Consider the following 56,769-nt stretch of genomic DNA (forward strand, 5'->3'; position numbering starts at 1 on the left):
TAAAACGTAAAGGACGTTACCGTCTGCTGAGTAAGCAATATCGCCATGGCTGAAGTCATCACCCGGGTATGACAATTTACCCAGCACGGTTTTTTCACCGCTGGTCATGTCAAAATCGTACATGTAGGTTTTACTGGTGCTACGCAGAGACACGCCATCCGGTGTAACCGCAGAGCGGTACAAAGGCCATGACGTCGCGTTGGTAATGCTGTACTGCTGGTTGCCATTCAAGTCCAGTGCCCACAAGGTGGATGCTTTGGTTTTACTGTTGGTTTGCTCCATAAAGTAAAGCACACCGTCTTTGCTGGCGATGTTCGACGCAGTGTGAGTCACGCCTGATACTTTGCTGTACTGACCGGCATCAATGTCAAAGTAATAGACATAGCCACCTTCAGCCGAGCCATAATTATTAATCCCGAACAAACCTGTTACACAGTCTGCGGTAACGGAGACGTTATCCAGCAGTGCACCGTATGAGTCTGAGTTGCCCGCACCGACAAATTTCAGGGTACTTTCGTCGCTGTTTGCAGTGACGTTAATGGTGTAATGCTGCCAGCCACGTTGTGTGCCGTTTAGCTCTGCGATTACCTGGTCGTCCCAGTAAACGGTTGCTTTGTTGGTATCTGCATTATTGGTAACACGCGGAGAGTAGTAGAAGCTTACGACATATTGCTTGCCGGCTTCAGTCGCAACGCTTTGGTAAGCGCTGTAGTTGCGGGTTGAATCCAGCTCCAGATATTGCTCGCCATCCTGAGCCTGAATAAGGCCAAGGCGGTTAGTCTGAATTTCAAACTTAGCTGAGCTGCGGTTCCAGCCAGGCAAGGTTTTAAACAGGCTCCATGAACCGCTGACGGCGTTTGACTGCTCAAAAGAACCGTTAGTGATCAGGTTTTCACTGGCATTTGCAGCGAAGCTGCTGATTAGGGCGGCACTCAGGCCAAGCGCAAGAACTGATAATTTCATAGACATACTCCAGGGCTAAATTCTATTTGTGTAAATAAAATGTTATCCCTAATCAATTTTAACTAATCCCATTTTCTTACTTTTACACGGTTTGGTCAATTAGAAATCAAAAAATGACTGTTAGTTCCGATTTATGCCTCAGTATCAGAGGATGAAAATGGTACCAAAGGATTGGTTTCTATCATTTGTGTACCTAATACTTTTACATGTCATCTGGACAGTCACAGTTCGCATTTTGCACAGTTTTGTATTTTGCTATGCCTGTCACAGCCATTTCGCTTAATAAAAGTGCATAATGCGAAACTAAACGGTATCAGAGTCATTCACAAATGATTGGAGCAAGGAACGTGCCCACACTAGGCTGATGTGGGCAAATAGGTATATGAGCGTTAATCCCTGCCGCGATTAAGCCAGCACTCTGTTAGCCAGCCTGGTTTTTGGCCCCGGTTCAGCGCTGCTAGCACCGTGATGGCGCGCTCCGGCGTGATCCGCTGTGTGGCAATATCCTGATAAACCTGTTGAGCGGTTTTCTTTCTTTTTACCGCTGCACCGGCGTCAAGAAACGACTCAACCACTTGCAGTACAAAGCGTGTAACAGCAGAGAGACTTTCTGGCCCCACAGCTTGTTCGTCGCTGGCGCTTTGTTGAGTGAGCCGCTCGGCCAGGTGGCTGAGCTCGGCCTGAGCGAATTCGCTTTGTGCTTGAGGGAGCTTGCTGAGGGTTTGCAGCATCTGTGAAAAATAGTCGCGCTCAATACGGTTGACCTTATCAAGTTGCGTCAGTTTATTGAGATCGCGACGAAACTGAGCATGACTGATCTGTGGCTCCAGCAGCCGTTCACAGCTGGCATGCAAAGTATGCCAGTGTTGCCAAGCATAAACATAGTTTAGTCCCGGACCCTTGATGTTTTGCATGCCGACAATTAACTGATGCTGCCCGGCCAGCCCCAGACGGGCTATCCGATTGGTGAGCTCATCCGCGGTGATATGGGGATTGTCTAACAGGAGTAATTTGCTGTGCAATATACTGCTCAGCACTCGGCTGAGTTGTTTGCGGTTTGCTGCCAAGTCTTCTAATGCACTCAGGGAGTGCGCCAATTGCCAATTCTGGACCCGCAACCGGACAATACCTTGCTGGGCTTTATCGTCAATATGCTCAGTCAGTGTTGCCGCCAACAGGCTGTCATCAAACAAGTGCGTTGTATCCAACAGGGGAGTTTCAAACAGGCTGTTTATCTGCTGAATAAAGTGCTCCGAGCTTTCTCCGCATTTCCATTGTGTCAGCAGACGCATCAGATCTTGCTTGTCATTGTTATCAATCAGTCGGTTAACCCGGGTATCCAGTGCTTGATCCAGATAAGCCTCGAAGCCATCAACATTGCTCCCGATCACCACAATATGATCGAAACTGAGATCTTCCACTAGGATCTGTGCAAATACTTTTGACCGTGCAACCCGGTCATTACGGTTGTTAAGCAGCGCGATGGTTTGTGTCTCTGGTTTGTCGTTCAGGTCGAATAAGCCAAGACGACGCCAGTTTTCCAGGGTCGCCAGGCGCTCATTGGCTGACATACTATTGACGAAAGACTGAGTCAGATGATCAACCGGTGCCGCTGTAAAATGCTGCAGTACGCCAACATCCGGCACAATACGCTCGGCGGTCTCTTTATATACATAATCTTTATCAATGCCGATGTACTGGGCCATTTTACATACCAGGGCAATGTTGTCCGGGTGCTCTTCATACGGGTATAAGGCGCGGATATCCGGCGTGATTTGAAAACCATCACCCCAGTGCAATTGGATCAGGGTAGATTGCTTGTGGTCCGCTGCCCGATTCAGAATCGGGGCCATGGTTTGTTCGGCGGTAAAGATCTGGGTGTGGCTGCCAATAAAGGCGGCCATTTCCCGTGCTACATCAACACCGCTTGGGCCGAGGATATCTTCATGATCCGGGTATGTATTGGTGATGGTGGTGAAGTTATCGCGCATCCAGCGACGCAGGATCCGCACATATCGGGGTGTCAGGCCCATACACTCCCATAAAAAAACATCCGCGCGCACCGAGCGGGCAAAATCCAGTACATCGCTTTGTTCCCAGATACTGGCTTTGTCGAAGGGTCTGAACAGGGGTAATTCATACTGCTCCCCCGAGCTGCGTGCGAAAATCATCATGGCCTCACACCCGGTTGTTTTAGTGACCACACGCAGTGCCAGGCTACTGAACAAGGCCGCTTTGAGCCGTTCGGTACCTGATTTTCCCCGGGTGCCCCAGCCGCCTATGGTCACAGGGATTTTCGCACGGTTGCTGCGAATTTTGCGATTTAGCCGAATATGACGAAACCAGAAATATGCAATAAAGGTCGACACAAAAAACACCAGCTGACCTATGCTGTTTTGATAAATAGAGTAAAGGTATTCTTTAAAACTGTAGCCCAGATTAACCAATACCCCAGGCACGCCTGCCCGGGCAAACAATTTTGCAATACCCGGCTCAACCGGGAAAGTGCAGTCAAGTTCGCTGCCATACGGTTTAAACTCCAGGTCAAAGCCCAGTTTGCGTAGCTGTGCAATATAATTTTGCTGCTCCAGCGCATTGCCCTTGCGCAGGCCATCGATTTCAGCGTAGTTGACTGACAAGTGCCAGTAAGCCCGGACCCGCTGCCACAGGCGCTTTGGCGGTGTCACCACCAAAATACCATCGGGAGTGTAGTTTTTACCACTGGTCTTGAGCTGATCCTGACTGAGTACCGACAATAAATAGTCAGGCAGGGGCAAATGTGGCCGCGCGCTGGCTTCTTTGAGGTGGTAAAGCGCTTCACCAGGGACATTTGTTGCACTGATCTCGGCCGTGGTACAACTGGGTACATGAAGTTGTGCAGAAGGGATTTTGGCTTTGCTATGGCTGAAGCTCTGACGCTTGTCTGTACTGGGTGTAAAAAACTCATGCCAGACTCGCCAGAAGCGCCGGCGGCGTTTGTAGTCTATCTGGATCCGCCAGCCTTGCTTTTCACGATAGGCGTTAAAGCTTTGCTCGTGCTGAGCCAGCATGCTGAGCGCTCGTCCCAGTGTATCCTGATCGATATCGCCGGGCAGGTACACAGTTTCTTGCTCAGCCAGTGCCTGGGCAAGTTGTGCGTGCAGGCTTTGATGCGTGAAGCTGATTAGCTGCTCTCTGGTACGTGCAATATAGCGTCTGACTGCCAGGTTGGGGTCACGCTCCAGCGCCTGATTTAATACACCCAGATAACGTTGCATTAAAACTGTGTCTTGATTGCTTGAGGTATCGTCCAGTGTTGCTTCAACGGCCTCATTTAGCATGAGTCTGGGGCTTTGCTCCAACAACATTCGCTTAACTTCCAGACATTCTTCGCCAAGAAGATGGGAACGCCATAATTCAAACGCATACCCGTCAGCAGCAAAACGAGCAGCGGTAAGCTGCTTAACCAGGGTGAAACGTACGGAGTCGACTACTTCATTTTCGAAGCGTTGTTCCAGTAATTCTCTAGCCAACTTGTCAGGCAGGTTGCGCAATTGCTCAATACACACCTGGCGTACACGCGCAAACGGGTGTTGTGTCAGTTCACGCAGTAGTGGAATATCCCGTTCTGCCAGTGGATACTTATTGGCCAGAATTCGAGGCATGGCAGCCACAATGAACAGCTGATCATTATGCTTATGGATAGATGTATTATCACCAAGCGTTGTCTCTACATAGGCCCACATATAACTACGCACAAAGGTCGGGCGCTGGTGGATCAGAATTTCAAGAATATCTATAATGGCCTGGTAAGGGGTATTTTCTGCATCCAGTAGCTCTATGAGTTCGGCAACCAGTTCGCTGTCCAAGTCCGGATCGGCTTTAAATTCATTGATCACGGAAACCTGATTGACCAGAGCGCGGATCATGCCATGACGGACGTGGGCGTTGTTACTGGTGGCCATTAAGCGCAAGAAAAAGGGCTGTAAATCCAACTTTTTCCAGGCCTGTTCCAGTTCATTATCTGACATACGCAGATAGCGGTTGGTCAGGGCACCGAGTTTGGCAATAAAAAAGCGCAGATCTTGCTCCAGATCGGCAACCAGTGTTTGATATCGTCCTATGACGGCACCTTCATCGAACCAACGAGCGAATGCTTGCTTGTCTTGCTGCAGCATAGTGCCCGAAGCCCCCAACGTTTCCGCATACTTGAGAATATGTAGTTGTTTCTCCGTAGCCAGCTCGGCTTTGCTGAGTCGTTCTACAAACGACTGATAATCTGCATCATGCCCTTCCAGCTGCTCGTGAAGCCGCTCAATTTTATGGCGCAAAAACGCAATGCTCTGCAGCAGCTGCCAATAGTCTAACTGTTCGTCTTTCGGCTGATTTTGTAATAGTTCCCATCCGGCCAGCTCATCGATCAACTGCTGGTACTTGTGACGGTGCAGATTCAACCAGAACTGCTCAGTATCGGCAAATAATATTGCCTGAAGCTGGTTTTTTAATTGGTTATCTGCCATACAAATCCTGCTCTAAAAAATGCGTCAATTGCAGCGATTCAAAGATAATCTCGTCATGTGCAAACGGGTCAAAGCCACTGCGCTGCAAATTGCCCAGGGTGACCTCGAAACGAATGCTATGGTTATTTCGGAACCAATCCTGTGTCCAGTTCAGGCTGATCCAGCCGCCGGTGTTTTCGCTAAAGTCGAACAGCGTTTGCCAGCCCAGCGTTGTCAGATACTGCCAGGTCGCATTGGGGCGGTGATCATCGGCAAACACATAGCCACTGCTCAGGCCGACTGAAAAAATATGTCCCTGATAGTATTGTTGCCAGACACCACTTAATGAAGCCACATCGAGTGAAGTCCAGTCGTCATTGGAGGTGGTGGAAAGTTCGGCACTGAGCTGACTGTCTACACGACTCTGATGGCGGATACGGTAACCACCACGCCAGCCATCACTGTGGTTGTATCGATAAAAATTGAACATAGCATTACTGATGGTCTCATCCGCCAGATAGTCGTCTTTTTCAATACTGGTGTAGTAATAAAACGGTTGCCACCACCATTGATGGCGCCAGTGCTGATCCTCGCGCCAAATTTCTCCAATGGTCACGGCCCACTGGCTGGTCAGGTGTGTTTCCCGGCTCAGTGGTGACTCTTGCCAGCGGTTATTCCACAACGCTTTGGCGAACCAGTCGTCCTCATCATCAAGCCAGTCATACTGGCCATTGATACTGAATGACGGTTCACTGGTGTTATTCAGGCGGAAGAAGCTTTCCAGCCGATACCAGTGTTGCTTATGTCGGTTACGCAACCGTATACCCAAATCCAGTGTGTGTTCCGATCCCAGCGGTTCACTACTTTGATAGATACCATCCCGATTGTATTGCATGACGCCTTCAACATGGGTGAGGTTGCCATCGCTCTGCATAATGGGGTCACGGTAATGCGTTTTTGTTGGGGTATATACCAGTGTGGGCTGGCGCACTCTGTATGGCTGTACGGGCGGTGCTACGGCCAGTTTATGGCGATTGGGATCAAGTTGCCAGCGATAAAGTCTGGCCAGGCTCGATGTTTGTGGTGAAAGTGTCAGCAGTCCGGCCGGATAAAAACCTGACTGCTCGCGACGGGTATCCTGCTCGACATATTCCAGTTTAAGAATGGCGTCTTTACTCAGTTTAGCGGTGATTGGGTTGTTTTCATTGCCATAGTAAAAGAGTTGCTCGGCACCCAAGTCGATGGTTTGCCAGCGGCCTTGTTGATAAGCCTCTACCTCAACACTCAGGAGCTGTGCGGCAAACGGGTTGAGCCAACGCAGAACCAGTCTCCCGCTGGCTAAATCTGCACGAGTTAATCCAAGTTCGCTGCGGTTGCTATCAAGACGCCAGTGCACGTTGTCGTTGGCTCGTTCAACACTCAGTTGCGGCCGCTGATGTTGTTGCAATAACTCCGCATTGGCGAAATGTAAGACCAGCCTGATCTGCAATGACTGCAATTCCCTCAGATCCAATGCCAGGCTATGGTTAGGACGTAAAATCAATCCTGGTAACTCGTCATCTCGGCTGGTATGACGACTAAACTGCTCAGCGGCGCTGCGTGAGGACAGCGCAGATAAATCGACCAGTTGGGTGCCCGCATAGTTTTGATATGCTTCGAATGCTTGCCAGTGACCAAAGCTCTGGATGCGGTTATACAGCATGTCCAGTGCCGGGTTGGGGGGAGATTGCATCAGCTTTGCTGACAGGGCGGTATATTCATATTCACTCAGTGTCTGGCGTTCAAGACGATATAGCGCATTGAGCAGCAGAGTGCGTTGCAAAGCATCGGACTGTGTATCGCCAAGCGGTGTTTGATAGAGCAGCGACATAAAGTCGTCCTGCCACAAAGTTCCTTTCAGATCCTGGTCTGAAGTAACAGTATGCGCAGGCGGTAATGCATCAAACTGTAACAGTATCAGTTGGTCACTACTAAAAGTGAGTTGCTCTGCTGGTTGGAGTGCAAAATAACCGGTACTGGCTATGGATAAGCGTGGCTGATCTTGCTCGTCAATACGCAGCGTGGTCGTCGCAGGCACGTCGTTAAATATTGGTATTATATCACTTTGTGCTGAACGATGTGCTTGCAACCAGACTATCTCGCCTTGTTGTGCCTCTGCGGCCTTTGCTCTGGCACTGACTCTGAGAACCATAGGACGATGGGCGGTAAGAGTGATACTTTGATTGACGAGAGGGTACGCCGAGGTGTTGCTTGTTTCGCTGAGCAGTGTGCTGACACCATGGTGATGTAGTGAGTAATCAATAGCCGGTGGATGGCTGGCAGGCTCCGTATAGCCAAGCTGCTGTCGGACAGGATGCAAGACATCATTGTCTTTACGTATGTCATGGCTTAGCCACAGAGCATAAAGGTTTTGTTGTAATTCAACAAAACTGGTACGTAGTGCTTCTTCGCAGGCAGGCAACGTTTTGTGCCACGTACTGCACAAGCCCTGAATGCGATGAATTGAACGAGTGTTCTGATAGTGATTCAATAGTTGCTGAGCGGCATAGTGTTGCAACTGAGGGTAAGGGTGGCTTAACAGAGCGCCTAGATAACGCTCCGCAGTATTATGTTCTCCCAGCGCAGAAAAAGCGGTCAGACGCAGCTGCCAGGCTCTGATCACGACTTCCTGATGCGGGCTGTCTATCAGTGACTTCAATAAAGGCAATGCCTGCTGTGGATCTTGCTTTACCATCATTTCTGCTTCGCCGAGGCGATAGTGCCAGTGGCTGGCACTGAGACTGTTTTTAGTGTTTGTGTGTTGCGGTTGAGTCAGCTCAAATCGAGACAAGCCTTGCTGATAGGAATGGGCAAGCCTTTGTAACTGTTGTTCCAAACGGTAGGCAATAGCCGGGCTTTTGTCTCTGAGCAGACCCGGGCGCTGATATAAAACGGCATTGTTTGGCAAAGATTGTAACTCTCTGACACGTAGAGCAAGATCCACTCTAATGGGGTCGTTGACTGTGACACTGAGTTGCTGTGCGTCCAGTGGCAGAGGCAGCTCAAGCATGGCAAAATGTCCGGATGGCAAGAGATCTATGGTGTGCCGATAACTGTCTATTTCCACTGTCAGCTGGGTGGCACTTGTTGTGCGGGTATACAGTCTGAGTGTCGGGGACAGGCGTTGTTGATCAAATAGTTCGAACTGAACAGGGCCCGAGAGGGTATGGTAATGCAGCAACTGACGCTGTTGGGTTGCATACAGGCGGTCTGTTGCATGGCGGTAAGCCTGCGTCACCGTTTGCTCATTAACGTGAGTAGTAAACGGGTGTTCGGCGCGTTTTGGCTGTAAAAAACGCACTGTGCCTAACGTATCTTGTAGCTCAGACAATCGCTGACGCCCCAATGTACTGCTTTGCGCCAGGTCCGCTGAGTGTAAAGCCGAGATAGTGTGGTGCTGGTAGACCTGCTCCAGGTGCCATTGCAAGTTATCTGTCCAGTATGGGTTAAACAGGGATTCTGGCCAGGTTTGTGCAGCGTCGGTATCAAACAAACCTCGCTCCATACGCACCAGGTTAAGCAGAGTATCCCCCTGGGCTTCGAGCCGCAGGTAACTACCCGCTGGTACGGCGATATAGTCACTGCTAGCCAGGCCGATAACCTGGTCATCATTGAGTTTTACGTCATGGGTCAGGCGATGTTTGCGCAACTGAGGAGCAAATTCCTCGGCTGGGGTATCGCTCAAGTCTATCTGACTGACTAAAGCATCATTCAGTCGTGCAGAGACTATACCTGGCTGCGTCGGGTCGGGCAGAATACGCCGAGCGTTTAATCTGAGCTTTGTTGCCTCGGCAAAAAACAATTGAATACTCTGTCTGTCGTTTAAGCGGTAATGTGTGGTGTGGGTCTGCGCTTCATAGAGCTGCATTGCCGGTAGCGCCAGCTTGACCGGAATGCGAAACGGATCCCGGTGTCGATGAAACAGGCCTTGCCAGGCTGAGAATTGCTGGACCTCTTCACTCGGATTGTAAAAGCGGATCAGGCGTGTAGTGCCAGCGGCAGGCAGCTGACACCGGTTTTGCTCACACTGAAGTTCAGCCCGGGTAATACGCTGCATGGCGTGAGGAGACTGTCCCTGCCACATTTGAATGACCTGTACTTCGCTCTGCAGACTGAGCCAGCGGCCAGCCGGAAGCAGGATGAAACGTGATTGTTCGGCATCCAGATTGATGTCCGCGGCATTACGATGCAGCTGCAATGTACCGGGCTCGAACCAGTCTGGTGCACTGTGCAGTGCCGCTGGCTGTGCCTGCGCAGGCAACAAAGCACTTGTCAGGAGCAGGAGCAAAACAATCAAATAAGGCATAGGGCAAACTGTTCCAGAGTTTGAGGGTTTGATACCAGCCGCTCTCGCATTGGGCGACTTATTTCAATATGAATAAAAAATCCCGCGGGTAAGCCGAGACGATGCATTACATTGCGTGTACCACCCAGCTCAGATACCTGATGCGGGTATTGATAGGTATGCTCGCTGATCTTTGACAGACATTGAGCTAATTGTGTCAAATCTGGGGTATTTTGTCTGCCCTGACTAATAATGAAATCTGCCAGACGGCCATGTGCTGTGCGGCGCTTGTTCTGATTAAAGCCATGTATTTGGTATAAATGACTGACAGGATAGCGCCGAGCGAAAGCCTGTGCCGCAGCGGCATGCAAACCACTGGGACGGTGTGAGTAGTCCATACTGTACAGATCCGGACTCGGCTCATTACGGTGCTCTGTATTGATGACCATGACCTGGCAGCGAGTATTGAACACGGCCTTACCTATTTTGCCAGTCAGTTGATCATGAAACTGGTGAGGCACAGACAGCATACAGGTGCTTCCCTCAGGGCGAAAATACAGATCACCACCGCCAAACTGAGCTGAACTGGCACGTAAAGTGATTAACCCCGGTTGGCTTCGCAATTGCCAGGGTGGCAAGGCAACCGGTTGTGCAAACCAATTGTACAACACTTGCCAGCTGGGGCTTTGCAGCTCGGGTGTCTCTTTTGCGCATCCATTATCAGCTAGTAGCAGTAATGACAGGAAAAAAAGTGCTTTAATATTCATGTTGCCACCATTGCGGTTGAGGAGGTGGTGTTGCATATTCTTCCAGCAAGGCAAACCACAGGGGTTGCTCCGCCGACAGGCTTAGCTGATGTAACTGCTCAATGTCCGAGCCAACAGTCAGCGTGACTGAAGGGTATGCAGTTAGCTCCGGGTTTTTCGGGTGCAGTAAAAAAGCGGGTAAACCTTGCTCAGGAGCCAAAGCATAGCGCTTGCGCGAAATACTGTATTCATCGCTAAAGGCACGACTAAAACGCCCATCCAGTTGGGTACTCATCACGAGTGGATGCTCAGGACGTTCGCCCCGGACAAAGGGTTTAATGACTATCGCCATCGGCTTGTCTTTAGCACGATAATCCTGGATCAACGTCTGTCCTGGTTGTAGCTGAAACAAGCGTACTTTCCAGTAATCACGAGGCATCCCCTGATTGATAAAGTACTGCGAAGACGTACTTGATAAATCCGGCAAGCTATCCAGCTGCGTGATGTCTTGCTCGGTGTAGCGGATCCCATTATCACTGAGAGTAATTAACCGGGGAACTGGCGCAGAGGCTGGATCACTTTGTTGGAGGCTGAGCTGAGCGCGTTGCAGCTGCGCCAGACTTTCTAGTGGCACATACTGAAACGGAGCTGCCGGTTGTGGTGGTGCAAAGTACTTGGGCGGACTGTAGACCAGTGCAGTATTCGATACCGGTAAACGCACAAACAGGGCTTGCGACAGGTAGCCGGTTTGTTTTTCCTCTAAAGGAGGCGGTGCGCTGAATAGCCGCACCTTAAGGATTTTCTGCTGCTCAATAAAATCAAATTCGTTATCGGCACTTTGGCTAAACCAGGCTCCGACCTCAGTGAAGCCGGTTTGTGGCGCATCACAGAGCGTGGCACATACATAGTTCTGATGATGCATTGCACCGTGACGGCTCTGCATTTTTACAGCGACTTGTTCGGTACTGCCGAGCGTGATTCTATGTGCTTCAAGGCTTAAGCGCAGAAATCTTTTTTCGCTGTCGGAAATGGCTTCTCGTCGGGTTTCCGGGGTGATTAAACGGTCAAAGCCACTGTTCAAACCCGTTAGAACGAGCTCCTCAGAGCGCAGTAGCTGCTGCTGGGCATCATACACCTTTGCCTGTACTGTGCTGCCCACTGGACCACGCATATCGAGCTGGATATCGCTGCCGCCTTGGACGGTGAACTCGGCCAGGCTGGCCTCATCCAGCTGATAGTAATAGCTGTGTAGTGGTGCAACGACTTGGTCCAACTCGTCCCGCCAGGTAGTGATCATCTCAGAGCGAGAGCGGATTACCAGCAATCCTGGTTGCAGATCCGGTAACAGAAATCGCGTCGGGTCATCCGTCTTTATCATGCTCAGTGTCACAGGCGATTGGTGCTGTGTGAGGTCGTGCCAGACTAGCTGCAGGTCACTGATGTTTCCTTGAGTTTGTACGCTCAGGTCCCCTGTATTGGTAAGGCGTATCGAGGCGGCAAGCCCTGGTCGGGTGTAGTATCCGTCCAAGTCAAATTGCTCGGCAGAAAAATCATAGGTGATCACATTATAGGGCAGAGACTCATAGAGAATATCAGCGTCAAAATCGATACCGGGGATCCCTTGTGGCGCCAGTTTTCGCCAGTCGTAAGAGACCGCATTGGTAATTTGCAACGGCTGCAGACCACTGCTGCCCAGTGTGTGATAACTGGTCATCCGCTCCCGCCATTGCTGAGGTAACTTCAGCCAGGTCCGGGTCACATCGTCCGCATTGGTTGGGGTCTTACCATGGATACGCACCACAACGCCGCGTAGACTGGGCTCTTCCGGAATTAAGCGTAAGGAAATTTTACTGGCGCGAGTCAGCTGCTGCCAGTCAACATAAAATGATTGACCAGAGGTGACAGCCAGCGCCTGGCGGTCCTCAATCAATTGTTTAACCTGTTGCTGGCCTTCCTCCAGTGCAAGCTTAGAAGCATGATGATAAACATGTTTCTCCAGTTCATTATCCTGACTGTCCAGCAGCCGGTATTCAATTGCATAATTGATTGGCTTATCGAAAACGGTTTGGCTGGCAAATATAGCGTTCGACAGTACGCGAATAGCAACGGTCCGTGATGTAGGAAAAGTATAAATGAGCGGACGATCCGGGCTTAGCCAGTGTACCACAGAGCGGGTTTCTTCTTCACTGCGCGCCGCAATACGTTCAGCTGAATTCAGCCAGACATAAAAATGCAGTGCAACACGGTATCCGGCCAGTAGCACGAGGATTATCAGCAGCGCCTGTAGTACTCGCTTAATCCAGTACATTTGGCCCTCCTTGCATCATTTGCTCGAGTGCTTCAAGCGTAATTAGCCGGTTGCGCTGCGCAAGATAAACCGCAGCGGTTTTGCCAGCCAACTGTAGTTGCAGGCCGAGTAACCCATTGTCGGAAAGTCTGATTGCTTGCAAAGTGCAGCCTGATTGGCCGTCGCATAAGGCACTTAACCAAGGCAGATGCTGGGTTTGTGCATAGCGGTTGATTATCGTGTTGAGTCTTTGTCTTTGTTGTTGCGATAAATTCACCCAGTCATCTGGTCCTGTTGCAGCAAGGCGTACCTGCATAAAGTTGGGTTGTGCGGAGACGGCAAGCAATCGCTCCTGAAGCGCTTGTTCAGAGACAGCATAGTGTTGCTTGAAATCGGAAGCCAGCCATAGGGTCGCCAGTTCACTGTCTGGACTAAATAGACGATAGCCTGACTGCGGAGACGAACCAATCTCAAGCCCTCGGGTAGCAATCTGGCCAGAGACTTTCTCTACTGTTACCCCTAATCGCTTCATAGCCTTATGCAGTGCATTAATGGTAGACGTATGTCGAAAATCAGGTTGAGTAAATTGATACGCAATGGCACTGGGGCGGATCTGCGAAGGCGCGCTGTGACTCCGAACCTGCAAACTTAACACCGGCATCCCCGGGTTGTGTCGCACCGCACTTTGGTGTACCACATTATAAAGAGTCCGCGTGTTAGTCGGCGCCATTACGTTGGCTTGTTCACTGGCATATGGATGGGCCCCGGCAATGAGCAGTGCCTGGGCGCCACTGGTCTGGAACAGGTCAGTTGCAAACTGTAGCGTATTACTTTCGAATAGCGGTCGCGGTACCTGAATGGTTAGTGGCACAGTGGCATTGAGGTTAATGGCATAAAATCCCTGTCCTTGCTGGTAATAGCTGACTTCAGGCAAAGGACTGATGATCACCAGACGATGGGTATCATTGATGATCAGTTGCAGGCGGTAGCCTACCATGTTGGCGAGTCGATTAAGCTGTTGCAGACGATTAAGATCATCCTCATCCAGCGAGCGTGAGCGTAGCTCATAGGAGAGTTTGAATAAAGGTTCCAGGACCTCGTATTCCCACAGTGCCGCTTCGTTTTCTGCGAGCATACGAAAATGGCCGCTTCCTTTGGCACTAATATGTTGAGAAAACTGAGTGACCAACTCTTCGAGCGACAGGCTGAGCCGTTCGACAGGGTACTGAGGTGCATTCACATTGCTTCTTGCTGTATGTGACAAGAGGGTAGCGTAACTCAGGTTGTCGAAGTAGGTTTCCAGCATGGCTCCCTGATAACCTGGATAGGGCAAGTTGTCCTCACTGAGCAGACCGAACTGGCTGCGCTCAAATCCCAACAGGCGGGTGAGTTGACGCTGTGACAACGAGTCGGGCAGTTGGTTGTAAATCCAAAACTGACTGTTGTCGACAAAGCGCGTTTGCCTCAACTGCGGCCGTGTGTATTGGTTAATGGCCCTAAGCTGCAACACCTGATTGGTGTTTAGTGCGCTAATGAAGGCCTGATAATAGGCGCTTTGTGGCCGTGTCTGTTGACTGGCTACCGATGGTGTCACCCGAGTGCCCAGAGCCAGTGCACTGCTCCCTAAAATAGCAAATAGTTGCCCGGCGGCATCACCTGCCAGACGTTCACTGGTCGGATAGGGCACGGTCACTATATGTTCTCGCACAGGAGATTTTGCCAGTGCAAACAAGCCTCTGGGGTGCGTGGTCTGGGCATCCTTGATCACTAACGTGGCCGGATTATCAATAAGTATGAAGCCCAGCTCGGCCAGCACTTGGGCAGCACGGTATTGGATATCGGGATCCTGAGGGTCCTCATTCAGCAATCGAATGGCACCTCTAAAACGTTGCAACTGCTGCGCCTGCTGATAATGGCTAAGGTTCAGCAAATCGTACCTTGCGGTGTATAGGTAGCTTTTGTATTCACTGACATGATGACTCAGTGGCGCACTTTGGGCTTCATCAACCGCCGCCGGTTGTGTTGGGCTGTGGAGTAGAGATGGCACAAACATGATGGCGAAACCGATACCAAATGCCAGCAGGCCTCCGATCATGGATGTCTGAAAAGTGGCACGCAGTACCAGACCCAGAGCGTTTTTCTGATAGATTTTAAGTGCCAGCAAGGTGGACAACATATAACCAAAAGCAAATGTGTCTGTAGCTTTGAGTGTCGGAAAGTAATCGACCACAAAGTAATTCAGCAGCAGCTTGTAGATAAATCCAATGTTGAAAAACAACAGCAACAGCCGGGCACCCTCAAAGTTTGCATGTTTGAGTCGGGTAAAGTTAAGCAAGATGGCGCCCAGAGACAAGATCACCGTCGTTTCGATAAAGGTAGTGAGCAGTTTGCTGGGTTGCATGAGCTGTAGCGCCAGCAGTGCAGGTAGCATAATACCATTGAACTCCCAGCCGTAACGAATATTGGCCCGAGAGGCCAAAAAGGCTGTGATAACCAGGATGATATAGGCTTTGGGTGCTGCCAGGATAGAAGCGGCAACCGCTTCGTACATGATAGCGAGGTTAGCGATACTGAAATTGGTAAACGGCATCAGAACAAACCGCACCAATATAAAGGTGATGGCCAGCTGGACTAATGTTACCCGCATGCCATAGCGAAAACCGCCATTCCACATCACATTAGCGGTCAGAGCAATGATCACTAGGCCCAGACTGTAAAGTTGCCCCGCGTAGTCAAAGGTAATATCCCACAGCGCCAACACCTGACCTACCTGAGGCCAGAACAAGGTGTCCATAAACACCCGGACCAGAATACTGATAAGAATAATGGCAAAGAAACGGTCCCTGCCAAACATTTCTGCATATCCCAGCCGCTCCATCACTACTTTGGCACTAAATCGCATCAAGACATAGACAACGATGGCTTCAATCACAATAACGACGGCAGACACGGGGCTGACAATCAGCAGGGGCACCAGATATCCGGGCACCACCAATCCAGTGAGCGGAAAGCCAAAACGCAAGTTCAGCATGCAAACAACGGCAATGCCCACCCAAACGGTGGTGATAACAGACTGGCCCAGCCCGCTTCCATCTGGAAAAAGTGGTAACACCCAATCCATTACAGCGTGCGCTCCTTATTGATGTCGCTATCGCTACTTGGCGTCACAGACGTAAGCTTACTCAACAGTGCATGCGGGTCTTCAAGTTGCTGCAACAGAGTTGTGATGTCGATAAATTCAAACAATATACCGGCAACCGAAAAAGGCTCTCCTATGGTACTGCTGACCTGATTCGCGGAGAGTGAGCGAATATTGAGGATATAAGTGTCTGTGCCGAGTGTTGCCGGCAGAAATAGCTCACCCTGTTGCAGGGTCAGGTAGCGCAGCTTGCCTTTGAGTGTCTCTTTTGGCATCGAAGTGATTTTATCCAAGAGATCTAAAGCGGTCATTTCGAACAGTGCAAGGTGATGCTTTTTAGCCAGCTGTTCCAACGGTTGATTGGTTTGTACGACCTGACCAAACAAGTTAAATAACACCGCAGCCGTACGGATCTGATTGAAAACTTGCTCCAGCGTAGAGAGCTTTTGTTCCATTTCACCAATGGCCGACTTTACCTTCTGACTCAGCGGTTTTTCCAGTGTCAGAGTCAGTGCTCGGGTCAGGGGGCTCAAGGAGGCACGTTGCTGATTTTGCAGCATTCTGTAATGGAACAGTAGCTCACCAATCTGACTGGCGAAGCGATTGACATTCTTTACAAAGGCTTTTTCATCGAACTGCTCATTCGGGATCACCGTCATTGCCCAAAACCCCCGAATGTCACCTGCATACATTAAAGGCACAACAAACTGGCGTTCAAGCTCCTGAAGCCCACTGAAAAAGGGACGTGAGGTTTGCACGGCACCAAAGGCTTTTATGGCGTCGGAATAAGGCGGGCGCTGATAATCGCGGCGCTGCTCTACGATGTCTTCAATATGACAGTTAATGGCGCGGATCTCTTCCAGTCGGTGATCACCTTCCAGGCGAGCAAGAAAAATAGAGCGGTTGAGTGCCAGTTGCTGATTCACCAGGGTTATAATGGCATCCCAGGGCGTACTTTCGGTACTAATCGAGCGGGGTAAATAACGACCCATCATGCGCTGGTGGACATTAGCAATCAGCTCGAGCAGCTCGTTTTCTTCAAGCCATTTACGGGAGAAAAACACCCACAACATAGTCACCAGGTTAATCACCAGGAGCTGACCTATGGGTAGTAAATACTGGAGTGTGACCATCACCACATAGCTGGCCAGCAGGCCTGCAATAGATAAACAGGCTGCAATAATGATGCTTAGTGTGAGCGTATTCTTCTGATATACGATAAGTAATAGTGCCAGCAACCCCAGTTGTAACGCCACTGACTGCCACTGTGCCAGGCGAGTAATTAACTGTTCTTTTTCCAGACTGTCTGCAACATAGGCATGCAGATAGACCGGATTGTTTGCACCATGCAGCTTGGGTGCCCTCAGTGGTATGCTAAAACCGAGTTGTTGCTGAGCAATTAACACAACTTTACCTTCGAGCTGGCTGAGCAGGACATCTTCTTCAAGCAACCGGGTGCTGGAAAACTTAGGTAATGCGCTGGGTGACAGCGCAAAGTTGATCAGTTTACCGGTGTTGAGGTGTTGCGGTCCATAAATGCTTTGCCAGACATTTTGGCACTTTTCCCGAGGCTTACCGAGCACCATGTTATAGCCTAACCAAGGTTGTATGTCTGGCAGACAATAACGTGGATCCGCGAAGGGAAAGTACACATTGGCAAACGACATGCTCTGTTTTGACACAACATCGGAAAGCACAACAACGGCATTGACATTATGCTTAAGTAGCTGAGTGATGAGCTCAGATTGCTGGCGTTGCAAATTTGGCGACTCAATCACCACAATATCACTGCTCTGCTGCTCAAACAATTGATTAAACTGGCTGTATACATAGGCATTCAGGCGTGCAAACGAGCCGTGTACGGCAAATACCAGAACAACTAAAAACAGCAGTAAAATCGACCAAAACGGCTTTTGTCGCTTGATCATAAAAACTTGTTGTTTGAGCGACACACGCCCCCCGAAATATCTGGTTATGTTAATCGTAAGCAGAAAAATGCAGTGTCAACGTGACGGGGTCGTCGGTTTCCAATGCCATAAAATCCAAGCCATGCATGCGTTCTGCTTGCCATAACCTATTGTTGAGACTAAAAGATTTTTGCCACGAGATCAACGCAAGTTGATCTAGCATGACCGTTGCCTCTCCTTGCGCTGGCGGTGCCTGCTTGAATGCCAGTTTTACGGCACGAGCGGGGAGCTGTTCGGGTCCCAGGGTCTGGCTGTCATCCGGCAGGGTAATGTCATGACGAAATGTCTGCCAATCGTAGCTACCTGATCCAATCAGACCGACTTCTTCACTGGAAAATTCCAGGTTGTCTTCTGCAGTGACTATGGTCAGCTCAGCACCTAAAGCGCCTGCATTGTCGCCTTTTGCGTAGCCAAACAGAGTTAATTCAGAATAGGCTTCTAGTGTCGACTCTGCTGGGGTGATTGGCATGGTACGTAATGTTTGCTTAAACGGCATACGGATAGGCCGATTATTAAACTGTGTTCGGGATAAGCACATGCCTTGCGTGCCACGCATTGCGCCGGTCAAACAGGGTGTAATGTCATCACTTTCATGTTCCCAGCGGGTGACCTCATTGACTTCATTGTCATTATCCCAGTCTTCAAAGTCGCCAAACCACATCAGGTCTCGGCCAAGTGTTACGTCTGCGGTACCTGTACTTGTAATTTTACTCAAGAACGCATGACTGGGTGCATACTCACGAAAATCAACAAGGTGTTCTCCTGCTGCCAAGTTCAATGTGACAGTTTCTACCTCTTGTACACCAGGCGGTGATTGGAAATAGACATCTCCATAACCTGGTCCGGGCACAATGACAATCTCAGGGCTCGAAAACTCGGCCAGTCGGCGGATCAAATAGTCACTCAAAAAGCCACTTACCAGCTTGGGTTGATAATCTTCCAGGTAAATAGGGTAGGCTCGGGCGGATTGCGTTTTGGGTGATTGCGTTGGATCGACCCGCACAGAGACGGCAACCCCCAGTAAGGTCTCATGACGGTTTTGCTCAAATACAAAGTTGCCCAGGCCCAGTAAGGCAGGTACACCGTTATAGAGGCCAAACCCCTGAGCAACATGGGGGTGGTGGGCTATCATCAGGTCAGGTGCCCGGCGACTAACGAATTCAAACCGATTGTTGATATAGCGGGTGGGTGCATAAGAGTATTCATCTCCACCATGCAGCTGGACAATCGCGTAATCACTGTTTTCACTGGCTTGCTTAACGGCGGCACTGAGCGCCGTGCTATCGGTCAGGTCGGCTGCGCCTCCTTTGTCAGCAGTGGCGATATAAGTGACCAAATGATCTTCACCTGTAATGGAAGTGGCTGACACCAGGCCAAGCGTTGTATTACCTACTTCAACCAGTCGAGGAGCATAGGCCTCAGTGGTATTGTTACCGGCACCGCTATGGCTAAACCCTGCCTGCTCAACAAATTCGATGGTGTCCTCCAGCCCCTTTTGCTGATAGTCAAACACGTGATTGTTACCCAAAGCGACATAATCTATGCCAATTGCGGTCAAGCCCTGTAGAGTCTCCGGCAACGAGAAAAAGGCGAACTCTTTGCTTGGGTGAACCGTTGTAGGTGTTGCAAGCACGGGTGACTCGAGATTAACGGAGGCAAAATCAGCGCTTTCCATGATAGGTTTGACGAATTGTGTCAGGGCAACGGCACTGCTTGCCGCGTTACCTGGTCTGATAATGGCGTCTTCAACATCGGGTAACAGATTTCCCATCGTCGTTAAAGAAGGGTCCATATAGCGGCGGCCGAACATAGTATCACCGCCAAATATCAGCTCGCTGCTGGTCGCACTCACCTTTTCTAAAACGACAGGCAAAGGCTGGTTTTGATGTGCTTTGCTATTGACGACCATCACGATACGCTCATACCCAGGCACTGAGATAGCCAAAGTCACATTGTCGCTACTGAGGTCTGTCAGGGTCAATTGCCCCTGTGCATCGGTACGATATTGGCTGTCGAAAAGCTGCACACTGGCATCCGTTAAGGCTGCGGCATTTGAATCCAGCAGCTGTAATGTCAGACCACGCGTTTGGTTTTGCTGTTCTTGCTGCTGTTGTTGTTCTTCTTGCTGTGCTTGCGTCGGGCCAGTCTCGTATGGATCCTCTACAGAGCAGGCGCTGAGAAAACACATTACGGGAACAAATGGAATTATTTTGTAAATATTCAAGGCTGCCCCTTAACCTGTACGGCTTAATATCTAGGTCTTTTGTATTATAAATTCATTGTTCACCAAACTGCAATCGTTAAGTATTAATAATGCGTACATTGATGACTGAGCTATTGTACGCATTAATACGTATTTTTTTCACAGTGAGAATCTGTCTTTTTCATTATAGTTGCTGTGGCTAAAATCTCTGTCCAAATATGTTTACGTTTTGCTAGTCTGGGGTCTATTCTTAGAGTATGATCCCGCAAAAGGTAGAAAACCGTTTTGAGGAACAAATGCGTTTAGAAATTCACTGTGCCGATCGGATCGGTATTGCGCAGGAAATTTTGAATATCCTGGTAAAGTACCGGGTGGATCTAAAAGGAATAGAAGTTGATTCCGTCAATTGCAGAATGTATGTGAGTTTCCCCCCTATTGAGTTTGAGCAGTTTCAGAAAATTATGCCTGAAATAAGACTGATAGACGGGGTGGAGGATGTTAGAACAACGGCTTTTCTGCCTTCGGAGCGTGAGCACAACGAGCTCAATACCTTACTCAGTGCACTTCCCGATGGGGTTATATCTATTGATGCGAAAGGCTGGGTACGCCATTGTAACGATGCCGCATGTCGTGACCTGAACCAACCTGAAGCGGAGATTATCGGTGCCAATATTAATAACTTGCTGAAAGGGTTTAACTTTACCCGCTGGCTGGAAGGGAAAGATGTATTGGGCCAAACCACGCGGGTTGAAGTAGGCGGCGAAGACTTTATTGCTGATATTTTACCCATCTCTGTTCCACAAGGCCCTGAAGGAGATGTGCTGGCAGGGGCGGTCATCAATATTAAATCACAAAGCCGACTGGGTCAGCAGGTTAGCGCGTTTCGTCGCTACGGGCAGGAAAGTTTTGCTGCCATCCATAGCCAAAGTACCGCGATGCGACGAGTTGTCCGCGAAGCGCGAAAAATGGCACAGCTTGAAGCGCCAATTTTAATCACCGGTGAAACGGGAACGGGCAAAGAGCTACTTGCACGTGCCTGCCACTACGCGTCCAATCGCTCATTAAAGCCTTTTATTGCGCTGTCATGCGCCTCTTTACCTGATGATGTCGCCGAGTCAGAGTTATTTGGCTATGCCGGTTACGAAGAAAACAGTGCGCCGAAACGAGGCGTGCTGGAGCAGGCTGATGGTGGCACTGTATTCCTCGATGAAGTCGGTGAAATGTCAACTCAGCTACAAACCAAATTGCTGCGCTTTTTACAAGATGGCACATTCCGAAAAGTAGGTGATGAGAATGAAGTTAAGGTGAATGTGCGCATCATCGCCGCGACGCAAAAAGATCTTCCGGCAATGGTGCAAGAAGGCAGCTTCCGTGAAGACCTTTACTATCGTATCAATGTTTTAACACTGGAAATTGCGCCTTTGCGTGATCGCAAAGCCGACATTAAGTCACTCGCAGAGCACTTTATTCAAAAATATGCTCAGCAAAGTGGTCATGCAACACCTGCTCTGGACGAGGAGTGTCTGCAGTTTCTGGAGCAATACCCATGGCCGGGTAATGTCAGACAATTGGAAAATGCCATCTATCGTGCTGTGTCTATGCTGGATGACAATGAGCTTCGTATAGAGCACCTTCAGTTACCGACCTTTACCCATGATCTGGGTTATCTGGAATCAGACTTTGAAGGAACACTAGAGCAGGCGGTCAAGCGTTTTGAAGCAACTTTGCTGCGGAAACTCTACCCAGCTTATCCCAGCTCACGCCAGCTGGCTAAACGATTAGGATTAAGTCATACCGCAGTTGCAAATAAGCTCAGAGAGTACGGCATTAACCGAAAAACAGTGAAAGTATAAAGTGAGGGGACTGTCAGTCCCCTTATTTCTTCGTGCCCATATTTTTGGTCACGCCGTCCAGCTTAATATTATCAATACCATGCTCGGTAAACTTGATGGTGACACTGATGTTGTTGCGTACCAGAAAGTAGTCAATGTCATCCAGACGCAACACATAATCTCCTTTTACGGGGCTCATAAATTGCTTTTTGAACAGCTCAAGTTTGTGGTCTCCAAGCTGCCAGCTGAACCCTTCGATAAAACCGGGATTAAACTCCTGGATCCAGACCTTTGAATCATCTTTGCTGAGTGTAATGGCTATGGAGTACGATTCGGGCAACTGAGCCATATCATAGCTATTATCCCCAATGCGAAATTTCTGTGCACCATTTTGCCAGCCAAAGCCAAAATTAAACTCTTTTTCTATGCCGGTGGGGTAAAGCAGCTGACCTTTGCCGGGTAAGTCAAAATCAGCCCAGGCATGTCCCGCACTGAACAAGGTCAATAAATACACTAGCTTGGTTATACAATTCATCAAGTTACACTCTTGTTAGTCTTGCATAAAAGTTAATGCACAAACGCACTTTTCGCAAGTTGTGCATGTAGAGGGGGATTAATTCCTGCTTGTTGTGAAACTCGGCTGTGCTAAACTCGAGTTTTATGCTAACTGGTTGGACCAATAACATGAATCTGTATTTCCGCTTACTGTGGTTGTTCTGGCGGATCCGTCGGAATAAAGCCACGCAACCTTTGCTCGACGTGATTGATATTAACTTCAGAGCACTGCCGAGTGACTGTGATATTAATTTACACCTGACTAACTCGCGTTATCTTGCCATGATGGATTTAGCGCGCACCTGGATGACTGAGCGGGTAGGGCTATTCAGTGCGATTATGAAACGTCGCTGGTTTCCCATTGTGAATGCCACCGCGATCACTTATATCCGAGACATCAAACCACTACAAGAGTTTACTGTGTCAACGCGGCTAGTTGGCTGGGATCACAAATATTTTTATATCGAGCAGAAATTTCATTCAGACCGTGGTCTGCATGCAATAGCTTATGTACGTGGCGTGTTTAAAAGTCGTCAGGGCGTGATCAGTGTTGAAGAAATGCTGGAAGTTGCCGGGTTTACTGGTGAAGCGCCAATCTTGCCCGAGGAAGTGGTTCACTGGAAAGAAATGCTGGAACAAAAGAAAGCACGCAATAATAAAGTGGCATAAAGGGTCATAGTGTTTATGACCCCTGGGGATTGAGAAAGTAACTCTGTATCGTGCCCACATCGTGTGGGCACCTTAAATCATTAGAACTTGTACTTCACACCGAACATAGCAACAATCGGGTCTAACTCTACATCTGAAGTTAGCGCTTGCTTACCATCTGCATAAACGGTTGCATCAGTATTAATGTCCATTTTAGAAATCATACCGTGTAGGCCCCATTTGTCGTTCAGGTCATAGTTGAAACCGACCTGAAGTGCCACGCCGAATGAGCTGTCCAGATCTACCTTTACGTCATCTGTTTCTAAAGTGGCTTTCAGCGCTGCAGATGCTTCTTCATCAAAGAATACGGTGTAGTTCAGACCTGCGCCAACAAATGGGCGGAATTTAGCATTGGGAGCAAAGAAGTGATACTGAGCCAGTAGTGTTGGTGGCAAGTGTTTCACTTTTGCAATATCGTTGCCCGCCAAGCCACCTGCACCTTCTACAGTGTGTGAAAAAGGTGTTGCTGCAATCAATTCAAAAACGATGTTGTCGTTATACTGATAGTCGAATGTAATACCCAGCTGAGTATCAGAATCTGCGACCAAACCTAAAGTTCTATTTTCATTAATGGCTGATGCAGTGTCACTCGGATTAACGTTAATTGCGCCCACATTTACACTGAATTGAGCCTGAGCCAGTGGAGCAGTTAGCATCAGCGTAGATAGGATAGCGGCAGTAAGTTTTTTCATTTTCATCTCCTGAACCTGTACAAGGTAAATCTTTTTGTTGCAGCTATCATAGGCCGATGGGATTTTTCAAAAACTGTTCTAGATCAATATTCAAATTGCGAGGTTTCAGAAAAAATTGAAAACTTGATTTAGATTAAGTTTTTGACTCAGATGGCCTGTGACGGCAGCTTAATTATCCTGGATCATTTCGGTTTCACAGCCGCCCAGATGCTTCAGGAGTTCATCGAGGTGGCGCTTAGTGACGTCATTGAGCATGTCGCGATTGAAGCGCAGTGCCAGCTGGCACATTTTGGTATCGACAAAGCCTTCAACCGCCACTATGCGAACGGGCACTGCGTATAAAGGGGAGATCAGCAAATTTCCATCGTTCAGATCAAAGACATCCAGCTCAAGCTCATAGGTATTAAATAAGTGCATTTCTCGGCTATACGGCGATTGCAACAACATACCAGTTTGACTGATGTTTTTTACGTGCCCCGATAGTGTGCGGCTACCAGTGCGGATCCGAACACTGTGTTCTGGCAAACCGGATAGTCTGATTGCACCACGCCGGCTGATGGTGTTCCAGGATTTGTGAACTGTTTCTTCGAGCTTATCTGCGGTGAAGGGTTTCATCATATATTGTGATACCCCGTTTTGGATAGCGCAGACCACATGTTCCCTGTCCCCCAGCGAACTCATCATAATGAAAGGGATTTTACTGTGCTTTTTTGACCTTCTGACCCGTTTAAGCAGCTCTTCACCGTCGAGATTTGGCATTTGCCAGTCTGCAATGATGATATCGATATGGCGGGCGTCGAGCAGTTCTAGTGCAGCCTGACCATCCTCTGCGGTGTAGACATTTTCTGCGCCTAACCGGTTGACTAAAGTGGTACGAACCAGGTTTCTAACCAGCTGGCAGTCGTCGACGACCAAAAAACTGACATCCTGCATTACTAGTTCCTTATCTTGCAGCAATTATAACCCAATAGTGGCTTCCGGGACCTCAGATTAGGCTAACAATTCTAACCTTCACATACTTAGTTCTAGCATACTCCGGGCAATTGACAACCTGTTATCGAAATTGACCAATATATGACAAGGCTCTGGGGTTTGTTGTGTTCTGTGCAATAGGTGCTTGTCACAAAACTGCCTTGCAGCCGACATGAACTGGTCACGCTTGAACGGTGTAATCGGGGGAGAGAACCATGACAACTGGATAAGAAGTGACTGATTGACCGTGGCCAAATCGGATCCCAGTGCGCTTAGTATTCAGAATACAGGAAATGTATAGTATGCCTTCCCATGCGACAAAACCCGCTGCCAAACACAGCCCGCAACATGATACCGTCAATACCTTGAGACGCCTGATTTCTGCACCGTCTGTCACCCCTGATGATGCCGGTACAATAGAGTATCTTACAAAGCGTCTGAGTGCTTTAGGATTTGAATGTACGCCCCTTGACCGTAATGGCGTTCGCAACTTGGTGGCCAGACGGCAGTTTGGTCCTGGTCCCGTTATGGCCTTTGCGGGGCATGTTGACGTGGTACCGGCCAATCCCAGAGGCTGGATAGCACATCCGTTTGCTGCGGCTGTGATTGATGATGTCATTTATGGGCGCGGGGCGGCAGATATGAAGGGCGGTGTTGCAGCCATGCTCAGTGCAACGGCACGTTTGTGTGAACAGGCGCAGCATTGTCAGGGGACGCTATTTTGGCTGATCACCTCAGATGAAGAGGGGGAAGCTGAATATGGGTCTAAAGTTATGGCTGAATATCTGGCTCAACAAGGTATTGTGCTGAACGCCTGTTTGGTTGGCGAGCCTACCTCACATCAACAGGTCGGTGACACGATTAAAAATGGGCGTCGTGGTGCCATCTCCGGACGGATACAAATTCAGGGCAAAGCAGGGCATGTTGCTTACCCGGAGCAAACCATTAATGCGGCTCATATCGCCGGAGAGCTGGTTAATGAGTTGGCAAACATCAGCTGGTGGAAAGATGTACTGGGTTCGCAAACAAGTTTGCAGGTTACTGGCCTGACAGTGCCAGAGATCGTTGATAACCTGGTCCCAGCCAGCTGTGAAATAACTTTCAATGTGCGCTACAGTCACGCGTACAAAAGCCAGGAAATTTATCAGATAGTGGCGCAGGCGCTGGCACCTTGGTGTGAGCATCTCAGCGTACAATGGGAGCGCCCGTGTGAGTCTTACTACACAGGGAGTCGCGAAGCCGAATGTTTCCTTAACCTGGTTGAACAAGCGATATTTCGAGTCAGAGGTCAGTTTCCGGCGCTTAGTACCGCAGGCGGTACCTCGGATGGGCGCTTTTTTGCTTCAAGTGAGACTCAGGTGATTGAGTGTGGGGTCAAAAACGACTCTATTCATCAGGTAAATGAACATGTATCACTCGCAGATCTCCAGGCCATTGAGGAAATCTATACTGCGGTTTTGACCGACTTCTTTGGCGTTTGAACCCCACACTGTGGAAACTACTGAGCCAGTTCCTTGCGCAGTTGTTTCTGCATGGCTCTTAGCCCTTGTATTTTCTCTCGTGCTTCCTGAAGTTGTTGCTCTGGGAGTTTATGCCTGACTCCTTTTTCCAGCAGCAGCTCTAGTCGGGCGACTTTTTTATCCACTGCGGCGATATAGTCCTGTTTCATCTTATCCATTTCGTCAGACTGATAGGCCTGGTAGGCTTGATGATCGGATAGGTCTCCAGAATATACCCGGGCCGGCGTACTTGAGGCTATGGGCGGGATATAAGGTGCGTCTTCTGGCGTAGGTTCTTCACTGGGATCGGCTACAGCAGCAGGCATTTTAGCTGTGCTGACCAAAGGCATCGAAATCGCCGTGGTTTCGGAGACGGTTGATGTGTTGTGTTGATACCCTGCTTGCTCAGTGGGGGCAGAGGTGCGCTGTGAGTGCACCTCTGCAGTGGGCAAAGGCGCAAGGGATGACAGGACCCAAAGTGCATAACCCAAACCTGTCAGGACGAACGCCAGTGTGACTGTCTGTAAACGGGTCATCAGAGCGTGACCCCATGCTGCGTTTGCCAATGTCTGAATCTTTGCTGATAGGCGGCTTGGGCATGTTGCTTGGTCAAAGTTTCTAATGCCCGATAACGCACCGTTTCACTGTCCTCAGCGTGATAGGCATATTCAGGGTTTTGGCTATACACCACGGCCCAACGACCCGAGGGAGTTCTCACCGGAGGGGACAATTTGCCTGGCTGATTGCTGAAAGCCAGCTGTGCAAGCCAGCGATTTTGATGTTTCCGGGTAATGAAAATCGCGGAGGATCTGCCTGCAGAATCGAATTCGTTGTGTTTTTGTGTCTCTTTTAGAGCCTGTGCTATGCCTTTTTTACTCATGAGGCGATGAAATTGTTGTGCCTGCGCCTGTGACTCAAACGTGGCTGCAACGGCTTCCAGTTGTGATTTGTACCTAAAGTCTTTGCGGTGCTGTTTGTAATAGCGGTGAATTTCAGTTTGAGTGATAGATGCTCTGAGCTGCTCCAGGTATGCGCTGCGTTCGCCGTGCAACTGTGCCTTGATCCCTAAAAATGCCAGCATCGGGGGACGTAACAGCTCGCCTTTAGCTAGCAGTTTCAGGCGCGACAGAGTCAACCCATGCTTTGCCAGTAAAGGCATGGCTTTGTTGGTGAGCTTTGCATAGTAGCGCCATTCATCAAGCTGATGGGCTAGCAAGCCGATATCGCCCTGATGAAGACGAAATCGATTTTGCATTGATTGGCTGGTTAGCAAGTCCGCCATGGTTACTTTGGGTGTGTCGAGAATCAGCACTTGTTGCCACTGTTCGAGTTGCCTTGCCTGGTAGCTACCGGTAGCGGGGTAATCTCCAAGTAGTTCACAAAGCGCTTGTGCGCTAAAAGGGGCAGCTGATTTCTCTTTTTTGATGGATTTGAGTTCGGGAAATTGATGCGTAAGCAAAGTGACAATAAGACGACGGATATGGTAGTCATTATCAAATCCAACACTGGATTGACGGATCATTAGCTCGGGGTTGAGTTGCTGGGCTGTCGCCAGCAAAAACTGATTTTCAAGCAAGTGCTTTTTCAGGTCTGCCGAGGATAAACTGCGATCCTGCTGCGTATAGAGAGACTGCATCAGAGCCAGTTCAGGCTTAGTTAGTTGAGTCAGTGTTGCCCAACATGGCAGGCTTAAACAGCCTGCCAGGAGTAAAACAAGGTAGTTCATTAACGGGCTACCATGGCATGATTAAGCATGTGTACAACCATTGCGATAGCATGCGGAATGACCTGACGCGCAGTGTTCAAGCGATCGTAGTGATCCTCTGAATTCAGTACAATACCACCTTGAGCATAAGAGTAGGCGCCGCCTTGCGTAAGTAACGGGCGAATATCTTTGTTTGTGGCATCTGGTGCTGAGAAGCTTCCCATTGCCTGCTTTACCAATGCGAGGTTATTGAGGTTTTCCTGATCATAGTAGTCTTTCACCCAGGCTTCCCAGCTGGCGTGGTTTAGATCTGATGTTGTCCAGGTATGGTGCGGCTGAAGGAGGTCTGTCGTATGAAATACAAACCCCAGGATTTGTGGGTTGCCATTTTGCAGATAACTTTGGTACCAGTACTGGCCCAAGTTATCGATCGGCTGAAATGGCATTTCTTCAAAGTCATCGTACATACTGTATCTGGAGTGGCTCTCTAAGCGGTAGTTTTTTTCTGTGATGCCATAGCTGTCATATTCACTGTCATCAGCACTAAACCAACCGGTTTCACCCCCTTTGCCGTCATCCAGATAGTCACCTTTTAACCAGGTGGCTGCCATGTTGTCTACCGTGCCCCAGACAGTAAGCTTGTCATAATTGTATCCACCAAAGTCGTTACCATGCACATCAGCGCCTTGAGTGTGATTTTGAAAGTGCCAATAACTGGTGTATTTAACAATACTTTGAGCTGCGCCCCATAAAGGTGCCTGTACACAGTCGCCAGTAATGGCGCCACAGAAGAAAGTATCTTCAAAATCATCGACGTCATAGGCAGCTTGCCCCATTACATCAGCAAGCTGAGCGACGCTCATACCATGTGACTGTGCATATGCCTGAAGTTTTGCAAATTGTGTGGTTGATGGGTTTTGTGCCATGTAATTGACGGCATCGATGACTATACGTTTATGTGTTTCCTGACTGAAAGCGTGTGCTCCAGAGGCTGTCAGCGTCAATGCACAGAGAAGAAATCGTTTTTTCATTGTAGTGTTGTTCCAATAATTAGAATTAAGGCTCTATATGAGCCTCGGGAATTAGAAAACGCCATTGTTACATTAGTATTAAATATTGGTTAAATAAAATCTTAATTTCGACGTCTTGTTGTCCTCGTTGACCTCAGGTATGATGGGGACTTAATTTAGGCACATGAAAAGCCATAATAACGATGAAAATTATAAAGTTACTTTCTGCTGTGCTGCTTTGCCTGACGCATCAGGTTTATGCCAATGACAGCGCTGGTGATAAGGAAGAGGACTGGCTCGAAGACAATGGACTGGAATGGCAGTTGAGTATAGGTGCCTTTTATGTAGACATGGCGCTTCCTGAGTTAATTGGCGCCGACAACTCTCCGGCACCACCTACCCTGCGCGCTGATATCAAACTACAGTACAAAAACTTTTATCTGGTGACTTACTCAGGTGACTTTTTTGGTGGCTCGGACCTGGGATACCAGTTCATTCAAGAAGAAGAGTGGGGGCTGGATATTATTTACGGAAGTTACCAACTGCCCTTTACCGAAACCGGTTACTTCGATACCAATGATCCCGTAGTAAAAGAGCTTGAGGGCATAAAAGACAGAGATCCGGATCAATCTCTGGGCGTTGCATACTACCGTACTGTTGGCGACTACCTTGCCGTGGCAGAACTGGTTTATGACGTCTTTGGCGATACTAATGGTTGGGTTTTTCACCTCGAAGCAACGCGTAACTTCGAGTTACGTAATTGGGATCTGTGGCTTAACTTTGGTGCTAATTATTACTCCAGCAATTTTAATAACTACTTTTATGGCGTGACTGAAGAAGAGCGCAATGACTATCTTACGCCTTACGAGCCTGGCAGCGGGATGTCTGCCTTTGTCCAGGCTCAGTTAAGCTACCCGATCGCAGAGGACTGGGAGTTTAGCGCGGGCATGTCATTTTTAGTTGGTTCCAGCGAGGCAAAAGAGAGTCCATTATTGGAATCAAACCATGCCAGAGTACTTTTTACTGGAGTGAAGTATGTATTTTAAACTCACTTCAGCTATCACTATCGGGATGCTCTGCGCTTCGACAACCGCGCATGCTGCTTCCAAAGAAGATAGGAAAGGGATATTACAGGCCGCACCGAATAAGTGTGTAGCATTGCATGAAGGAAGAACTTGCTACACTGATGTGACGTTCTCAATTTCGGCCCCGCAATTGGGTGATTACTGCATAAGAGAGAGTAGTTCTAAGAAGATTTTGCAATGCTGGGCCAATGTGAGCCACTTCGAATACTTGCTGGCTTTTGGTTCTGCCGAGAGTGTCAGCTATGAGCTGATTTCTAAAACTAAGCGCGATGTCCTCGCTGTGACTACCATCAATGTCAACTGGGTCCATAAGGTACGGAATAAAAAGCGACGCTGGCAGCGTCTGTTTTAATCCCCAGCTGCATTCGTATTGAAGAAGCAAGGCAAAAATTTGCGGGTTTACTTAGGAAGTGGGTTCTCAGCCGCGTTGTAAAGCCAGTTGTACGGCGAGTTACCTCACCCGGTTGTTGCATTAAAGGCTAGCGTCATTTAGCTAGCCTAACGGTGTGGCACCTACTGACACTGCTCCACTAACCCTCTCAGGTGAGAGCCTATGTCTTCGCTTTTACTCTGTCCTTGCTCCAGCAAAGTGTGTACTTGCTGTTGTAGTTCTGCTAGTTCATAGTTTGCCAATAAGGTTTTCAGGTAGCTCATAGAGTCCGCACCAGCTTGTATTAAGTTTGGCAAGCTTTCCATCGAAAGCTCCTGATCAGCCAGGCCTGTTATTGTATCCATCAGGTCCGCCAGGTTTGCGCTGTCTTGCAGTGCCCCTTCCACCTCGATCATCGACCCCATGGGGTCGCCATTCAGTTGCTTGACCACACAACTGGCCATCGTTCCTGCCTCGGCTGACTGACTCATTGCAGCCAGTCCATGCTCTCTGATGTCCGCAATCACTTGCTCCAGCTCGTGATTGTTTGCCAGATATTGTTGCTCTATTTTAGCTTTAGAGTCACCCAGAAAATCGCACCCAGCCAACGCGAATAAGCTCAAACCATAAATTAAAGAACGCTTCATATTAAGTACCAAAATCAATACACTTGCTGTCAGTTTACTGACTTCATCGTCCGTTGTCATTATGACGGCCTGCTTAGCTCAAGCGGAGCCGTCAACAGTGACATCCTGGCTGCTTAACGGGTAAACCAACAACCTACTCACAAGGTTTCGTGATTGACCGCGATTAGTCTCTTTTTTGTACAAGCACAACGACGACCGTCTAACCTTGGTAACCTTAAGTTCTCAGACGTGCTGCGGCCTGATTCCGATAACGATCAAGCTGTACAACATTGGAGATACCAAACAGCTCCGATTTGATGATGTTAGCAAACACATGCAAGGCACGTTTCCAGGCGTTGCGTACTGCAAGCGTAAACTGAGCACCTAAGTGTAGTTTAAGTACTTCGAGTAAGCTGTTGCAGAAAGTACTGATATCTTTAACCGAGGGGGACAACGCAGCAATTAAAACACTTTGTTGGCGAAGAAACCGGGATAGTGCATGTTGTCTGGGAAGGTTAATCAGGCACTGTTGCATAAAGTCGTGCAATCGATATTCCAAAGACAAAACATGTCGTTCAGATTCGGGTAGGGTCATACTAACCCGGCATTGTTTTAGTTTATTGTAGAAACTTACGCAGAAGCAGTGAAAATTAGGCTTAAGCGTCGTGAAAGACTGATTCAAAAGCTGGTACTGATAAGGTGAAATACTCATAATCGCTCCACATACGATTAGAGCGAATCCGTTTGCTCAAGTAATTGTGCAGCCTCACGATTTTAGCCGGTTATAGCTGGCTGAAAGGGCTACAGTAACTTGGGTAAAAGTAATAGTGGTTTAATGTGCTTAAACTTCAGTAATGCAATCGCCACCATTTCCAGTATAGGTAGAATTTGATCTGATGCGCAAACTTTATCCTGATTTTGCGTTTAAAAAGCTCAAAAGTTTGCTACCAGCTCACCACATAGTGAAGCTGGCAGCCTGCAATATGTTATTTTATCGGCGAGAGTAACTTAGGATCGGTCACCAGCTGTCTGACACCATGGGCGTGATCCTCTTCGAACACGTTGTCCTCACACCAAGTGGCAAGGCTGTTGATATCGACTTTGGCACAGGCCGGTCTGACACTCCAGGTGACCTGAAGGGGCGAGCACTGCTTATTGCTGTAGCTGGGCCCTGTGGTAGAACCCAAAAATTCAACCGGTTTACCAGTCGTTTGTGGGATATATTCCGCCTGATGATAGCCATTGACTATGTTGCCATCATAGCTTAAATCATTGAAGTCCAATGCATCTTCATCGTTTACAACGAGGAAAACCTGAGTTTCGACGCGTAGATCTGGGTTCGCACACGCATTGCTCAAGCAAGAACCCAACCCTTTTCCGGGCGCAACATCACATGAACTATGTACCCAGTGAACTTCAATGGTATCGCCGGGTTTTACGTTTTTACAAACTTTGCCTTTTGGTGCACGTAATTCAGCCTCAGTCAGGCTGCTGGTGGCGTTACATTGATAGCCGCCGTGCTTGCCATTACCGGCAAATACGGAAAAGTCTTTTGCCTTATGTTCTGCATTCTTATGAAAGTGGATATTACATAAGTTCATTTCACTGGCCGGCGGTGCAAGAGAAAAAACGCGTTTATTTTCGCCATGCAGTTGATCAATATCTCGCGGGGTTTGTGGCCCAAAGCCTTCGCAACTGTTTGCTAAAGCATTGAAAGTAAGTAGTGTTAGCGCTGTCATCGAGACGCCTATAAATACCTTTTTCATGACTGGTTCTCCATCAATTTATATTAACTCGATGGGCCGCCAGTATAGATGTTTAACTTTTAAGAACAAGCTAAATGGTAAAATAATGTGAATGATTGGTTTTTTATAAGTTAATTTCGATGTTTTTGTTCGTTATTCTCGATCTTGGTTTATTTAATGGTAAAATATTTCGAGCATTCGATGTGTGAACGTTATGTTTTCGCCGTGTCGTTCTGAGAGTCGCTTAAGGCAGAACATTATCGTACCATTTTGGTTAAAGGCGGTATCTAAGGTTGCGTATTTATGCAACTCTCTCTATAATACACGCCAGTTGATGCAGCCAGACTGCACGTTGACGCGGGATGGAGCAGCCTGGTAGCTCGTCGGGCTCATAACCCGAAGGTCGTCGGTTCAAATCCGGCTCCCGCAACCAAGCTTAAGAAATGACTTCATTTCTTACAGTTCGCGCATTCATCGTAATGCGCGTTTTGCGTTTAAGCATATGCTTAATTTAGGCTGATACAGCCCGCAACCAAGCTCGGCCACTGGCCACACAGTTTGTTTTTGGTGTGACGCCCCGCTTGGTTCGGGGCGTTGTTGTATCTGGAGCTAAGCAATAGAGCCCAGCCCAGAAGCAAACAGCTGAATCATTAGGGCTTTTGAGCCCTTTTTTTGTTTGTATGGAGGTAATTTGTGACAAAACTCGAGCAAGAATTAACGACTATGTTAGAGCCGGCTGTTGAAGCCTGTGGCTTCGAATTGCTCGGTCTGGAAGTGATGCAAGCCGGTCGTCATTCGACGCTGCGCATCTATATTGACCATGAGAATGGCATCAATGTAGATAATTGTGCAGATGTGAGTCGTCAGGTCAGTGCTATTCTGGATGTCGAGGACCCCATTACAAATGAATACAATCTGGAAGTGTCTTCACCTGGTGTAGACAGACCATTATTCAAACAAGCTCATTATGAGCAGGCAGTGGGCGAAGAAGTGCGCTTGCGTACAAAGCTTCCACAGGAAGGTCGCCGTAACTTTAAAGGCGACTTAATTGCAGTTAATGGCGATATGATCACGCTAACCGTCGATGGTCAGGAGCATCACCTTATGCTCAGCAACATCGAGCGCGCGAACATGATCGCAAAATTTTAAAATTAGGTGCGAAGGAAAAAGGGCAAGCGAGGCAATACTTATGGCAAAAGAAATATTATTGGTTGCAGAAGCTGTTTCCAATGAAAAAGCAGTCCCAAGAGAAAAGATTTTTGAAGCATTAGAGTTCGCACTAGCGACGGCCACCAAAAAGAAACATGATGGTGAGATCGAAGTACGCGTTTCTATCGACCGTAAGACTGGTGAGTACGACACTTTCCGTCGTTGGATGGTGGTAAACCCACAAGAAGATGGCTCTTTGGAAAACCCTTACGCAGAGATCACTTTTGAAGCGGCACAGGTTGAAGAACCAGAAATCCAGCTTGGTGACTTTGTTGAAGAGCAAATCGAATCTATCCAGTTCGACCGCATCACGACTCAGATGGCCAAGCAGGTCATCGTTCAAAAGGTACGTGAAGCAGAGCGTGCACTGATTGTTGACGCTTATAAAGATCAGGAAGGTGAGCTGGTTACAGGTGTGGTGAAGAAAGCATCACGTGACACAGTGGTACTTGATTTGGGCAATAACGCTGAAGCCGTTATATACCGAGAAGACATGCTGCCGCGCGAAAGCTTCCGTCCTGGCGACCGCGTACGTGGTCTGCTGTATGCAGTTAAGCCAGAAGCGCGTGGTGCGCAGCTGTTTGTAACGCGTTCTAAACCTGAAATGCTGATGGAACTATTCCGCATTGAAGTACCAGAAATCGGCGAAGAGATGATCGAGCTCAAAGGTGCTGCACGTGATCCAGGGTCACGCGCTAAAATTGCGGTAAAATCAAATGACAAACGCATCGATCCTGTGGGCGCGTGTGTGGGTATGCGTGGTGCGCGTGTACAGGCAGTGTCTACCGAGCTAGGTGGCGAGCGTGTTGATATCGTATTGTATGATGACAACCCGGCTCAGTTTGTTATTAATGCCATGGCGCCTGCAGAAGTTGCATCGATCGTAATGGATGAAGACACCCGTACGATGGAAATTGCCGTAGAAGCCGACAATCTGGCTCAGGCGATTGGCCGTAACGGTCAGAACGTTCGTCTTGCTAGCCAGCTGACTGGTTGGGAACTAAACGTAATGACAGTGGAAGACATGGAGCGCAAGAGTGCAGAAGAGTCTGATAAGCTTATCAACCTGTTCACCGAAGCGCTGGACATTGACGATGACTTTGCCACGTTACTGATCAACGAAGGTTTCTCAACGCTAGAAGAAGTGGCTTACGTGCCCGTGGCAGAATTCCTTGAGATCGATGGTCTGGACGAAGACACAGTGGAAGAACTGCGTAAGCGTGCCAAAGACGCATTGACAACAAAAGCGTTGCGTGACGAAGAAAGCCTGGAAGGCGCAGAGCCTGCAGAAGATTTGCTTAACCTTGAAGGTCTGGACCGCCATCTGGCGTTCGTTATGGCCAGCAAAGGGGTGATCACGCTGGAAGATCTGGCTGAGCAGGGCATTGACGAATTAGTCGAAATCACTGAATTATCTGAACAACAAGCGGGTGACCTGATTATGGCCGCGCGTAATATTTGTTGGTTTGGTGAGCAATAGTAGTTTATTAACGGGAGGTAACGCATAATATGGCAGAAGTGAGCATAGAGAAACTAGCCGAAAACATTGGTACAACTGTTGATAAATTACTCCAGCAGTTGACAGATGCAGGGATCACCAAAGCCACTGGCGACCATGTTACTGAAAGTGAGAAAGCACAATTGCTTGACCATTTGAGTAAGCAGCACGGCGGTACCGGTTCTGAAGGGCCGGAGCGCATGACTTTGCAACGTAAAAGCAAGAGCACTCTGAGTGTGACAGGCTCTCACGGCAAAGCAAAGTCTGTTCAGGTCGAGGTACGTAAAAAGCGCACTTACGTTAAAAAGAGCGCAATCGAGCAGCAAAAAGAGCAGGAAAGACTGGCTGCAGAGGAAGCTGCGCGCAAAGAAGCAGAGTTGAAAGCTCAGCAAGAAGCTGAGCAAAAAGCCAAAGAAGAAGCCGAGCGTAAGGCACAAGAGGAAGCCGAGCGTAAGGCACTAGAGGAAGCTGAGCGCAAGGCTAAAGATGAGGCAAAACGTGCAGCGCAAGCTGAACGTCAAGCGAAAGAACAGCAGAGTGAAGAAGTGGATAGCGCCCAACAAGAGAAAGAGAAACTAGAAGCAGAGCGTCTGCGCAAAGAAGCAGAAGCAGCTGCCCTAAAGAAAGCAGAAGAAGAAGCCAAGCGTAAAGCTGAAGAAGCGAAGCGCTTAGCGGAAGAGAATGAAGCCCGCTGGAAAGCTGAAGAAGAAGAGCGCGCACGTCGCGAAGCTTCTGCAGATCACCACCTTACGACGTCGACTTATGCACGTGAAGCAGAAGATGAGTCAGATGCACAGGAAGAAAAGAGTGCACGTCGTAAGAAAAAGAAAAAGCCAGCAGAAAAAGTGGCTCAGCCAGTGCGTGGCAAAGGTAAAAAAGGCAAGCTTAAAGCACCTACCTCGTTACAGCATGGCTTTAAGAAGCCAGTTAGCGAAGTGAAGCAGGAAGTGCGCATCAGTGAGACCATCACAGTTGCTGAGCTGGCATCACGCATGGCTGTTAAAGGCGTTGAAGTCGTTAAGACGATGATGAAGATGGGTGAAATGGTTACCATTAACCAGGTCATCGATCAGGAAACCGCTCAGGTTGTGGCTGAAGAAATGGGCCACAAAGTTGTTCTGGTGAAAGAGAACGAATTGGAAGAAAAAGTACTGAGCGAGCGTAACGAAAGTGAAGCGCTTGAGCAACGTGCACCAGTTGTTACCGTTATGGGTCACGTTGACCATGGTAAAACTTCAACACTGGATTACATCCGTAAAGCGAAGGTTGCTGCTGGCGAGGCCGGTGGTATTACTCAGCACATCGGTGCATACCATGTTGAAACCGAAGGCGGTATGATCACTTTCCTGGATACTCCTGGACACGCAGCGTTTACCTCAATGCGTGCGCGTGGTGCGAAAGCAACGGATATCGTTGTTCTGGTTGTAGCTGCTGACGATGGTGTAATGCCACAGACTAAAGAAGCGGTACAACACGCGAAAGCGGCAGAAGTCCCTCTGATCATCGCTGTAAACAAAATGGACAAAGAAGGCATTGACCCGGATCGTGTTAAAAACGAACTGGCTCAGCTGGACGTTATTCCTGAAGAATGGGGTGGTGATACGCAGTTTGTTCACATCTCAGCGAAGACTGGTCTGGGCATTGACGACCTGCTAGAAGCGATTCTGATGCAGTCTGAACTGCTTGAGCTGAAAGCGGCACACAAAGGCATGGCGTCAGGTGTGGTGATTGAATCTCGCCTTGATAAAGGTCGTGGTCCGGTTGCAACTGTACTGGTTCAGTCTGGTGAGCTTAACCAGGGTGATATCGTACTGTGTGGTCTGGAATATGGCCGTGTTCGTGCAATGAAAGACGAGAACGGTAAAGACATCACGACTGCAGGTCCTTCAATTCCGGTTGAGATCCTGGGTATGTCGGGTGTACCAGCTGCGGGTGACGAAGCAACGGTTGTTAAAGACGAGCGTAAAGCCCGTGAAGTTGCACTATATCGCCAGGGTAAATTCCGTGATGTGAAACTGGCGCGTCAGCAAAAAGCGAAGCTTGAAAACATGTTTACCAACATGACTGAAGGCGACGTGTCTGAAGTGAACGTAGTACTGAAAGCAGACGTACAGGGTTCAATCGAAGCTATCTCTGATTCTTTGGTTAAACTGTCTACAGACGAAGTTAAAGTGAAGATCGTTGGTAGCGGCGTAGGTGGTATCACTGAAACTGACGCAACCCTGGCTGCTGCGTCTAACGCCATCATCGTTGGCTTTAACGTTCGTGCTGATGCCTCTGCACGTAAAGTGATTGAAGCTGAAAACCTGGACTTGCGTTACTACAGCGTAATCTACGACCTGATCGAAGAAGTGAAGCAGGCAATGTCGGGCATGCTGGCACCTGAATTCAAGCAAGAGATCATCGGTCTGGCTGAAGTACGTGACGTGTTCAAGTCGCCTAAGATTGGCTCTGTTGCGGGTTGTATGGTAACTGAAGGTGTGGTTAAACGTAGCGCACCTATCCGCGTACTGCGTGACAATGTTGTTATTTACGAAGGTGAGCTTGAATCACTGCGCCGCTTTAAAGATGACGTGGCAGAAGTTCGTAACGGCATGGAGTGTGGTATCGGCGTTAAGAACTATAATGACGTTAAGGTCGGTGACCAAATCGAGGTATTCGAAACCGTTGAAGTACAACGTACGTTGTAATCCAATCGGGGTTAAACCTTGAAATGGGGGCGTCAGCCCCCATTTGTGTTTGTGTTTCCTCTAGTGGGCGAGTGTATGCATTGCCCGTTTTAATGATTAAATTGAAGTGGTGAAAATGAGAGAATTTTCTCGTACTGATCGTGTTGCACAACAGATCCAAAAAGAAATTGCCGTGATTTTACAGCGTGAGATTAAAGATCCACGTTTGGGCATGGTCACCGTATCGGCTGTCGAGGTATCGCGCGATCTGTCCTACGCCAAGGTCTTTATTACCGTACTTGGCGGTGACGATGACAAAACCAAAGAAAATCTGTCTATTTTAAATGAAGCGACAGGCTATATCCGCTCACTGCTGGGCAAACGGATCCGCGCACGGATCATGCCGGAGCTGCGTTTTGTGCTGGATAACTCCCTGATGGAAGGCATGCGCATTTCTAACCTGGTTGATGAAGTGATCCGCAAAGACAATGAAAAGCGTGGTGATGAAGCGCAGCCAGACACAAAAAGCGACGACGGAGAAGCCTGATGGCACGCCGTAGTAAAGGCCGTCCGATAGACGGGATTGTGCTGCTCAACAAGCCGCAGGGGATCTCCTCCAATAAAGCCTTGCAACAAGCCAAAGGTATTTATTTTGCACAAAAAGCTGGCCACACGGGCGCGCTCGATCCGCTGGCAACGGGCATGCTGCCAATCTGTTTTGGTGAAGCGACCAAGTTTACCCAGTTCCTGCTGGATACTGATAAAACTTACGTCGTCCGTGCTAAATTAGGTGAGCGTACCACGACCTCAGACTCTGATGGCGAGGTGGTTGAAACACGCCCGGTGCAGATCACTCGCGAGCAGCTAGAGCAGGACGTCGCCAGTTTTCTGGGTGAGTCGGATCAATATCCGTCCATGTACTCGGCGCTAAAGTATCAGGGTCAACCTTTATACAAGTACGCCCGTGAAGGCATCGAAGTGCCGCGCAAGTGTCGCAAGATCAACGTTTACTCAATCACATTAGATGAGTATGACGAGCAGGCGCAAGAGATCCTGATGACGGTGCATGTTTCCAAAGGAACCTACATTCGCACCATAGTGGATGACCTGGGTGAAAAGCTTGGCTGTGGTGCGCATGTCATTATGCTGCATCGCTCTGAGGTGGGCCATTACCCCAGTGATAAAATGATCACGCTGGAAGAGCTCGAAGAAAAACTTCAGCAGGCCAAAGCAGACGATTTGCCACCGTCGACTTATATTGATGCGTTGTTACTTCCTATGGACACGGCGCTGGTTGATTTACCGACGGTAGAGATCAGTGCAGAGCAGGGCGTGGCATTCAGCCACGGTCAAACCGTGGTGGTTGGCGAGCTGCCAGAGGGCGTATTGAAAGTAGTTGCTGACGGCCGCTTTGTCGGTATCGGTGAGCGCAACCAGCATGGCCATTTAAAGGCCAAACGCGCGTTATCCAGCGCCCAATAAAATTTTTTGTCAGCAGGGGGAATTGCTGATACAATGCCGCCCGCTTTGTCGCTTTGGCTGAATTAGTGATCGGCTAAAGCATTACTTAAACAATTGGAGTTTATTATGTCACTAAGCAATCAAGAAAAAGCAGAAATCGTAGCAAAATTCGCACGCGCAGAAGGCGACACTGGTTCTCCTGAAGTTCAGGTTGCACTGTTAACTGCTGATATCAACAAGCTACAAGGTCACTTCGCTAACCACAAGCATGACTTCCACTCACGTCGTGGTCTGCTACGTAAAGTAAGCCAGCGTCGTAACCTGCTTGACTACCTAAAAGGTAAGAGCGTAGAGCGTTACTCTGCACTAATCAAAGAGCTTGGCCTACGTCGCTAAGAACTTGATTATTTGTCGGATTTTTATCCGATAAGAAAAAAGGGGCTAAATCGCCCCTTTTTTTGTGGGTATATACTCAGTATACTTATGCCCGAGCCGCCATTCTGACGGTTCAGCGCCAAGTCTGCAGCCAATTGTAGTGCTTAAGCGGATCATCTAGCTCTGTTTGGTTTAGCCTTTTTTATCAAATAGTTATTAGTCACTTTAGTCCTCTTAAGACTGTAATTGGTCGTTGTTGGCGCTTATATGTTATTTTTGTAAGGAATATATTTGTGCAAGCAATTATTAAAGAATTCCAACTTGGTCAACACACAGTAACCCTGGAAACTGGTGCGATTGCGCGTCAGGCTGACGGTGCTGTACTGGCCAGTATTGGTGATACTTCTGTATTAGTCACTGTTGTAGGTAAGCGTGAAGCTGCACCTGGCCAGGACTTTTTCCCTCTGACAGTAAACTATCAGGAAAAAATGTATGCGGCAGGCCGTATCCCTGGTGGCTTCCTGAAGCGTGAAGGCCGTCCTTCAGACAATGAAACGCTGATTGCGCGTCTGATTGACCGTCCAATCCGTCCTCTGTTCCCGGACGGCTTTGTAAATGAAGTACAAGTTATCGCGACAGTGGTTTCTTCAAACCCTGAAATTCAACCAGACATGGTTGCAATGATTGGTACTTCTGCAGCACTAGCCATTTCTGGCGTGCCATTCAATGGTCCAATCGGCGCCGTGCGCGTTGGTTTCACTGATGGTCAGTACGTACTGAACCCGTCAGTAACAGAACTTGAGCAAAGTAAACTTGACCTGGTTGTTGCTGGTACCGAAGGTGCTGTACTGATGGTTGAGTCAGAAGCTGAAATTCTGACTGAAGAAGAAATGCTGGGCGCAGTTGTATATGGTCATGAGCAATCACAGGCTATCATCAAAGCTGTGAACGAATTTGCTGCAGAAGCAGGCAAGCCGGCTTGGGACTGGACTGCACCAGAGAAAAACGTTGAGCTGTCTGACAAAATCGCAGCTATCGCTGAACAAAAAGTCGGTGACGCTTACCGCATCACGGATAAAGTTGCCCGTAAAGATGCACTAAGCGAAGCAAAAGCGGAAGTGGTTGAGAAGCTGACTGCGGAGCTGGCTGAAGGCGAAGCGCTGGACGAGCAGGAAGTGTCTAAGCTGTTCAGCTCACTTGAGAAGAAAATCGTACGTGGCCGTATCATCGCGGGTGAGAAGCGTATCGATGGCCGTGAACCAGATATGGTTCGTGCACTTGACGTGATGACGGGCGTATTGCCACGTACACACGGTTCAGCCATCTTCACACGTGGTGAAACTCAGGCTTTGGTTACTGCTACCTTAGGTACAGAGCGCGATTCACAAATGATGGACAACCTGATTGGCACGCAGAAGCATCACTTCATGCTGCACTACAACTTCCCTCCATTCTGTGTAGGTGAGACAGGTTTCATTGGTTCTCCTAAGCGTCGTGAAATTGGCCACGGTAACCTGGCTAAGCGCGGTGTACAGGCGGTTATGCCAACACTTGAGGAATTCCCGTACTCTGTACGTGTGGTTTCTGAAATCACTGAATCAAACGGTTCGTCTTCAATGGCGTCAGTATGTGGTACGTCTTTGGCTCTGATGGATGCGGGTGTACCTATCAAGTCATCTGTTGCGGGTATCGCGATGGGTCTGGTTAAAGAAGGCGATGACTTTGTCGTACTTTCTGACATCCTGGGTGACGAAGACCACCTGGGTGACATGGACTTTAAAGTAGCGGGTAACAGCGCGGGTGTCACTGCACTTCAGATGGATATCAAGATTGAAGGTATCACGAAAGAAATCATGCAGATCGCACTGCGTCAGGCAAAAGCGGCACGTCTGCATATCCTGAGCGTGATGGACCAGGCTATCGCCAGCCCATCTCAGGACCTGTCTGAGTTCGCACCTCGTATCTACACCATGAATATTCCACCGAAGAAGATTGCAGACGTAATCGGTAAAGGTGGCGCTGTGATCCGTCAGCTGACGGAAGAAACAGATACAACCATCGAAATCGAAGATGACGGTACCATTAAGATTGCTGCAACCAACGGTAACAGCGCGAAAGAAGCGATTGCTCGCATCGAAGCGCTAACTGCTGAGCTGGAAGTAGGCACTATCTACACAGGTAAAGTAAACCGTATCGTAGACTTTGGTGCATTCGTAAACGTACTGCCAGGTAAAGATGGTCTGGTACACATTTCACAGATCAGCAAAGAGCGCGTAAACAACGTAGCTGATCACCTGAGCGTTGGCCAGGAAGTGAAGGTAAAAGTACTGGAAGTAGACCGTCAGGGTCGTGTGCGTCTGAGCATCAAAGAAGCATTAGAGTCAGAAGCGGCACCTGCTGCTGAGTAAGATCTGACAAAGAAACAATGAGTTTCGATGAAAGGGGCTGAATGGCCCCTTTTTTTATGCTTTAATGATTGCTCAAACCGAGTAGCGACAAGCGGATCACCAATTCGCACCATGCCCAAAAGGGGAAATAGATTGAGACTGTTATTATTACCTTTGCTATGTATGAGTTTGCTGGGGTGTCAGTCAACTCAGCAGGCGGCGGATGTACCGAATGTAACCGTACCTTTTGCCGTGCCTCTGGCGGCCAATTTTCGCAATGAAATAGCCATTGCCAGATACAGCGAGCTGTTACAGAACAAAACATTAGATAGTGAACAGCAAGCTCAGTTGTTTTATAACCGTGGCATGTTGTACGACAGTTTGGGCTTAACCACATTGGCACGCATAGACTTCAATCGTGCCGTCAAACTAAAGCCAGACCTGGCAGAAGTCTACAACTTTCTGGGCATTCACCACACACTCAGACAAGAGTATGGCACAGCCTATGAAATGTTTGATGCGGTGCTGGAGCTGAACACAGATCATGAGTATGCCTATTTAAACCGTGGCATCGCGTTGTATTATGGTGAGCGCCCGGCGCTGGCAGTGAGTGATTTCGAATCCTTTCTGGCGCGTTCTCCTCAGGACCCGTATCGGCTGATGTGGCTTTATCTGGCTGAATCAGAGGTCGATCCAGTTGCGGCAAAAGCGGCGCTTAAGCAGCATAGCCAGGCTTTAAATAATGATGAGTGGGCAACACAGTTGGTACAGCTTTATTTGGGAGAGCTGTCTCAGCAAGCCTTTCTAGCTCAGGTGGGAGATGGCGTTAAGTCGCAGCAGGAGTTTGCAGAGCGCCTGTGTGAAGCTTATTTCTATCTTGCCAAGCGTTACCAGTTCGAAGGTAAGACAGGCAAGGCCATCGAGTATTTTAAACTGGCACTTGCCACCAATGTGTATGAATTTGTCGAACATAAATACGCTCGTCTGGAATTACAAATCATTGCTGACGAAATGAATCAGGCGGATGTAGGCTAACGCTATGTCTGCTTATGTGCTTCGCTATGTGGTAATGCTAATTTGCATCACTCTCATAGCGGGCAGTACAGCCAACCCTTGGCTGTTTAACTCGCCAAATTCGCGTCAGGCACAGCTATCTTTGCTTAAGCGAAGTCCACAGAGTTTCTACTTTGATACCCAAAAGGCCAGCTTATTAATACCTCAGTTGCCCGATGACTCAGTACAGGCATTACGCCAACTTGGGCAGCCTGAGGCTGCGTTTGAGTGGGCACACAGGTTACTTGAAAAAGGTGAGTTGAGCACCGCTGTAATGCTTGCCAGTGCGCACTGGCAAGCGGTTAGTATACAGGCTCGTAGTCGTTTATTGCAGTCGCTGACAGCGATGCAGGCTGTTCCTGAGATAATTCAGTTGTCTGCGCAGTTCACCTTACCTAAGCCATACATGACGTTGTCACAGCTCATGCAGGGTGTGTCCTCCAGTCGGCTTGGCCGCTCGGATTTAAACCGACTCGCGATAGAGACGGTAGGAGATGTCAGCTGGGAAAACTCAGAGTGTCAGCGTCGAGTATTGCTGTTGAGTGACTCCTGGTTGGGACTCAGTAAACTGGAACAACTAAAAGCGCAGTATCTTGCAGCGCCTTTGCCATATGCCGGAAGCTATTGCTTTGCAGGTCCGATTTATATGGGAGCGGACTTACAGTGTGGTGTGAAAGCACGCAAGTATGCACATTGTGATGTTATTAACATGCCGGGTAGAGCACATTGGTCTTCGGCGGATCATTTGGTGTTGATGACGGAGCGTGGAGCGGCCAATGTCAGTCGTGGAGTAATGACTTTAAACCTCAAAAGTGACTACAAGGTGTTTATTCATGAATTGATGCACTTTAGTGGCTTTGAAGATGAATATGCTATTGGCGCAGAAAAGGCAAAGTGGCTATGTGCAACCCCAGGTCATAAGGCGCCCAATTTATATGTTGGCCACACGCCTCCTAAGGGCTGGTACCCCAGCCACAGCTGCGAGGCTGGGGAGCTGCCAGCCTATAAACCTCAGCAAGCCATGTCAAATATGCAATATCAGAGTCTGGCTTTGTCAGCACGATACAAAGAGCTTTGGTTATTGGCATTTCAGCAACAGCGCAATAAACCCACTAACTTTCAGCGATTTATTCAGGTCAAATTAGCCGCCAAGGGTTAAAAGCCCAGTTTATTTATGAATTTAATCTGAATTGTTTGTAAATGTTGGCTAAAATGGCAGCGTATAGAGCGCGAAAGTCTAGACAACTCAAATACTAATCAAGTATAACTGGTAAGCGTTATGTGTGATAAAAACGTGCGCAAAATAAATCAGATAGTCTATGCATAACACTAGCTACACACTGCGCGCTGTTCCGTTATTTACGGTTATTGAAGATAAAAGGTTTTCTTTATGACATTGCTTTGGATACCCTTGCTATCCTTATTAGGCAGTTTACTCTCATCATTTACAGGTAAACTATCCCGCAATCACTCGACTGCGGTAACTTTGCTTGCGCCCGGATTGGCACTTGCGCTGGCCTGTTATATGGCTCCGGAGGTGTTTGCCAATGAACAGCTGCGTACCACAATTGAGTGGATCCCGCTGTTGGGTTTAGAACTCTCATTTCGCTTAGATGGTTTATCATTATTGTTCGTTTTCCTGATTCTGGGAATCGGCATATTGGTGATCTTCTACGCGCGTTACTATCTCAGCAGTAACGATTCCATGCCCAAGCTCTACGCATACTTAATGCTGTTTATGACGGCTATGCTGGGTATTGTGATGTCGAATAATGTATTGCAACTATGGCTATTCTGGGAATTAACCAGTATCAGTTCCTTTTTGCTTATCAGCTATTGGTGGCACAAATCAGAAGCCCGTAAAGGGGCCAAAATGGCATTGGCTATCACCGGTGGCGGTGGCCTGGCTCTGCTTGCTGGCTTGCTGTTGCTGGGTGATATTGTCGGGAGTTATGACTTAGACATCATTCTTGCCAGCCGTGAACTGATCCAGGCTCATGACTTGTATGAACTGGCTCTGATCCTGGTATTACTGGGCGCTTTCACTAAATCTGCGCAGTTTCCATTCCATTTCTGGCTGCCACATGCCATGGCTGCACCAACACCTGTGAGTGCTTACTTACATTCCGCGACTATGGTTAAAGCAGGTATCTTTTTACTCGCTCGTTTCTATCCGGCACTGGCCGGAACCGAAATTTGGTTTATTCTGGTTGGGTTAACCGGTCTTGTGACTTTGCTGGTTGGTGCCTATATCGCTTTATTCAAGCATGACCTCAAAGGACTACTCGCATTTTCAACCATTAGTCATTTGGGACTGATAACCTTGTTGCTGGGCCTGGATACTGAACTGGCAACGGTCGCGGCTATCTTCCACATCATTAACCACGCGACTTTCAAAGCTTCACTATTTATGGCTACCGGGATCATAGATCATGAAACTGGCACGCGAGATATGCGCAAGCTAAATGGTATGTGGCGATTTATGCCGTACACAGCAACGCTCGCTATGGTGGCAGCAGCATCTATGGCGGGTGTCCCTCTGTTGAACGGCTTCTTATCGAAAGAAATGTTCTTTGCTGAAACCTTGCACCAGCAGTTGCTGGGCTCAATGTCCTGGTTGATCCCGATTCTGGCAACCATTGCCGCTGCCTTTTCTGTGGCATACTCGGCCCGTTTTATCCACGATGTGTTTTTCAACGGAGAGCCGGTGGGCTTGCCTAAGGAGCCACACGAGGCACCCCGTTACATGCGTGTGCCTATCGAAGTTTTGGTCGCATTGTGTCTAATTGTGGGCATGTTCCCGGGCTTTATCGTCAGTGACATTCTTAATGTAGCCTCTGCTGCAGTATTGGGCGGGGAACCACCTGAATTTAAAATTGCCATCTGGCATGGCTTTAATCTACCTCTGCTGATGAGCGGTATCGCTGTATGTGGTGGTCTGTTGATCTACACCCAGCGTCGTTATCTGTTTACATTCCAGGCTTCATTGCCTCCTCTTAATGCGAAAAAAGGGTTCGAGCATGCGATGTATAGGCTGGTCAGCTGGAGTCGTGCGCGCATTGACGCTATCGAAAATGGGTCGCTACAGCGATACCTGATGTTGATGTTAATGGTCGTGCTGTTGAGTGCAGGCTGGCCGCTATTCGAAATGAGCCAGCTAGTTGGTGAAAACAAACCAACCCCTATTGATGTACACAATGCGATTGGGGCCGGTTTGCTGATGATTGGTGCGATAGGTACAGTGATTTGGCATCGAACGCGTATGGTTGCTTTGTTAATGATCTCGGTTGTGGGTCTGATGGTGGCCGTTGCGTTTACTCGCTTCTCTGCGCCGGACCTGGCACTGACTCAGCTAACTGTTGAAGTTGTCACCATCATACTGTTGATGTTGGCGCTGTTCTTCTTACCGCAAAGAACACCCAAAGAGAGTAGCTCGGTTCGCGTGTTGCGTGATTTGGGTATTGCTTCTGCCATTGGTGTCATTGTGGGTAGCATTTGTTATGCCTTGATAACTCGCCCACTGAGCTCTATTTCGGACTTCTTCCTTGCCAATGCGAAGACTGGGGGAGGGGGCACCAATGTGGTGAACGTTATTTTGGTCGACTTCCGTGGTTTTGATACTTTGGGTGAAATTACTGTACTGGGTATTGCTGCTCTGGGAATTTATAAGCTTTTGATCAATTTACCGCTATTTATGCCCGGTAGTGATTCTGAGGGCCGTCCATGGGCCACAGAGCGTTACCCTATTCTGTTAGCGTCTATTTCTCAGAGCTTGTTACCGTTGGCGCTATTGGTATCCGTATACATCTTCCTGCGGGGTCATAATTTGCCTGGAGGGGGGTTTATTGCGGGTCTGGTTACCGCGATTGCCTTTATTTTGCAGTATATCGCGCACGGTTCGAACTGGATTTCAGAGCGCTTTACACTCAACTACCGCAAGATTATTGCCTCTGGTATTGCCATAGCCATGATCTCAGGCTTGGGCAGTTGGGCATTCGACCGCCCGTTCCTGACCAGCTGGTTTGATTACTTTGATTTGCCGGTAATTGGCGAGATTGAACTTGCCAGTGCGCTGGTATTTGACTTGGGTGTGTATATTACGGTTGTTGGTGCAACTTTGATGATCCTGGCGAGCCTGGGCAAGTTGACAGCCAATGCACCTAAAGAAGAGGTAAATATTTAATGGAGCTATTGTACTCATCTTGTGTGGGCCTGTTAGTGGCCTGCGGGGTATTCCTGATTTTACGAGCCCGTACCTTCCCTGTGGTATTGGGACTCACTATGTTGTCCTATGCAGTTAACTTATTTTTGTTTGCATCTGGCAGACTGACCATGAATAAAGCGGCGGTTCTGGGGTTTAGCGACGGGTATGCCGATCCCTTACCGCAGGCGCTGGTCTTGACCGCGATTGTGATAGGCTTTGCAATGACGGCGTTTGTGGTCATTCTGGCTATTCGGGGTCGTGCTGACTTGGGCAACGACCATGTTAATGGCAGTGAAGTGCACACGGCTTCGCGCAATGTTGGCTCTCAACGCAAGGAGCAAAGTAAAGCATGACGCAGCACCTAACTTCTTTGCCAGTATTGCTGCCAATGCTGGCCGCTATTTTTATGTTGATGCCACCTTGTGGTAAAAATCTCAGAGCCCGTCGCATCGTCTCAGTGGGCATGGGCGTACTCACTACCGTGGCATCGGCAATTTTGCTGCTGATGACCCAGGAACATGGCACGTCTGTTTATGCCATTGGTAACTGGTCTGCACCATTTGGTATCGTATTAATAGCAGATCCTTTGTCTGCGCTGCTGGTGACACTGACGTCATTTCTGGGGCTAGTGTGTGGTTTATACAGTTGTGCTGGCGACGATGAGCGGGGAAGTTTTTTCCACCCGCTGTTACATTTTTTGGTCCTAGGCGTCAATGGGGCATTTCTTACTGGTGATGCATTCAATCTGTTCGTATTCTTTGAAGTACTGTTGATTGCCTCATACTCACTACTGATGCACGGTGGTGATAAGCGCAATACACGTGCAGCTTTGCAGTATGTGATACTGAATTTAGTTGGCTCGTCGGTATTCCTGATTGCTTTAGGGATCTTGTACGGCACGCTGGGCACCTTAAATATGGCGGACATGGCACAAAAAGTGACGTTACTGCAAGGTGACGATGTGTATCTGGCTAAGATAGGTGGCTTGTTACTATTGGTTGTGTTTGCTCTGAAGGGCGCATTATTACCGCTTCACTTGTGGCTGCCTAACACCTATTCGACGGCGATGCCGGTCGTGGCGGCTTTGTTCGCTATCATGACCAAAGTGGGGGTCTATTCCATGATGCGTGTATATACCCTGATTTTTGGTGAAGAAGCAGGTGAGTTAAGCCACATGGCACAAAACTGGCTCTGGTGGCTGGCAATCGCAACCATAGTGATGGGTGCCATCGGGGTATTAGCAAGTCAGGACTTAAGAAAAATGGTAGCGAACCTAGTCGTTGTATCAGTCGGCACTTTGGTTGCCCTGGTTGCTGTACAAACGATACAAAGTAGCGCGGCGGCCATCTACTATCTAGTTCATTCGACGTTGGTGAGTGCGGCGTTGTTTCTGCTAGCAGATCTTATTGCAAGGCAAAGAGGCAAAGTCGCAGATAGGATCACCGCTGGCCGACCCGTAGCGCAACCTTTGCTAATCGGCGGTGCATTTTTGGTTGCCGCGGTGGCAGTCATAGGCATGCCACCCTTGTCCGGGTTCGTTGGTAAAGTGTGGATTTTGAGATCTACGCTGGATACGCCGTATGGTAACTGGTTCTGGCTGGTGTATCTGGTTGCGAGCCTGGCAGTTCTTATCTCCGTCTCAAAAGCGGGTAGTACTGTGTTTTGGCATCATACTGGTAAAAGTGAGAGTGAACAGGAACGGGCTCACCCAGCTCAGATCAGTGCCGTGCTTTTACTGGTATTGTGCACGCCATTGATGGTGATTTTTGCAGGTCCTCTGAGTGAATATGCATTGCTTGCCGCTCAGGAGCTGCACGATTTCACAGGGCTACTGCAGGACGTGTTAGGAGGAGTAAACTAGATGCGTTTGGAAGCAAAATATAAATGGTTACCGACACCGTTTCGCAGCCTAATGCTGTTCATCGTTTGGTTGTTGTTAAATAACAGCGTGGCACCAGGTCATTTGATCCTGGCTGCGATTTTGGCCGTTGCTATTCCCCTGGCGACTTTCCCATTCCGTACCAAACAACCTTTGGTATTGAAACCTGGTAAGGCATTACAATACTTGTTACTGGTTTTGTACGATATCTTGATGGCTAACATTGAGGTAGCAATCAAGATTCTGGGGCCGACACGAAAATTGAAGCCCGCATTTGTAAAAGTGCCCATTGATTTGGTTCAGTCTATGCCCATTACTATTCTGGCGAGCACCGTGTCGCTAACACCGGGCACCGTGAGTGCAGAAGTCTATCCATGGCCTGAAGACATGGCTGATGGCGCAGAGCCACAACAGCGTTACCTGCTGATCCACGTTCTGGATCTGGACGATGAGGCGACGCTGATCGACACGATTAAAACGCGTTATGAAAAACCTATTAAGGAGATCTTTGCATGCTAGAGACGGTGATTCTGATTGTCTTTGCGATGATCGGTGTATCTTTGCTACTTAATCTGTGGCGGCTTGTGGTTGGTCCATCTATCCCAGATCGGATTCTGGCATTAGATACCATGTACATTAATACCATTGCCCTGATAGTGCTATATGGCATGAACATGGGCACCTCGCTATATTTCGAGGCTGCACTATTAATTGCCTTACTTGGCTTTGTCAGCACAGTGGCGGTATGTAAATACCTGCTGCGTGGCGATATCATTGAATAGGGGGAGCGAATAATGGAATGGGTTATTTCATTTTTGTTATTGTTAGGCGGTAGTTTAGTTTTGGTCGGCTCTGTTGGCCTTGTCAAAATGCCGGATTTCTTCATGCGATTACACGGACCAACCAAAGCAACGACCTTGGGTATGGCTTGCTTGCTATTTGCAGCAATGGCTTATTATGGTTTTTACGGTGAAGGTGTGAGCGTCAAAGAAATTCTTATTTCTATGTTTTTGCTCATTACCGCGCCTATCAGTGGTTATATGTTGATTAAATCAGCAATTCACCACAGGTTAGACAGTATCGAGCCCACCCGTGGTAAAGATAAGATTGAGGAAGACTGAATTTCGTTTTAATCGTGAGTCGCTGTAGTGTTACAACAGCGACTCCAGTTGGTATTTATTCCTAACTTCACACCCTGCGCAGCTGGCTAATCTGTTTTCCCTCCACAACTGCTCACAATCAGTACAAATAGTGTACTATCCTTATTTGGTGTAAAAAAAATCGCCCAATAGTGTAGTCATAATTACTTAAAGCTGTCATTTTAGAATACGCAAGATAGCGAAACTTTTGCTAAAGTTATCCCAATAAACAACCATTTGTGAGTGTTTTATATGCAGCATATGTCCATCAAGAAGAAGCTTATCCTGTTTGTGGTCACGCTGGTGACTGCCCTTGTTGCCTTGCTAGTAACAACGATGTGGATGAATCTGCAAAAAGAAAACAAAGTGCAGAGTACACAGCTCAGAGAGCTGGCTTATCAGGAGATCAGAACAGGGTTAACGGCGCAGGGACAATACTATGCACGTCAGGTTGCAGAGTTTATTAACTCTGCTTATCGGGTGCCCTATACATTGGCTGGCGCTCTGAAAGAAACTTCTGTCAGTACGCCATTGGCGCGTACTCAGGTGCAAGACCTTGTTGCCGGCGCATTGAAACAAAATCGTTTTGTATCCTCAATGTATGCTCAGTTTGAACCAAATGGATACGACCGACAAGATCAAGCCTACACCTCTGGGGCCAGTCATTCTGCACCAGGTGATGGTACTCTGGAGCTATATTTCACTCGAGATGCGAGTGGGATCACGCAACATCAAATTGAATCAGCGGCTGATAAATATTTAGATAAACGTAACGAGTTTGGGCTTCGCGAAGCTGAGTGGTATCTCTGTGCGCGCGACAGTGTGGCGCCTTGTATTATGGAGCCTTATCTGTACGAGATTTCTCCTGGCAATAAGATGTTGATGACATCATTAACAGTGCCTGTTGATGTTAACGGGCGTTTTCAGGGTCTGGTAGGGGTTGATGTGAACTTGCCGGTATTCCAGAAGCTGGTTGATGAATTATCAGAATCACTGTATCAGGGGCAGGCGAAAGTCTCTTTGCTCAGCAAGTTGGGATTGGTTGTCGGTGCCAGCCATTACGATAAGCTTGCCAGACCTTTGAAAGAGTCTGTCAATCCGGACGTCGCAGAGAAGCTGTTGAACTTGCATCAAAAAGGTGGATTTAGTGAGATAGGGGATATGCTGGCTATTGCTGTGCCTATTGAGATCAAACTTGCCAACACGACCTGGTCTTTGGTTATTGAATTACCGAAAGAGGTTGCACTGGCATCTGTTACTCAGATAGAGCAGCAAATAGAAGAATCAACCAACTCACTTGGACGTTGGATGTTGTTTTTGGGCACAGTCGTTGCAGCTGTAGCATTGGGTCTTGCGCTGGTGCTTATTAACACCATCATTGGCCCGTTGACGTATATTGAGGAGCGTGTCGATAGTCTTGCTTCTAGCGAAGGTGACCTGACTCATAAGCTGGAGGTAAGTCACCATGCTGAGCTGATATCTTTGGCCAATGGCTTTAACCGCTTTACAGATAAACTCAGAAGCATGATCATTGATCTCAAAGAGTTGGCTGAGGAGTCATATGCCCAATCTCACAAGACAACAGAAGCTGCCATCAATATCAAAAACAAGGTATCGAATCAGCATCTTGAAATAGACAGTGTTGTGACCGCAATTAACGAGTTGAGTGCAACGGCAACAGAAGTTGCCAGAGCCTCGGAAAAAGCAGCTTCAAGTACAAATCATGCTGTTGAGACGGTGCAAAGTAGTGAACGAAGTATAGTCAGAACAACAGAGACAGTTCAGGAAATCGCCGAACAGGTATTAGACGCGAAAAATGCATTCGGCAAAGTCTCTGAGCGAAGTGGTGATATTTCCAAAATCCTGGATGTTATTCGCGCCATTGCTGAGCAAACTAATTTACTTGCGCTAAACGCGGCGATAGAAGCGGCCAGGGCTGGTGAACAAGGTCGAGGGTTTGCTGTGGTCGCTGATGAAGTACGTGCACTGGCTTCAAAAACGCAGGCCTCAACCGATGACATTAGCAAGCTCATTGATAATTTGCAAAGCGAAGTGACAGGCTCTGAGCAGATCATTGAAAGGACCGTCAGTCAGGGTGAGCAAGCGGTTTCATATTGCCGAGAGTCTGCAGAGTTAATGAGTAGCTTAGTGGGCGAACTAAGCAGTATCTCAAATGAGGTAACACAAATCGCGACTGCAGCAGAAGAGCAAAGCATGGTAACTGAGGAGATAAGCACCAATACAACAGGTATATCAGATGCGGCAGCTGAGTTGTCTGGTTTTGCCGATGAGGTGGAGCAGGCGGCCAGTGCAATGACGTATATAGTGGAGCAAAAGCATAAGCAGTTAAATCTACTCAAGACCTAAGTTCCACCGCTATCTGAATGTCCTGCAGGGTCAGCTCTGGTAATTACTGCCAGAGTTGACTATCATAACTGTAAATACATACAGTTGTTCTGAAGAATGAAACTTTATATTGCCGAAAAGCCTTCTCTGGGTAGAGCCATTGCAGACGTATTGCCTAAGCCACATAAAAAGCATGATGGTTATATCGAGGTAGCCAATGGAGATTGTGTTACCTGGTGTATTGGCCATTTGCTGGAGCAGGCCGCTCCCGAGGACTACGACCCTAAATACAAAAAATGGCAAATGGTGCATTTACCCATTATCCCAGAGCATTGGCAGTTCAAAGCAAAGCCTAAAACCAAAAAGCAACTCAGCGTCGTAAAAAAGCTGATCAAGCAAGCTGACTGTCTTGTGCATGCGGGTGATCCTGATAGGGAAGGTCAGTTACTGGTTGATGAGGTATTGCAAGAAGCAAAGCCGTCGGCATCTAAAAAGCAAGCCACTGAGCGACTGCTGATCAGCGATCTAAACCCTGCGGCAGTCAAAAAAGCACTAAACCAAATGCGTACGAATCAGGAGTTTGTACCTTTAAGTGTGTCGGCTTTGGCCAGAGCAAGGGCTGACTGGCTGTATGGTATGAACCTGACCAGGGCGTATACCTTGGTCGGACAAAAAGCAGGATTTCAGGGGGTGCTGTCAGTTGGCAGAGTACAAACGCCAGTCCTTGGTTTGGTTGTCAGGCGGGATATGGAAATAGCCAACTTTGTTTCTAAACCGTTTTTTGAGGTGCAAGCGCTGGTAAGGAAAAGCGACGGGGCAGAGTTTAGTGCCAAGTGGCAACCCAGTGAGGCATGCCAGCCCTATATGGATGAGGAAGGCAGAGTGCTGGTTAAAGGGTTGGCCGAAAATGTCGCGTCAAGGATCCAGGGGCAGGACGCTCAGGTCAAAAAAATTGATGCTAAGCCCAAGAAGCACAACCCACCTTTACCTTATAACTTATCGGCACTACAAATTGATGCCAACAAACGCTTTGGTATGTCGGCTAAACAAGTGTTGGATATTTGTCAGGCGCTTTATGAAAGACATAAACTGATCACTTATCCCCGCTCGGATAATCGCTACCTACCGAAGGGGCACTTTGGCGAGTCTAAGCAGGTATTGGATGCGGCACTAAATAATCAGGGGTTGGAAGAAGATAAAGTTGCGGGCGCAGATCTGAGCCTGAAAAGCAAATGCTGGAATGATGCAAAAGTAGAGGCACACCATGCGATTATTCCGACAGCAAAGAAGCTAAAAACGGCCCAGTTAGGCCAGTACGAGCAGCACGTTTACCAGCTCATTTGTACTCAGTATCTGGCGCAGTTTTACCCAGCTTATCGATATACAGAAACCAAGGTGGAATTAGAAATTGCAGGCGGAGTGTTTGTTGCTAAGGCCGAGCAGATCATCGACCTAGGTTTTAAACGCTTATTTAAACCAGAAGAAAAGAAACAAGTTATTTTGCCCCAGCTGGAAGTGGGCGAGGTACTTCATTGCTTTAAAGGGGAAGTCATCGAGAAACATACTCAACCTCCCAATCACTTTACAGAAGCAACCTTACTAAGTGCTATGACTGGCATAGCTCGATTTGTGTCGAACGCTGACATCAAAAAAGTGTTGAAAGAGACTGATGGGCTCGGTACAGAGGCAACCAGAGCCGGAATTATCGATTTATTATTTAAAAGAGGCTTTTTGCAACGTAATGGTAAAAGCATTAAATCAACAGAACTAGGCGCTGCGCTAGTCAAGACGCTTCCCGAGGATCTGTCTTTGCCAGACCGAACGGCATTGTGGGAGTCACAACTTGCAAAAATCGCGATGAAAGAGCAAACCTATCAGACATTTATGTATCCTCTCGAGAATGAAATAACAGGCATTATTGAACGTGCGAATACGAGTGACAGCTCCATATTTAGTGGGCTGACAAGTGGTAAATCAGGTTCGAGGGTTTCATTTTCTAAAAAAAGAACCAAAAAACGCGCAAGCAATCGAAGTGGTCGTCGAAAGTCAGCAGCTTAATCGGATTTTATATTTGCCTTGCAATTGGTATGGATGTCACCATATAGATAGTCAAATATCATAGCTGGTTTGAACATGGAAAATAAAATCTTACTTACACCGGAAAACATTCAACAGGTATTGGCACCTTCGGATCCTGAAAAGCTCGTATTAATGACGTTTTTTAGCGCCCAGGAACCAAACTGTATTGCACAAGCTGATATTCTTGATGCGCTTGCTCAGCAATATCCAAATAATATAGTGGTCGCAACGGTTGATTGTGATCAACAGCAAATGCTTGCTTCTCAGTTGGCCCAGCAAGTAGGCCTTCAGGCGTTACCAACTTTAGTTGTGTTGAAAGGCGGTGCGCCTGTAGATGTTCTTCCTGGTGCAAAAACGCAAGAAGAAATTTCCAAGGCTTTGTCGGAGCATCTGCCTTCACCTGAGCTGATATTGCTTGATCAAGCCAAGCAAGCGCTTGCAAATGGCGAGCTGAATGATGCCTTTGCACTGGCAAAGCAGGCTTATGGCGTTGCAAAAGATAACCCAAGAGTTGCGCTGGTATTTGCAGATATCTGTATTCAGATACAAAAAGTAGAAGAAGCTGAGGCGCTATTAGCATCTGTCCCGGCGGAAGCACAGGATGCCTACTTCACTAACTTAACGTCGAAGCTGGAACAAGCAAAAGAGGCTCAGGAGTCACCTGAACTTAAGCGTCTTATGGCTGAAGCTGAAGCTTCACCAGATGATTTATCTGTATTGTGTCAACTGGCTCAGGCCCAGGTCGACGCAGGAAAGAAAGCCGATGCATTGGAAAGCTTGATATCTGTGCTAAGAAAAGACATGAACTTTGGAGAAGCCAAAAAAGGCTATCTTGATATCATTGCGTCTTTACCCGAGGGCGATGAAATTGCGGCTCGCTACCGACGAAAACTCTACAGTCTTTTGTATTAATTCTTTTCTTGACTAAAAATGGCGCAAAAAAGCGCCATTTTTTCTTGCGTCTCTTCTTAAATGTACAATACTTAGATCCCCTAGCAGTCAAATTGTGTCAAATAGGTGAATATTTGATGACAAAACAGGTGGTTTTGTCGTGTTCTGTATGTAAAGTGGACGAAGGGCGAGTTTTTCTCACTTTTCTTCAAAAAAGGGGTTGCGCTTGGTTTCGATTTCCCTATAATGCGCATCCACCGACACGGGGTGCTCGCTACTAAGTAGAACGCTGAAAAGCAACGAGCCAAGTGAAGGGAAAGCCAAACGGAAAGCTTAATTAAGAAAATTAAATTTTCTAGTTGACTTTAAAAGTGAAGCGGTTAATATAGCGCTCCACTTCGCAGCAAGGCTGCGGTAACTAACCCAGGTTAGTTACTTTGTTCTTTAAAAATATGAAGCAATCATCTGTGTGGGCACTCGTACAGATTGAGTTCTAACAGCGAATTTCAGTTTTACTGGATGACGCAAAAAAATTTAGAGTCTCAATGTTTTTTCCTTAAATGGAAAGTGAGTGACCAACGGAAACAAGTTTACTTGTTTCAGCACAGTCAATTCGATACCGAAAGGTATCAAAATCAGAATTCATTGAGCACGAATCTTCGGATTCAAAAAA

Annotated in this window: 40 protein-coding genes and 1 tRNA gene (1 of these 41 cut by a window edge); 24 read left to right on the forward strand and 17 right to left on the reverse strand. The window is 48.2% G+C overall.

The genetic code is table 11. The features are described 5' to 3' along the window. The 8 genes from CWB98_RS16130 to CWB98_RS16165 all read right to left on the reverse strand — a co-directional run. Window positions 1-963, reverse strand: the 5' portion of a protein-coding gene (locus CWB98_RS16130) for a DUF642 domain-containing protein (RefSeq protein WP_138545794.1). The gene continues 246 nt to the left of window position 1, outside the view; only the first 963 of its 1,209 coding nucleotides appear in the window; it begins with the start codon at window positions 961-963; the stop codon falls past the left edge of the window. A 389-nt stretch (window positions 964-1,352) separates the two neighbouring features. Beyond that, window positions 1,353-5,462: a poly-gamma-glutamate synthase PgsB gene (locus CWB98_RS16135; protein ID WP_138545795.1), complete on the reverse strand. Its 4,110-nt coding sequence runs from the start codon at window positions 5,460-5,462 to the stop codon at window positions 1,353-1,355. Continuing rightward, on the reverse strand, window positions 5,452-9,786 hold the full coding sequence (locus tag CWB98_RS16140; RefSeq protein WP_138545796.1) for a hypothetical protein: 4,335 nt from the start codon (window positions 9,784-9,786) through the stop codon (window positions 5,452-5,454). The genes CWB98_RS16135 and CWB98_RS16140 overlap by 11 nt, the downstream gene beginning before the upstream one ends. Continuing rightward, the gene (locus tag CWB98_RS16145) at window positions 9,774-10,532 is read right to left on the reverse strand and encodes a hypothetical protein (protein WP_171045683.1); all 759 of its coding nucleotides are present in this window, start codon (window positions 10,530-10,532) and stop codon (window positions 9,774-9,776) included. Before CWB98_RS16145 ends, CWB98_RS16140 begins: the two co-directional genes overlap by 13 nt. After that, window positions 10,522-12,819, reverse strand: a complete 2,298-nt coding sequence (locus CWB98_RS16150) for a hypothetical protein (protein WP_138545798.1) — start codon at window positions 12,817-12,819, stop codon at window positions 10,522-10,524. The genes CWB98_RS16145 and CWB98_RS16150 overlap by 11 nt, the downstream gene beginning before the upstream one ends. Beyond that, window positions 12,806-15,919, reverse strand: coding sequence for a poly-gamma-glutamate biosynthesis protein PgsC/CapC (locus CWB98_RS16155; RefSeq protein WP_138545799.1), 3,114 nt, complete (start codon window positions 15,917-15,919; stop codon window positions 12,806-12,808). Before CWB98_RS16155 ends, CWB98_RS16150 begins: the two co-directional genes overlap by 14 nt. Beyond that, window positions 15,919-17,865, reverse strand: a complete 1,947-nt coding sequence (locus CWB98_RS16160; RefSeq protein ID WP_138545800.1) for a hypothetical protein — start codon at window positions 17,863-17,865, stop codon at window positions 15,919-15,921. Before CWB98_RS16160 ends, CWB98_RS16155 begins: the two co-directional genes overlap by 1 nt. A 49-nt stretch (window positions 17,866-17,914) precedes the next feature. After that, the gene (locus CWB98_RS16165) at window positions 17,915-20,128 is read right to left on the reverse strand and encodes a CapA family protein (RefSeq protein WP_138545801.1); all 2,214 of its coding nucleotides are present in this window, start codon (window positions 20,126-20,128) and stop codon (window positions 17,915-17,917) included. 275 nt (window positions 20,129-20,403) lie between these two features. Between CWB98_RS16165 and tyrR the strand changes: the two genes are divergently transcribed. Continuing rightward, a complete protein-coding gene (gene tyrR, locus CWB98_RS16170; protein WP_138545829.1) occupies window positions 20,404-21,960 on the forward strand; it encodes a transcriptional regulator TyrR in 1,557 nt (518 codons plus the stop codon). A gap of 22 nt (window positions 21,961-21,982) precedes the next feature. Here tyrR and CWB98_RS16175 read toward each other — a convergent pair whose 3' ends face one another. After that, complete coding sequence (locus CWB98_RS16175; RefSeq protein WP_138545802.1) at window positions 21,983-22,474, reverse strand: hypothetical protein; 492 nt, start codon at window positions 22,472-22,474, stop codon at window positions 21,983-21,985. Between the two features lie 149 nt (window positions 22,475-22,623). Between CWB98_RS16175 and CWB98_RS16180 the strand changes: the two genes are divergently transcribed. Then, window positions 22,624-23,163, forward strand: coding sequence for a thioesterase family protein (locus tag CWB98_RS16180; protein WP_138545803.1), 540 nt, complete (start codon window positions 22,624-22,626; stop codon window positions 23,161-23,163). An 80-nt stretch (window positions 23,164-23,243) separates the two neighbouring features. Here the strand turns inward: CWB98_RS16180 and CWB98_RS16185 are convergent, their stop codons facing one another. Together CWB98_RS16185 and CWB98_RS16190 are read right to left on the reverse strand one after the other, a co-directional pair. Beyond that, window positions 23,244-23,894: an OmpW/AlkL family protein gene (locus tag CWB98_RS16185; RefSeq protein WP_138545804.1), complete on the reverse strand. Its 651-nt coding sequence runs from the start codon at window positions 23,892-23,894 to the stop codon at window positions 23,244-23,246. A gap of 168 nt (window positions 23,895-24,062) precedes the next feature. Continuing rightward, complete coding sequence (locus CWB98_RS16190; RefSeq protein ID WP_138545805.1) at window positions 24,063-24,827, reverse strand: response regulator; 765 nt, start codon at window positions 24,825-24,827, stop codon at window positions 24,063-24,065. A 341-nt stretch (window positions 24,828-25,168) separates the two neighbouring features. On the opposite strand from CWB98_RS16190, the gene dapE reads away from it, so the two are divergent. Then, the gene (gene dapE, locus CWB98_RS16195; RefSeq protein ID WP_138545806.1) at window positions 25,169-26,347 is read left to right on the forward strand and encodes a succinyl-diaminopimelate desuccinylase; all 1,179 of its coding nucleotides are present in this window, start codon (window positions 25,169-25,171) and stop codon (window positions 26,345-26,347) included. 17 nt (window positions 26,348-26,364) lie between these two features. Here dapE and CWB98_RS16200 read toward each other — a convergent pair whose 3' ends face one another. The 3 genes from CWB98_RS16200 to CWB98_RS16210 are packed head-to-tail and all read right to left on the reverse strand — an operon-like array spanning window position 26,365 to window position 29,101. After that, window positions 26,365-26,901, reverse strand: a complete 537-nt coding sequence (locus CWB98_RS16200) for a hypothetical protein (RefSeq protein WP_138545807.1) — start codon at window positions 26,899-26,901, stop codon at window positions 26,365-26,367. Further along, window positions 26,901-28,091 carry a peptidyl-prolyl cis-trans isomerase gene (locus tag CWB98_RS16205; RefSeq protein ID WP_138545808.1) on the reverse strand — a complete coding sequence of 397 codons (1,191 nt, stop codon included), beginning with the start codon at window positions 28,089-28,091 and terminating at the stop codon, window positions 26,901-26,903. The genes CWB98_RS16200 and CWB98_RS16205 overlap by 1 nt, the downstream gene beginning before the upstream one ends. Continuing rightward, complete coding sequence (locus CWB98_RS16210) at window positions 28,091-29,101, reverse strand: phospholipase (RefSeq protein WP_138545809.1); 1,011 nt, start codon at window positions 29,099-29,101, stop codon at window positions 28,091-28,093. Before CWB98_RS16210 ends, CWB98_RS16205 begins: the two co-directional genes overlap by 1 nt. Window positions 29,102-29,283: 182 nt before the next feature. Between CWB98_RS16210 and CWB98_RS16215 the strand changes: the two genes are divergently transcribed. Next, window positions 29,284-30,126: a MipA/OmpV family protein gene (locus tag CWB98_RS16215; protein WP_249364696.1), complete on the forward strand. Its 843-nt coding sequence runs from the start codon at window positions 29,284-29,286 to the stop codon at window positions 30,124-30,126. Beyond that, on the forward strand, window positions 30,116-30,517 hold the full coding sequence (locus CWB98_RS16220) for a DUF3019 domain-containing protein (protein ID WP_138545810.1): 402 nt from the start codon (window positions 30,116-30,118) through the stop codon (window positions 30,515-30,517). The genes CWB98_RS16215 and CWB98_RS16220 overlap by 11 nt, the downstream gene beginning before the upstream one ends. Before the next feature lie 161 nt (window positions 30,518-30,678). On the opposite strand, the gene CWB98_RS16225 is transcribed toward CWB98_RS16220, so the two are convergent. The 3 genes from CWB98_RS16225 to CWB98_RS16235 form a co-directional block, all read right to left on the reverse strand. Continuing rightward, window positions 30,679-31,242 carry a hypothetical protein gene (locus tag CWB98_RS16225; RefSeq protein WP_249364697.1) on the reverse strand — a complete coding sequence of 188 codons (564 nt, stop codon included), beginning with the start codon at window positions 31,240-31,242 and terminating at the stop codon, window positions 30,679-30,681. A gap of 154 nt (window positions 31,243-31,396) precedes the next feature. Beyond that, a complete protein-coding gene (locus CWB98_RS16230) occupies window positions 31,397-31,873 on the reverse strand; it encodes a globin (protein ID WP_138545811.1) in 477 nt (158 codons plus the stop codon). Between the two features lie 274 nt (window positions 31,874-32,147). Continuing rightward, window positions 32,148-32,927, reverse strand: a complete 780-nt coding sequence (locus tag CWB98_RS16235; protein WP_138545812.1) for a delta-class carbonic anhydrase — start codon at window positions 32,925-32,927, stop codon at window positions 32,148-32,150. 335 nt (window positions 32,928-33,262) lie between these two features. Between CWB98_RS16235 and CWB98_RS16240 the strand changes: the two genes are divergently transcribed. The 19 genes from CWB98_RS16240 to CWB98_RS16330 all read left to right on the forward strand — a co-directional run bounded on the left by CWB98_RS16240 (window position 33,263) and on the right by CWB98_RS16330 (window position 56,117). Further along, window positions 33,263-33,339, forward strand: a tRNA-Met gene (locus tag CWB98_RS16240). Window positions 33,340-33,599: 260 nt separating this feature from the next. After that, window positions 33,600-34,055: a ribosome maturation factor RimP gene (rimP, locus tag CWB98_RS16245; RefSeq protein WP_054015310.1), complete on the forward strand. Its 456-nt coding sequence runs from the start codon at window positions 33,600-33,602 to the stop codon at window positions 34,053-34,055. A gap of 40 nt (window positions 34,056-34,095) precedes the next feature. Continuing rightward, entirely contained in the window at window positions 34,096-35,595 is a 1,500-nt protein-coding gene (gene nusA, locus CWB98_RS16250; protein ID WP_054015309.1) for a transcription termination factor NusA, read from the forward strand. Window positions 35,596-35,624: 29 nt separating this feature from the next. Continuing rightward, window positions 35,625-38,303: a translation initiation factor IF-2 gene (gene infB / locus CWB98_RS16255; RefSeq protein WP_138545813.1), complete on the forward strand. Its 2,679-nt coding sequence runs from the start codon at window positions 35,625-35,627 to the stop codon at window positions 38,301-38,303. 115 nt (window positions 38,304-38,418) lie between these two features. Beyond that, window positions 38,419-38,829 (forward strand): 30S ribosome-binding factor RbfA, encoded by a 411-nt coding sequence (rbfA, locus tag CWB98_RS16260; protein WP_125719883.1) that lies wholly within the window; start codon window positions 38,419-38,421, stop codon window positions 38,827-38,829. Beyond that, window positions 38,829-39,764: a tRNA pseudouridine(55) synthase TruB gene (gene truB, locus CWB98_RS16265; protein WP_138545814.1), complete on the forward strand. Its 936-nt coding sequence runs from the start codon at window positions 38,829-38,831 to the stop codon at window positions 39,762-39,764. The genes rbfA and truB overlap by 1 nt, the downstream gene beginning before the upstream one ends. Before the next feature lie 105 nt (window positions 39,765-39,869). Further along, complete coding sequence (rpsO, locus tag CWB98_RS16270) at window positions 39,870-40,139, forward strand: 30S ribosomal protein S15 (RefSeq protein ID WP_010385052.1); 270 nt, start codon at window positions 39,870-39,872, stop codon at window positions 40,137-40,139. Between the two features lie 272 nt (window positions 40,140-40,411). Continuing rightward, window positions 40,412-42,526, forward strand: coding sequence for a polyribonucleotide nucleotidyltransferase (pnp, locus tag CWB98_RS16275; protein WP_054015305.1), 2,115 nt, complete (start codon window positions 40,412-40,414; stop codon window positions 42,524-42,526). Window positions 42,527-42,637: 111 nt separating this feature from the next. Further along, window positions 42,638-43,540, forward strand: a complete 903-nt coding sequence (gene nlpI / locus CWB98_RS16280) for a lipoprotein NlpI (protein WP_138545815.1) — start codon at window positions 42,638-42,640, stop codon at window positions 43,538-43,540. Between the two features lie 4 nt (window positions 43,541-43,544). Next, window positions 43,545-44,717 (forward strand): hypothetical protein, encoded by a 1,173-nt coding sequence (locus CWB98_RS16285; RefSeq protein ID WP_138545816.1) that lies wholly within the window; start codon window positions 43,545-43,547, stop codon window positions 44,715-44,717. Window positions 44,718-44,948: 231 nt separating this feature from the next. Then, on the forward strand, window positions 44,949-47,741 hold the full coding sequence (locus CWB98_RS16290) for a monovalent cation/H+ antiporter subunit A (RefSeq protein ID WP_138545817.1): 2,793 nt from the start codon (window positions 44,949-44,951) through the stop codon (window positions 47,739-47,741). Continuing rightward, complete coding sequence (locus tag CWB98_RS16295) at window positions 47,741-48,115, forward strand: Na+/H+ antiporter subunit C (RefSeq protein ID WP_138545818.1); 375 nt, start codon at window positions 47,741-47,743, stop codon at window positions 48,113-48,115. Before CWB98_RS16290 ends, CWB98_RS16295 begins: the two co-directional genes overlap by 1 nt. Further along, a complete protein-coding gene (locus tag CWB98_RS16300; RefSeq protein WP_138545819.1) occupies window positions 48,112-49,623 on the forward strand; it encodes a monovalent cation/H+ antiporter subunit D in 1,512 nt (503 codons plus the stop codon). Before CWB98_RS16295 ends, CWB98_RS16300 begins: the two co-directional genes overlap by 4 nt. Continuing rightward, window positions 49,624-50,160 (forward strand): Na+/H+ antiporter subunit E, encoded by a 537-nt coding sequence (locus tag CWB98_RS16305; protein WP_138545820.1) that lies wholly within the window; start codon window positions 49,624-49,626, stop codon window positions 50,158-50,160. After that, window positions 50,154-50,423, forward strand: coding sequence for a K+/H+ antiporter subunit F (locus CWB98_RS16310; RefSeq protein WP_010385043.1), 270 nt, complete (start codon window positions 50,154-50,156; stop codon window positions 50,421-50,423). The genes CWB98_RS16305 and CWB98_RS16310 overlap by 7 nt, the downstream gene beginning before the upstream one ends. A gap of 9 nt (window positions 50,424-50,432) precedes the next feature. Then, window positions 50,433-50,762 (forward strand): Na+/H+ antiporter subunit G, encoded by a 330-nt coding sequence (locus tag CWB98_RS16315; protein WP_138545821.1) that lies wholly within the window; start codon window positions 50,433-50,435, stop codon window positions 50,760-50,762. 270 nt (window positions 50,763-51,032) lie between these two features. After that, window positions 51,033-53,147 (forward strand): methyl-accepting chemotaxis protein, encoded by a 2,115-nt coding sequence (locus tag CWB98_RS16320; RefSeq protein WP_138545822.1) that lies wholly within the window; start codon window positions 51,033-51,035, stop codon window positions 53,145-53,147. 96 nt (window positions 53,148-53,243) lie between these two features. After that, on the forward strand, window positions 53,244-55,184 hold the full coding sequence (locus CWB98_RS16325; protein ID WP_138545823.1) for a DNA topoisomerase III: 1,941 nt from the start codon (window positions 53,244-53,246) through the stop codon (window positions 55,182-55,184). 75 nt (window positions 55,185-55,259) lie between these two features. Continuing rightward, a complete protein-coding gene (locus CWB98_RS16330) occupies window positions 55,260-56,117 on the forward strand; it encodes a tetratricopeptide repeat protein (protein ID WP_138545824.1) in 858 nt (285 codons plus the stop codon). Window positions 56,118-56,769 lie beyond the last annotated feature (652 nt).

Source organism: Pseudoalteromonas rubra (assembly GCF_005887115.1).
In the GTDB taxonomy this organism is placed as follows: Bacteria; Pseudomonadota; Gammaproteobacteria; order Enterobacterales; family Alteromonadaceae; genus Pseudoalteromonas; species Pseudoalteromonas rubra_F.

Coding starts and splice junctions, on each gene's coding strand:
- CWB98_RS16135 (WP_138545795.1), bottom strand. CDS start 5,462: ATGGCAGATAACCAATTAAAAAACCAGCTTCAGGCAATATTATTTGCC.
- CWB98_RS16140 (WP_138545796.1), bottom strand. CDS start 9,786: ATGCCTTATTTGATTGTTTTGCTCCTGCTCCTGACAAGTGCTTTGTTG.
- CWB98_RS16145 (WP_171045683.1), bottom strand. CDS start 10,532: ATGAATATTAAAGCACTTTTTTTCCTGTCATTACTGCTACTAGCTGAT.
- CWB98_RS16150 (WP_138545798.1), bottom strand. CDS start 12,819: ATGTACTGGATTAAGCGAGTACTACAGGCGCTGCTGATAATCCTCGTG.
- CWB98_RS16155 (WP_138545799.1), bottom strand. CDS start 15,919: ATGGATTGGGTGTTACCACTTTTTCCAGATGGAAGCGGGCTGGGCCAG.
- CWB98_RS16160 (WP_138545800.1), bottom strand. CDS start 17,865: ATGATCAAGCGACAAAAGCCGTTTTGGTCGATTTTACTGCTGTTTTTA.
- tyrR (WP_138545829.1), top strand. CDS start 20,404: ATGCGTTTAGAAATTCACTGTGCCGATCGGATCGGTATTGCGCAGGAA.
- CWB98_RS16175 (WP_138545802.1), bottom strand. CDS start 22,474: ATGAATTGTATAACCAAGCTAGTGTATTTATTGACCTTGTTCAGTGCG.
- CWB98_RS16180 (WP_138545803.1), top strand. CDS start 22,624: ATGAATCTGTATTTCCGCTTACTGTGGTTGTTCTGGCGGATCCGTCGG.
- CWB98_RS16185 (WP_138545804.1), bottom strand. CDS start 23,894: ATGAAAAAACTTACTGCCGCTATCCTATCTACGCTGATGCTAACTGCT.
- CWB98_RS16190 (WP_138545805.1), bottom strand. CDS start 24,827: ATGCAGGATGTCAGTTTTTTGGTCGTCGACGACTGCCAGCTGGTTAGA.
- dapE (WP_138545806.1), top strand. CDS start 25,169: ATGCCTTCCCATGCGACAAAACCCGCTGCCAAACACAGCCCGCAACAT.
- CWB98_RS16200 (WP_138545807.1), bottom strand. CDS start 26,901: ATGACCCGTTTACAGACAGTCACACTGGCGTTCGTCCTGACAGGTTTG.
- CWB98_RS16205 (WP_138545808.1), bottom strand. CDS start 28,091: ATGAACTACCTTGTTTTACTCCTGGCAGGCTGTTTAAGCCTGCCATGT.
- CWB98_RS16210 (WP_138545809.1), bottom strand. CDS start 29,101: ATGAAAAAACGATTTCTTCTCTGTGCATTGACGCTGACAGCCTCTGGA.
- CWB98_RS16215 (WP_249364696.1), top strand. CDS start 29,284: ATGAAAATTATAAAGTTACTTTCTGCTGTGCTGCTTTGCCTGACGCAT.
- CWB98_RS16220 (WP_138545810.1), top strand. CDS start 30,116: ATGTATTTTAAACTCACTTCAGCTATCACTATCGGGATGCTCTGCGCT.
- CWB98_RS16225 (WP_249364697.1), bottom strand. CDS start 31,242: ATGACAACGGACGATGAAGTCAGTAAACTGACAGCAAGTGTATTGATT.
- CWB98_RS16230 (WP_138545811.1), bottom strand. CDS start 31,873: ATGAGTATTTCACCTTATCAGTACCAGCTTTTGAATCAGTCTTTCACG.
- CWB98_RS16235 (WP_138545812.1), bottom strand. CDS start 32,927: ATGAAAAAGGTATTTATAGGCGTCTCGATGACAGCGCTAACACTACTT.
- nusA (WP_054015309.1), top strand. CDS start 34,096: ATGGCAAAAGAAATATTATTGGTTGCAGAAGCTGTTTCCAATGAAAAA.
- infB (WP_138545813.1), top strand. CDS start 35,625: ATGGCAGAAGTGAGCATAGAGAAACTAGCCGAAAACATTGGTACAACT.
- rbfA (WP_125719883.1), top strand. CDS start 38,419: ATGAGAGAATTTTCTCGTACTGATCGTGTTGCACAACAGATCCAAAAA.
- truB (WP_138545814.1), top strand. CDS start 38,829: ATGGCACGCCGTAGTAAAGGCCGTCCGATAGACGGGATTGTGCTGCTC.
- rpsO (WP_010385052.1), top strand. CDS start 39,870: ATGTCACTAAGCAATCAAGAAAAAGCAGAAATCGTAGCAAAATTCGCA.
- nlpI (WP_138545815.1), top strand. CDS start 42,638: ATGCCCAAAAGGGGAAATAGATTGAGACTGTTATTATTACCTTTGCTA.
- CWB98_RS16285 (WP_138545816.1), top strand. CDS start 43,545: ATGTCTGCTTATGTGCTTCGCTATGTGGTAATGCTAATTTGCATCACT.
- CWB98_RS16290 (WP_138545817.1), top strand. CDS start 44,949: ATGACATTGCTTTGGATACCCTTGCTATCCTTATTAGGCAGTTTACTC.
- CWB98_RS16295 (WP_138545818.1), top strand. CDS start 47,741: ATGGAGCTATTGTACTCATCTTGTGTGGGCCTGTTAGTGGCCTGCGGG.
- CWB98_RS16300 (WP_138545819.1), top strand. CDS start 48,112: ATGACGCAGCACCTAACTTCTTTGCCAGTATTGCTGCCAATGCTGGCC.
- CWB98_RS16305 (WP_138545820.1), top strand. CDS start 49,624: ATGCGTTTGGAAGCAAAATATAAATGGTTACCGACACCGTTTCGCAGC.
- CWB98_RS16310 (WP_010385043.1), top strand. CDS start 50,154: ATGCTAGAGACGGTGATTCTGATTGTCTTTGCGATGATCGGTGTATCT.
- CWB98_RS16320 (WP_138545822.1), top strand. CDS start 51,033: ATGCAGCATATGTCCATCAAGAAGAAGCTTATCCTGTTTGTGGTCACG.
- CWB98_RS16325 (WP_138545823.1), top strand. CDS start 53,244: ATGAAACTTTATATTGCCGAAAAGCCTTCTCTGGGTAGAGCCATTGCA.
- CWB98_RS16330 (WP_138545824.1), top strand. CDS start 55,260: ATGGAAAATAAAATCTTACTTACACCGGAAAACATTCAACAGGTATTG.